Origin of the sequence: Elizabethkingia occulta (assembly GCF_002023715.1) — a bacterium.
Lineage (GTDB): Bacteria > Bacteroidota > Bacteroidia > Flavobacteriales > Weeksellaceae > Elizabethkingia > Elizabethkingia occulta.
Genome location: NZ_MAHX01000007.1, coordinates 115,343 through 173,013, shown reverse-complemented (window position 1 = coordinate 173,013; position 57,671 = coordinate 115,343). Strand labels below are relative to the sequence as shown.

At 35.5% G+C, this 57,671-nt stretch carries 51 protein-coding genes and 2 tRNA genes; 24 read left to right on the top strand and 29 right to left on the bottom strand.

The window, feature by feature from the left end; genetic code table 11:
- Positions 1-47 precede the first annotated feature (47 nt).
- The 8 genes from BAZ10_RS05540 to BAZ10_RS05505 all read right to left on the bottom strand — a co-directional run bounded on the left by BAZ10_RS05540 (position 48) and on the right by BAZ10_RS05505 (position 7,366).
- A complete protein-coding gene (locus BAZ10_RS05540; protein ID WP_245803764.1) occupies positions 48-482 on the bottom strand; it encodes a universal stress protein in 435 nt (144 codons plus the stop codon).
- Between the two features lie 193 nt (positions 483-675).
- Positions 676-1,245 (bottom strand): Crp/Fnr family transcriptional regulator, encoded by a 570-nt coding sequence (locus tag BAZ10_RS05535; protein WP_078402542.1) that lies wholly within the window; start codon positions 1,243-1,245, stop codon positions 676-678.
- A 265-nt stretch (positions 1,246-1,510) separates the two neighbouring features.
- Positions 1,511-2,266, bottom strand: a complete 756-nt coding sequence (locus tag BAZ10_RS05530; protein WP_078771216.1) for a siderophore-interacting protein — start codon at positions 2,264-2,266, stop codon at positions 1,511-1,513.
- Positions 2,267-2,421: 155 nt separating this feature from the next.
- The gene (locus BAZ10_RS05525; RefSeq protein ID WP_078771215.1) at positions 2,422-4,026 is read right to left on the bottom strand and encodes a Na+/H+ antiporter; all 1,605 of its coding nucleotides are present in this window, start codon (positions 4,024-4,026) and stop codon (positions 2,422-2,424) included.
- Between the two features lie 86 nt (positions 4,027-4,112).
- The gene (locus tag BAZ10_RS05520; RefSeq protein WP_108721272.1) at positions 4,113-5,297 is read right to left on the bottom strand and encodes a sialate O-acetylesterase; all 1,185 of its coding nucleotides are present in this window, start codon (positions 5,295-5,297) and stop codon (positions 4,113-4,115) included.
- Between the two features lie 134 nt (positions 5,298-5,431).
- A complete protein-coding gene (locus BAZ10_RS05515) occupies positions 5,432-6,439 on the bottom strand; it encodes an OmpA family protein (protein ID WP_078771213.1) in 1,008 nt (335 codons plus the stop codon).
- A gap of 67 nt (positions 6,440-6,506) precedes the next feature.
- On the bottom strand, positions 6,507-6,953 hold the full coding sequence (locus tag BAZ10_RS05510; RefSeq protein ID WP_078771212.1) for a hypothetical protein: 447 nt from the start codon (positions 6,951-6,953) through the stop codon (positions 6,507-6,509).
- A gap of 56 nt (positions 6,954-7,009) precedes the next feature.
- Positions 7,010-7,366 (bottom strand): DUF2200 domain-containing protein, encoded by a 357-nt coding sequence (locus BAZ10_RS05505; protein ID WP_078771211.1) that lies wholly within the window; start codon positions 7,364-7,366, stop codon positions 7,010-7,012.
- 127 nt (positions 7,367-7,493) lie between these two features.
- Here BAZ10_RS05505 and BAZ10_RS05500 point away from each other — a divergent pair, with 127 nt between their 5' ends.
- The 8 genes from BAZ10_RS05500 (at position 7,494) to BAZ10_RS05475 (ending at position 12,998) form a co-directional block, all read left to right on the top strand.
- Positions 7,494-8,642, top strand: a complete 1,149-nt coding sequence (locus BAZ10_RS05500) for a helix-turn-helix domain-containing protein (protein ID WP_078771210.1) — start codon at positions 7,494-7,496, stop codon at positions 8,640-8,642.
- Between the two features lie 137 nt (positions 8,643-8,779).
- Positions 8,780-9,409, top strand: a complete 630-nt coding sequence (locus tag BAZ10_RS05495; protein ID WP_078771209.1) for a DUF2306 domain-containing protein — start codon at positions 8,780-8,782, stop codon at positions 9,407-9,409.
- Positions 9,410-9,486: 77 nt separating this feature from the next.
- Entirely contained in the window at positions 9,487-9,669 is a 183-nt protein-coding gene (locus BAZ10_RS05490; protein ID WP_059323856.1) for a bacteriocin-like protein, read from the top strand.
- Complete coding sequence (locus BAZ10_RS19490) at positions 9,590-9,946, top strand: bacteriocin-like protein (protein ID WP_415778537.1); 357 nt, start codon at positions 9,590-9,592, stop codon at positions 9,944-9,946. The genes BAZ10_RS05490 and BAZ10_RS19490 overlap by 80 nt, the downstream gene beginning before the upstream one ends.
- 183 nt (positions 9,947-10,129) lie before the next feature.
- Positions 10,130-10,303 (top strand): bacteriocin-like protein, encoded by a 174-nt coding sequence (locus tag BAZ10_RS19030; RefSeq protein ID WP_165690092.1) that lies wholly within the window; start codon positions 10,130-10,132, stop codon positions 10,301-10,303.
- 158 nt (positions 10,304-10,461) lie between these two features.
- Positions 10,462-10,629, top strand: coding sequence for a hypothetical protein (locus BAZ10_RS19025; RefSeq protein ID WP_165690091.1), 168 nt, complete (start codon positions 10,462-10,464; stop codon positions 10,627-10,629).
- A gap of 439 nt (positions 10,630-11,068) precedes the next feature.
- A complete protein-coding gene (locus tag BAZ10_RS05480; protein ID WP_078771207.1) occupies positions 11,069-12,520 on the top strand; it encodes a S41 family peptidase in 1,452 nt (483 codons plus the stop codon).
- Between the two features lie 19 nt (positions 12,521-12,539).
- A complete protein-coding gene (locus BAZ10_RS05475; protein WP_078771206.1) occupies positions 12,540-12,998 on the top strand; it encodes a hypothetical protein in 459 nt (152 codons plus the stop codon).
- Positions 12,999-13,081: 83 nt separating this feature from the next.
- On the opposite strand, the gene BAZ10_RS05470 is transcribed toward BAZ10_RS05475, so the two are convergent.
- The 5 genes from BAZ10_RS05470 to BAZ10_RS05450 form a co-directional block, all read right to left on the bottom strand.
- Positions 13,082-13,993, bottom strand: coding sequence for an NAD(P)/FAD-dependent oxidoreductase (locus BAZ10_RS05470; protein WP_078771205.1), 912 nt, complete (start codon positions 13,991-13,993; stop codon positions 13,082-13,084).
- Between the two features lie 210 nt (positions 13,994-14,203).
- The gene (gene sph, locus BAZ10_RS05465) at positions 14,204-15,787 is read right to left on the bottom strand and encodes a sphingomyelin phosphodiesterase (protein ID WP_078771204.1); all 1,584 of its coding nucleotides are present in this window, start codon (positions 15,785-15,787) and stop codon (positions 14,204-14,206) included.
- 217 nt (positions 15,788-16,004) lie between these two features.
- Positions 16,005-17,186, bottom strand: a complete 1,182-nt coding sequence (locus tag BAZ10_RS05460) for a phosphatidylinositol-specific phospholipase C domain-containing protein (protein WP_078771203.1) — start codon at positions 17,184-17,186, stop codon at positions 16,005-16,007.
- Between the two features lie 20 nt (positions 17,187-17,206).
- Positions 17,207-20,047 (bottom strand): TonB-dependent receptor, encoded by a 2,841-nt coding sequence (locus BAZ10_RS05455; protein WP_078771202.1) that lies wholly within the window; start codon positions 20,045-20,047, stop codon positions 17,207-17,209.
- A gap of 126 nt (positions 20,048-20,173) precedes the next feature.
- Positions 20,174-21,235: an AraC family transcriptional regulator gene (locus BAZ10_RS05450; protein ID WP_078771201.1), complete on the bottom strand. Its 1,062-nt coding sequence runs from the start codon at positions 21,233-21,235 to the stop codon at positions 20,174-20,176.
- Between the two features lie 402 nt (positions 21,236-21,637).
- Between BAZ10_RS05450 and BAZ10_RS05445 the strand changes: the two genes are divergently transcribed.
- The 9 genes from BAZ10_RS05445 (at position 21,638) to BAZ10_RS05405 (ending at position 34,490) form a co-directional block, all read left to right on the top strand.
- Entirely contained in the window at positions 21,638-22,657 is a 1,020-nt protein-coding gene (locus BAZ10_RS05445; protein ID WP_078771200.1) for a DUF3450 domain-containing protein, read from the top strand.
- A 6-nt stretch (positions 22,658-22,663) separates the two neighbouring features.
- Positions 22,664-23,542, top strand: a complete 879-nt coding sequence (locus BAZ10_RS05440) for a hypothetical protein (protein ID WP_078771199.1) — start codon at positions 22,664-22,666, stop codon at positions 23,540-23,542.
- Between the two features lie 466 nt (positions 23,543-24,008).
- A complete protein-coding gene (locus tag BAZ10_RS19470; RefSeq protein WP_411898099.1) occupies positions 24,009-24,899 on the top strand; it encodes a hypothetical protein in 891 nt (296 codons plus the stop codon).
- A 205-nt stretch (positions 24,900-25,104) separates the two neighbouring features.
- Positions 25,105-28,419 carry a hypothetical protein gene (locus BAZ10_RS05430; protein ID WP_078771198.1) on the top strand — a complete coding sequence of 1,105 codons (3,315 nt, stop codon included), beginning with the start codon at positions 25,105-25,107 and terminating at the stop codon, positions 28,417-28,419.
- Positions 28,420-28,836: 417 nt separating this feature from the next.
- Positions 28,837-32,301, top strand: coding sequence for a DUF6443 domain-containing protein (locus BAZ10_RS05425; protein ID WP_245803762.1), 3,465 nt, complete (start codon positions 28,837-28,839; stop codon positions 32,299-32,301).
- Positions 32,301-32,591 carry a hypothetical protein gene (locus BAZ10_RS05420; RefSeq protein ID WP_078771197.1) on the top strand — a complete coding sequence of 97 codons (291 nt, stop codon included), beginning with the start codon at positions 32,301-32,303 and terminating at the stop codon, positions 32,589-32,591. The genes BAZ10_RS05425 and BAZ10_RS05420 overlap by 1 nt, the downstream gene beginning before the upstream one ends.
- A 236-nt stretch (positions 32,592-32,827) precedes the next feature.
- On the top strand, positions 32,828-33,292 hold the full coding sequence (locus BAZ10_RS05415; protein WP_078771196.1) for a hypothetical protein: 465 nt from the start codon (positions 32,828-32,830) through the stop codon (positions 33,290-33,292).
- 176 nt (positions 33,293-33,468) lie between these two features.
- Positions 33,469-34,041 (top strand): hypothetical protein, encoded by a 573-nt coding sequence (locus BAZ10_RS05410; protein ID WP_078771195.1) that lies wholly within the window; start codon positions 33,469-33,471, stop codon positions 34,039-34,041.
- 59 nt (positions 34,042-34,100) lie between these two features.
- Entirely contained in the window at positions 34,101-34,490 is a 390-nt protein-coding gene (locus tag BAZ10_RS05405; RefSeq protein ID WP_078771194.1) for a nuclear transport factor 2 family protein, read from the top strand.
- A 57-nt stretch (positions 34,491-34,547) separates the two neighbouring features.
- Here BAZ10_RS05405 and BAZ10_RS05400 read toward each other — a convergent pair whose 3' ends face one another.
- From BAZ10_RS05400 to BAZ10_RS05365, 7 genes are all read right to left on the bottom strand, one after another.
- Positions 34,548-36,206, bottom strand: a complete 1,659-nt coding sequence (locus BAZ10_RS05400; protein WP_078771193.1) for an FISUMP domain-containing protein — start codon at positions 36,204-36,206, stop codon at positions 34,548-34,550.
- A gap of 276 nt (positions 36,207-36,482) precedes the next feature.
- A complete protein-coding gene (locus tag BAZ10_RS05395) occupies positions 36,483-37,199 on the bottom strand; it encodes a hypothetical protein (protein WP_078771192.1) in 717 nt (238 codons plus the stop codon).
- A 140-nt stretch (positions 37,200-37,339) separates the two neighbouring features.
- On the bottom strand, positions 37,340-38,221 hold the full coding sequence (locus BAZ10_RS05390) for a cupin-like domain-containing protein (RefSeq protein WP_078771191.1): 882 nt from the start codon (positions 38,219-38,221) through the stop codon (positions 37,340-37,342).
- Between the two features lie 172 nt (positions 38,222-38,393).
- Positions 38,394-38,466, bottom strand: a tRNA-Phe gene (locus BAZ10_RS05380).
- A 567-nt stretch (positions 38,467-39,033) separates the two neighbouring features.
- Positions 39,034-39,106 (bottom strand) — tRNA-Phe (locus BAZ10_RS05375).
- Between the two features lie 110 nt (positions 39,107-39,216).
- Complete coding sequence (locus BAZ10_RS05370; RefSeq protein ID WP_078771189.1) at positions 39,217-41,061, bottom strand: lysophospholipid acyltransferase family protein; 1,845 nt, start codon at positions 41,059-41,061, stop codon at positions 39,217-39,219.
- A gap of 6 nt (positions 41,062-41,067) precedes the next feature.
- A complete protein-coding gene (locus tag BAZ10_RS05365; RefSeq protein WP_078771188.1) occupies positions 41,068-42,306 on the bottom strand; it encodes an aspartate kinase in 1,239 nt (412 codons plus the stop codon).
- 151 nt (positions 42,307-42,457) lie between these two features.
- Between BAZ10_RS05365 and fbp the strand changes: the two genes are divergently transcribed.
- Both fbp and BAZ10_RS05355 read left to right on the top strand, forming a co-directional pair.
- On the top strand, positions 42,458-43,480 hold the full coding sequence (fbp, locus tag BAZ10_RS05360; RefSeq protein WP_078771187.1) for a class 1 fructose-bisphosphatase: 1,023 nt from the start codon (positions 42,458-42,460) through the stop codon (positions 43,478-43,480).
- A gap of 84 nt (positions 43,481-43,564) precedes the next feature.
- On the top strand, positions 43,565-44,569 hold the full coding sequence (locus BAZ10_RS05355) for an o-succinylbenzoate synthase (protein WP_078771186.1): 1,005 nt from the start codon (positions 43,565-43,567) through the stop codon (positions 44,567-44,569).
- A 48-nt stretch (positions 44,570-44,617) separates the two neighbouring features.
- Here the strand turns inward: BAZ10_RS05355 and BAZ10_RS19020 are convergent, their stop codons facing one another.
- The 5 genes from BAZ10_RS19020 to BAZ10_RS05345 form a co-directional block, all read right to left on the bottom strand.
- A complete protein-coding gene (locus tag BAZ10_RS19020) occupies positions 44,618-44,767 on the bottom strand; it encodes a hypothetical protein (RefSeq protein ID WP_165689686.1) in 150 nt (49 codons plus the stop codon).
- Positions 44,768-44,814: 47 nt separating this feature from the next.
- Positions 44,815-45,051, bottom strand: coding sequence for a hypothetical protein (locus BAZ10_RS05350; protein ID WP_165689685.1), 237 nt, complete (start codon positions 45,049-45,051; stop codon positions 44,815-44,817).
- A 21-nt stretch (positions 45,052-45,072) separates the two neighbouring features.
- A complete protein-coding gene (locus BAZ10_RS19015) occupies positions 45,073-45,237 on the bottom strand; it encodes a hypothetical protein (protein WP_158267960.1) in 165 nt (54 codons plus the stop codon).
- Positions 45,238-45,247: 10 nt separating this feature from the next.
- Positions 45,248-45,406, bottom strand: coding sequence for a hypothetical protein (locus BAZ10_RS19145; RefSeq protein WP_221407370.1), 159 nt, complete (start codon positions 45,404-45,406; stop codon positions 45,248-45,250).
- Between the two features lie 83 nt (positions 45,407-45,489).
- A complete protein-coding gene (locus BAZ10_RS05345) occupies positions 45,490-47,631 on the bottom strand; it encodes a TonB-dependent receptor domain-containing protein (RefSeq protein ID WP_078771184.1) in 2,142 nt (713 codons plus the stop codon).
- Positions 47,632-47,940: 309 nt separating this feature from the next.
- On the opposite strand from BAZ10_RS05345, the gene BAZ10_RS05340 reads away from it, so the two are divergent.
- The 3 genes from BAZ10_RS05340 (at position 47,941) to BAZ10_RS05330 (ending at position 51,541) form a co-directional block, all read left to right on the top strand.
- The gene (locus tag BAZ10_RS05340) at positions 47,941-49,611 is read left to right on the top strand and encodes a glutamine--tRNA ligase/YqeY domain fusion protein (RefSeq protein ID WP_078771183.1); all 1,671 of its coding nucleotides are present in this window, start codon (positions 47,941-47,943) and stop codon (positions 49,609-49,611) included.
- Positions 49,612-49,773: 162 nt separating this feature from the next.
- Positions 49,774-50,349 (top strand): Crp/Fnr family transcriptional regulator, encoded by a 576-nt coding sequence (locus BAZ10_RS05335; RefSeq protein WP_078771182.1) that lies wholly within the window; start codon positions 49,774-49,776, stop codon positions 50,347-50,349.
- A gap of 61 nt (positions 50,350-50,410) precedes the next feature.
- A complete protein-coding gene (locus BAZ10_RS05330; RefSeq protein WP_078771181.1) occupies positions 50,411-51,541 on the top strand; it encodes an FAD-dependent monooxygenase in 1,131 nt (376 codons plus the stop codon).
- A 103-nt stretch (positions 51,542-51,644) separates the two neighbouring features.
- On the opposite strand, the gene BAZ10_RS05325 is transcribed toward BAZ10_RS05330, so the two are convergent.
- The 3 genes from BAZ10_RS05325 to BAZ10_RS05315 all read right to left on the bottom strand — a co-directional run bounded on the left by BAZ10_RS05325 (position 51,645) and on the right by BAZ10_RS05315 (position 54,023).
- Positions 51,645-52,622, bottom strand: a complete 978-nt coding sequence (locus BAZ10_RS05325) for a YpdA family putative bacillithiol disulfide reductase (protein WP_078771180.1) — start codon at positions 52,620-52,622, stop codon at positions 51,645-51,647.
- 168 nt (positions 52,623-52,790) lie between these two features.
- A complete protein-coding gene (locus BAZ10_RS05320) occupies positions 52,791-53,099 on the bottom strand; it encodes a chaperone modulator CbpM (protein WP_078771179.1) in 309 nt (102 codons plus the stop codon).
- A 3-nt stretch (positions 53,100-53,102) separates the two neighbouring features.
- Positions 53,103-54,023, bottom strand: a complete 921-nt coding sequence (locus BAZ10_RS05315; RefSeq protein ID WP_078771178.1) for a DnaJ C-terminal domain-containing protein — start codon at positions 54,021-54,023, stop codon at positions 53,103-53,105.
- Between the two features lie 107 nt (positions 54,024-54,130).
- Here BAZ10_RS05315 and BAZ10_RS05310 point away from each other — a divergent pair, with 107 nt between their 5' ends.
- Positions 54,131-55,375 carry a dicarboxylate/amino acid:cation symporter gene (locus BAZ10_RS05310; protein WP_078771177.1) on the top strand — a complete coding sequence of 415 codons (1,245 nt, stop codon included), beginning with the start codon at positions 54,131-54,133 and terminating at the stop codon, positions 55,373-55,375.
- On the opposite strand, the gene BAZ10_RS05305 is transcribed toward BAZ10_RS05310, so the two are convergent.
- Positions 55,353-55,886: a GNAT family N-acetyltransferase gene (locus BAZ10_RS05305; RefSeq protein WP_078771176.1), complete on the bottom strand. Its 534-nt coding sequence runs from the start codon at positions 55,884-55,886 to the stop codon at positions 55,353-55,355. The genes BAZ10_RS05310 and BAZ10_RS05305 overlap by 23 nt on opposite strands.
- Positions 55,887-56,043: 157 nt before the next feature.
- On the opposite strand from BAZ10_RS05305, the gene BAZ10_RS05300 reads away from it, so the two are divergent.
- Complete coding sequence (locus tag BAZ10_RS05300; RefSeq protein ID WP_185116493.1) at positions 56,044-57,588, top strand: M28 family peptidase; 1,545 nt, start codon at positions 56,044-56,046, stop codon at positions 57,586-57,588.
- Positions 57,589-57,671: the final 83 nt, after the last annotated feature.

Sequence of the window (57,671 nt, the reverse complement as noted above, 5' to 3'; positions counted from 1 at the left end):
AGCCCGCTTATTTTTTTATTAATAAGCAATTATGTTATATATAGGATTTAGTGCGCCTGGTGATTATAAGGTATCACCAGAACAGGGATTGTAGCATGGCGGATTACATGTTCGGCAACACTTCCGGTAATCCAATGATCCAAACCGGTTCTTCCGTGGGTACCCACAATAAGTAAATCGGCTGTGCTGTCGGTAACGAAGCGGATAATCTCTTCCATTGGATCACCTTCCAACGTTGTCATATTATATTCTATAGTATCAAATACTTTAGCAAGTTCTTGAATTTCTATCATCAGATTTTCTTCGGAATTGTCATTCTCTTCTATAGAGATATTGGCTAGTGATGCATTTATTACCGCTTCGTTATTCCGAATCAGGAGGATTGTTACTGTACTTTTAAAAACAGTGGCTAATTCAAATCCTTGTCGGGCTATGACTTGAGAATAAGTACTCTCATCAAGCGCAATGATTATAGATTTCATCTTCATAGGTTTTGTTTAAAATCATGTTGCAAAATTCCGCTATCACAAGATTAAAAACTTTGACCTGTGTCAAAAAAGGAGATTTAGAGCCTGCTAAATTATCACACACTCCTAGGCTTATCCGGTATAAACAGAAACAGAAACAGAAACAGAAACAGAAACTAAAGCTAAAAGTAAACAGTCATAAAAATCCTTATAGCTTCGATTTTAGACGACTAAGGGTTTCCTGAGAAATATTGAGATAGGATGCAACCATTTTATTGGAAAGTCTCCGTACAATAACCGGATTTTCTGCCAGCAACTGACGGTATTTTTCCAATGCATCCTGTATAAGAAATGACATCAGCCGTCTGGTATTGGTTATGTAAGCTATTTCCAGATAGATTCTGTAAAACTTTTCCCACTGTGGGATAATCTCCAACAGATGATAAAAATCTTTATGACTGATGTAAAAAACTTCGGTAGGCTCTACTGCCTGTATAAACTCTTTAGATTTTTCGGCTGTAATAAAACTCACCAATGCACTTGCAAACTGATTTTCAAAGGCAAAATAGCGTGTCGCCTCCTGTCCCTCCTCGTTGATAAAGAAAATCCGTAAGCAGCCTTTGGTTACAAAGAAAGAACGTTGGCTGACCTGTCCTTCTGCGAGCAACAATTCATTTTTTTTAAGCTTTATGGTTTTAAAGTAAGAGAGAATTGTATTCAGTTCTTCCTCTGTTACCGATATCTTACTTTTGATATATGATACTAATAATTCGTTCATGTAATTATCCTAAATCGGGTCAGCACACAAATGTAATAAAATAAAAAAAACATTGTTGTACTATATAAATTCTATGTTTTCATAAATCTAAAAATCCCTGCCGGAATTATACATTCTGACAAGGACCAACTTTAATAGATTTCAAAAATTATATATACTTAGTTATCTGATGCATTTTTGAAAACAGATAAAATCTAATTTTCACTGGTGAATATCTACAGAACCTCTTATCCGGGTTCTGTAAATATCCTATTGTTAATTAGTTTCAGTTTTTCAGATCATCGGATGCTTCGTCTTCCGAAGCACCTGCTTTCCAGTAAGAGCAAGCATACATTTCACGAGGATTCCAGCCTTTATCTATCCGATAATAACTGCGTAAATCTTTTACTGTTGTATATTCGGCAGCGATATACACATACTTTTTCATGTCCTCCTCCGGAAATTCAAATGCTCTCACCTCTTCAGCAAGATTACTTCCCTGCTCGGGAGCAGAATTATGCAGCCATTCTGTTTCTACATAGGCTGCAGAGCACAGTATTAGCTCGTCTTCTTTTGTTGGTACTTCCAGAAAGACTTTTGCTGTTGCTTCTGCAGGAAGCTGTTCCAGAATAGCACTAATAACAGGCAAAGCTGTAGCATCGCCCGCCAACAGATAACTATCTGCTTCCGGAACCAATGGTCTCAAACTTTCTTTCATACCGATTCCCAGATGGTCACCAGCCTTAGTATTCAGTGCCCATGCAGATGCGGGGCCATTGTCACCATGCGCTACAAAGTCAATACTCAACTCTTTTTTATCCAGATCTATTTTGCGGTTGGTGTAGGTTCTCACCATACTCTCCTGCCTGCCGTCATTTACCGGAATAAATATCTTATTATTGGATCCCGATCTAACTCCTGACAGTAATTCTGTCTGTTCATCGTCCATATTAAATACTACACGAATAAGGTGAGGTGTAAGGTATTCTTTATGTTTCACTGTAAATACAGAACGTATTTTTTTAGTTATTTTCTGCTCCATTATTATAATAAACTTTTTATTTGCTAAAATCCTGTGTTAATTATTATCCATGCAAAGATCACAACATCAAAATTTAGAAACATTGACCTGAGTCAAAAAAACGAATAGGTATAAATATTTTCTTTTGCTTATAAGTAAAACTAATTACAAGTCATTTAATACTGCGGTCTCAGAGATTCCATTTCCTGATAAACGGTTGCTGTCCAGAAATCCAGTTCCTGTTCTTTTTTCCGAACCTCTTCTAGTGCATATTCTCCTTTGTGATAATATTTTATCAGTTCTTTACGCTGAAATTCGATAAGCTCCAATTCTATTTTAAAGTAGGTTTCCCGCCATTTTTTCTTTGCCATAATATCAGGAGATTCTGCATCGTCCTTGAATAGATCCGATTCTTCCTTTTTCAGCTTTTCAGTTATTCCGGCAATAATATCACGTGACATTTCATTCTCTCCCTGCATAGTCTGAAGACAGGATAGTGATTTTTCAATTAACAGAATATCCAGTTCTTTTTCATACTGCTTCTCTTCAGAAGCAGGCTTTATCAATTTAATCAATCTGGGCAGGGTAAGCCCCTGTATAAGCAATGTGAAAATGATAACAACAAATGATACAAATAATATGGTACTGCGTTGCTCAATCAGTTCTCCGCTATTGGTATATACAGGTAACGCAAGGGCTGCGGCTAAAGAGACTACTCCACGCATTCCGGACCAGGAAAGGATAATATATTCTTTCCGGAGTCGTGGCAGCAAAATATCTTTATATCCGGATTTTACTCCGGAAAATATGGGAAAAGTAAATGTTATCAGCAGCCTGATCAAAATTAAAATACCAAAAATAAACAGGCCATAAAGAATGAGAACAGGAAGCTCTGGATGTGGTATATCTGAAATAATCTGTGGTAGCTGCATCCCAAGGATAAGGAAAACCAATCCATTGAGAACAAAAATTATAACGTCCCAGAAGTGGCTCATCTGAATCCGGCTTACAGAACTAAATAAGGAAAATGAATTCCATGAAAGAAACATTCCTAAAGCAACTACAGCCAGAACTCCGGACAAGTCAAGATGTTCTGCCAGGCTGTAAGTAGCAAACGGCAATAATACAATAGCAAAGGTTTCAGTATTACTGTTTCCATTCAGAAAGCGATGCATCTTCAGGAAAATAAAACCAATTAAAAGCCCGATCACAATACCTCCAAGACTAATACTAATAAATTGTATGCCAGCATCCCAGAAGGAAAATATTCCACTCAATACAGCTGTAACAGCACATTTATAAGCGATAAGTGCTGAGGCATCATTTAGAAGGCTTTCTCCTTCCAATATGGTTATCAATTTTTTAGGGAGCGGTAAATCTCTCGTTATACTGGTCGCAGCGACAGCGTCGGGTGGCGATATAACTGCGCCTAGTATAAAAGCCAGCGGCCATGTAAATCCGGGGATAATACTATGAGCAACAACAGCTATAACTGTAGTGGTAATAAAAACCAATCCTACTGCCAGCAAGGATATTTTTGGCAGCTCTTTTTTGAAATCAGGAATAGAAGTATTCCATGCTGCATCGAATAAAATAGGCGGAAGCACAACATAAAAAATCATCTCAGGGCTCATATCTATAGATGGCACCAGCCGGGTAAGGCTTAGTAACAAACCTGCTACTACCAGTAAAATAGGTAATGCCAGTTTTAGTCTGTCTTTTACCGAAATAATAACAATAAGAATAATAGAAATCCAGATAATTTTTTCAAGTTCTGCCATACACAAATAATTATGCCGCGAAATTAGACAGTCCTAAAACCCAAAACTATGACCTAGATCAAAAAGCAAAAAAAGCCCGGTTTATCCTACAATTCTTTTCTGTAATAGGTAAGCCATTTATACAGGTTACCAAGGCTAAGCGTTTGCACAACCGGTGATCTTAGATTTCCACGCTCTCCAAATTCCCATCCGGAATGCTCAGTTCCATTAAATCCATAAGTCAGAATATTTCCCGGGCCAATATTAGAATGACAAACAATGGTCACTTTATTATTAATAATCCTCACGGATTCAATTGTATTTCCAGTAACATTAAATCCAAAATTGGTTACAGGTGAAACCAAAGTCTTATCAATTACAACCGGTTCGGAAAGTACAACATCAATTGTATTCTTTTTATAATTCACATTTTTTATATACAATGGCTTATAACTTTTTTTATGCAGTATATTGTGGATAACCAGACCATATTCAGCACCTAATCTTCTATAGGATTCTGCCGGCATATGAAAATAAACACCGTTTGAAGAACGAACATAGTTTTTATCATACTGAGGGTTTGAGCAGTAAAACCCTTTCTCTGCTAGTGACAGATCAAGATAAGCAGTAGTCATTGTAGATTCGGGTTCTCCGGACATCCATGATGAAGGCTGATACATTACAAATATTATGTCATTCTTTTGTTTTGTGATGGCTTTAATATCTCTGTTCAAATCAGATTTTAGTTGCTTTAATTTATTTTTATAAGCAATTGGTGAATCCTGATAATTACTTTCTCCCTGTGTCCAGGCTACAACCAGTACATTATAGTTTTCTTTTTTAGAGGATGCAATAGTTAGTGCTTTCTGTACTTCTTTTAACAAATTGGTGTATGGAACAGTATCTTTGCTTAGCTTTTCTATTGAAAAACCGCCAGCTCCATGAGATGACATTAGAATTTTATGGTATTTAGAATCACCAAGTTCCGAAAGTGCAATGCCTAAACCACCTAAAGGATTTTCTGTACTCTGATTATAATAGGGAACAAAAGTATTGGCCTGCATCATTAGTATGTTACGATCAAATGGCTTCGTTGTTAATACTTTACCGCTTTCCTCTCCTGTTGATAATGATTGTCCATATCCAAGAATATGATTAATACCATTGGCCAACTCAGGAACTGAATTACCTGTTATTTTTTTCTGCGCCTTTACCAATACGGCTGCTAAAAAAAGCAAGTATATCGTTTTTATACAGAATCGTAAATGATATTTTGTTTTAGTACTTTTCATTTTACACAAGTTAGAATTTAGCAGTAGTTTTTAGTCCCGTCCTGATAAATTTAAAAATAAAAAAACATGTAATCCTTTTGATTACATGTTTTTTTTTAGGTTCAGGAAGTTAGCATTATACCAACTGATATTTTTTATTTCCTGATCAATTCTACTCTTCTGTTTTGGGCTTTCCCCTCTTCTGTGTTATTATCTGCTATCGGACTTTGCTGGCCAAAACCTTTTGCCAATAAACGATCCTCAGTAATACCCGCTTTCACAATTTCACCTTTTACAGACTGGGCTCTTGCATCAGAAAGTTTTAGATTGTGTTCTGCATTACCAGAATTGTCGGTATAGCCGTTAATAGCAATTTTTAATGCCTTATCTGCATTCAAAACTTTTACAATTTCTTTTACAGCATCTGTACCATCGGGTTTCAGGCTCGCTTTATCTGTATCAAAATTGATATGAAGCACTGCTTTTCCTTTTTCATCAAGCTGCTTTTTAATCTCATCAGATTTTATCAAAGTAATGGTTTGTTTAAAACCTTCCTCCTGTAGTATATTGATTTTTCCGTACGCAGTATTACCTGTTAACTGAATATAGATATTCCCCTGATCTTTGCGTCTGATAACATACACTTTGATATTCTCTCCTGCATATCCAATTCCACCATCTTCCCCAAGGTTCATTGCCTGTTTATTATATTTTTCATATTCTTCATTGGTAATCTCGCCATCAAATATTTTTACACCGCCAACAGATGTAATAGCTTCATCAAAACTTTTTTCGAAAAATGGCAATGTCCATTGTTCATTGCTTCCTTCTTTAACAACAACATTGGCTTTCCATACTTTTCCTTCGAACGGAGTCATCACACCTCCGATTGGAAAAAATATTTTATCATATTTCTTTTCTATAGGTTTATTCTGTGAAACAAGTCCTTCGGGCATACTGAAAAAAGGAAAGTCGCCTATATTTTTATCCGAAACCGGAACGGCATCTATATTAAATGCTGAAGAAGCTGTTTGTGTGGAAACCTTTTCTTCTGTTTTTAGAGAATCCTGTTTCACGTTGTTATCCTCTCCTTTCTTCTTGCCACAAGAGAAAAGAAATAAAGAGATTGCCGCAATCGTAATTCTGGTTGTCATTTTTTTCATATCAATTAAATTTGTTTGAGTGTTATCTATATAGATTTTTTATTTTGTTTTCAAAGATCATAAATTTTTATTGAAGGCTTATATTCAAATGCTTTTTTACTTTTTTTCTGAATACGAAAAATTCTACGCCGGTGCATAGTAAATAAACTATTAAAAAAACTAATGGGCGTATTATAAAGCTGTAGTTGTACTGATATATCTCTATTAAAACATTAGTACCTAAATAAACAACACAGATTAACGGTATTCCTGAAAATGCTAAAAAAGACAAGAAAGAATTATTTCTGATTTTCTCTATTAGATTTAGAAAAAACGATAAAGAACCCAAAACCATTACAGCCAGATAGATCAACGAAAAACCTAAGTTTAGCAAAATATCAATTATGTACAGAATATTTCCCAGGAAAGTTGCATCTGTCTGTTTTGTTTCCATCATCACAATTTTGTAAAGGAAAAATAGCAGAATACTGATCAGAAGATTTACCAGCCAGAATTTAAATATAATTTTCTTCATTCACCGAAAATTTTTACAGTCTTTATATTTCAATGTTTTATGCAATTTTTATCTAGTTATTCTCTCAATATCTTCTCCATACTCTTTCCTTTCGCCAGTTCATCAATCAACTTATCCAGGTAACGAACTTTCTGTATAATCGGATCTTCTATTTCTTCTACCCTGTATCCACAGATAACTCCGGTAATCTTTGAAACATTCGGATTGATTTTTGGAGCCTGATTGAAGAAATCCCCGAAGTTTGTTTTTTGGTCTATGTGCTGTTGCAAGCTTTTTGCATTATAGCCTGTAAGCCAGAATATAACCTCATTTACTTCTTCCTTTGTCCGTCCTTTCTTTTCCGCTTTCTGAATATAGTGCGGATAAACTCCGGCAAAGGACATTTTGTATACTCTTTCATTATTACTATTCATTCCACTCTGTTTATCAGATTACTATTATAGCTACAAGCTTGTAAAAGAAACTAAAATACAAAACTTTTCAACTCCTAAACGGAAAAAATCAATAAATTAAAGCTCTGATTTTAAGTTTAATATTCTTATGCCGGATTCCGATATTCATTTTTTGTCAATCCCTGTAATATTTTATCTAGCCAGTATTTTTATTGCTTTTTTTTCTGCTTTTCTTATTCTGGGAAAAGCTAAAAAACAGACTGCTGATTATCTATTGGCTACATGGTTCTTTATTATAGGGATACATCTTATTTTTTTCGTGTTATTCTATTCCGGTCAATTTTCCAATTTTCCTTATTTACTCGGACTGGATATTCCTGTGCCACTCATCCACGGCCCTATGTTGTATTTGTACATTCTTTACCTTACAGGTCGACAACCTAACAGATATAATTGGCTATTACATTTTGCACCGGCTATTATAACCTATATCTACCTTATAAATTTTTTCATACTGACCCCTCAGGAGAAGGTCTATATATATGAATATGGTACTACTGCCTACAGAATCTTCCGAAAAATTATTAAGGTGGTTATTATTTCATCCGGTATTCTATACGTTATACTCAGCATTTTGGCAATTAGCCGGTATAAAAAGCAAATCTCTGATTTGTATTCCAATACCGAAAAAATTAATCTGAATTGGTCTTATTATCTCATCACAGGTATTGCACTGATTTGGATCGCTGTAATTTTAAAGAATGAAATCTTGATTTTCACACTGGTAAGCTTATTCATAATTGTTGCTGCTTATTTTGGAATCAGCCGTGTAGGTATCTTAGAATTTGCTTCCAAACAGTCGGATATCACTGAAGAAAAACAAGCCGAACAAAACGATGATATTGTTGCTGTGAAGTACCAAAAAACATTTGCGGGAGAAGATGCAATACAGGACATCTATAAAAAGCTAACCTACCAGATGGAACATGAAAAGCTGTACAAAGATCCGGAACTGAACCTGAATCATGTCGCAGCTTTATTAGGCATCCAACCCAATATACTCTCACAGACCATTAATTCGGTAGAGAATAAAAATTTCTATGATTATATAAACCGGCAACGTATTGAAGAATTTAAAAGAATAGTGGTGTTACCGGAAAACCAAAAATTCACAATTCTTTCTTTAGCTTTTGAAAGCGGTTTCAATTCCAAAACGTCTTTTAACCGAAATTTCAAAAAGTATATGGATAGCTCTCCCAGAGAATTTATAAAAAGTCAGAATTTGAACCTGCAGTAACCTAATATAGGCACGACAACACACAAATAACATAACAATATGATTATCAATAAAATAAAATTAGTACCACCTTTCATTATGGAACAGTTAAACCACTTTTGATCCGCATTTTTGTAAAAAAAATTAAACGATCTTTTATGAAGAATTTTCTATTTGTTATCCTCTGTATTTTTGCTCTCCTTATTGGGTTATATCCGTTTATGTATGCTCTTGTAGATCACAAACATACTTTTCTGGGATCTAAAACTCCGGAAGTTCTTCATAATATTATCTGGAAACTGGCATTCTATACTCACATTACGTTTGGTGGGATATCACTTTTTATCGGATGGCGTCAGTTTGGTAAAAAGTTCAGGAATAAACATATAAAACTGCACAGAAATATCGGAAAGCTTTATGTAGTCTCAGTTATTCTTAGTTCAGTTGCCGGAATCTATATGGGATTTTATGCTAATGGTGGTATTATATCTGCAACCGGATTTATCTTACTGGGACTGATCTGGTTTGGAACAACAGCTATGGCTTTATCACAGATAAGAAAAGGAAATATTAAACAACATCAGCAACTGATGATCTATAGCTATGCCTGTACTTTTGCTGCCGTTACACTCAGGTTATGGTTTCCTCTGCTAACAGTTTTAACAAAGGATTCTGCCAATTCTTATATTGTAGTAGCATGGTTATGCTGGGTTCCAAATCTTATAGTGGCTTATTTTATAAACAGGAAAGCAAAAGGACCTGCTGATTATGAGTCAGCTACTCTTTAAAAAAAGTATTGGCCTATTTATTTGCTTGTTGATGAATATATCTATAATTTGAAAGCTGAATCAAAAAAAATTTTATTATGAAAAAATTACGACAACTTTCAAGAAATGATCTTAAAAATGTAAAAGGTAGTGCAGCATGCAGTATGTGGTATAATCACACAGCTTCTTGTGGTGTAAGCTATGGTTTGTGCTTTGATAACTATACAAGTATCGACGATATGCAAAAGGCTGTGGATGATCTGGATAAAATTAAATGCTAAGGTCTTTTACTTTTTTAAATTATTCCATTATATTAAATCACTATATATAGAATTGTTTTTATATTTACAGACCAACCAAATAAATATTAATCTTATGAAAAATTTAAAGAAAATTTCCAGAGAGGAATTAAGGTCTGTACAAGGTGGAACTGGCGGTTATAAGCCGCCCTATTGTAAACCTGGCTATCTTATGATTTGTGAATCTATAGGAGTCTGTGCTGAAGAATATGAGCAATACGACTGCATTTGTCAGTGTATTCCTGTAACAAGACCATAACATTGGCCCTCATTATTGAGGGCTTTTATTTAGGCTATAAACACAAATTTTTTATAAAACTATAGCATTAAAATCTATTCTCTTTACAATTACAGATCCGAAGATTAATATACATTCAATATAAATCACTTAAAAGTGAATAAAATACACTATATTTATCTCCACCAAATAAATATTAGTATTATGAAAAATTTAAAGAAGATTTCCAGAAACGAACTTAAATCTGTTGTAGGTGGTATCGGAACAAATGATGGACTTCCATTTTGTACAAAACCAAGGCAAATAGAGTTTTGGGAAATGCAGTGCAGCCCACTAGATACCGAACCATGCTATGCAGCAGGTTGCAGAATGAAGTAATTAACAAAGAGCAGCTGATATTTTATCAGCTGTTTTTTCATTTGTCCTTTCTACAGTACATTCCATTTTTCATTCTATTACAAAATATTTCAAATATTTAAATCACTTCTAAGTGAATAAACACTATATTTACATCTCAACCAAATAAATAATTTATTATGAAAAAGTTATCGAAAAAAGATTTAAAAGTTATCAAGGGAAGTGGTGAAGGAGAAACTTGCCATAGCCGAGGAGACTGTCGTACCGGAAATTATATATGTTGCTTTGGCACCTGTCAAAAAACAACGGAAATGGAATACTTACCTCAATGTCCGGAAGACAATTAAAAAAGGATGCTAAAGCATCCTTTTTTAATTTAAGTTACCACATCTCTCCTCCTTCTACTATTATAAATTACGTATTCACACAAATTAATTTCCACAATGTTCAGATCTGGATTGAAAAAATTTTTTAGTCTAAATTATTTTTATTTAATCTAATTAGTGTTAAAATTTATTAATACAGAAAATTAAACAAACATTATAACACACTGTAATACAGTATTGAATATTAAAACACTTGTTCATAATTTTTTGTTAACATGAAAAAAGTCATTCTGAAACTGTATATAATTTTTATAGATTTGCCCCGATTCTCACGGGATTCTGGTAAAAAACACAACCAAAACTCATTCTGTTATCGCCCTAAAACGATCCGTTAATGTCTTTGACATCAGGAAATCGATTTTATTTTTTTGAGATATAATATTAATACTAAATATAATTTATGACGAAGAAAGTACTTATTTTACCTATGTTGTTGATCAGTATAGTAGGCTTTTCACAGTATTCTATTTCGGAAATAAGCAAAGACGCTTATCTCAAAGATTTTGACATCGCTGTAGATATTATTAAACAGCAACACCCTAATCCTTATCGCTTTCACAGTAAAGAGATATTGGGTAAAAAGCTGGATTCTCTACGCAAAGAAATAGAGAAAAATCCTACCTATATTGGCTTTTATATGAATACCCCGACTAAAGTACTGGGTGACGGACACAGCTCAATGGGCATGGAATCTAATTATATGGAAGATTATGTAAGCAAAACTTCCTTTTTTCCTTTGGCAACCTATGTTCAAAACGGCAATACGTATATCAACAGCAATAACAAATACGGTGTAGAAGCCGGAAGCCGCATACTGGAAGTAAATAATAAGAAAATCGGTGACCTCTTTAGCAAAGCTTCAAGACAGGCAGATGGCAGCATAAAAGTTGAAGATCTGGACATGTCATCCGTTATTTCTTATACTAATGCAAAAGCTTATAAGATAAAATATGAAATACCTTCCGGTGAACAAAAGACCATCGAGCTAAAAGGAATTAACTATCCTGAATTCAACTATGAATCCAGACATGCGATACTGCCTATAGATGTAACTTCCGGAAGTGGCGTCTATGGTTATCAACTAAATCCGGATACTTATTATCTGGCTGTAAAGTCGTTTTCGTTCAACGAAAGCTACTTCTACGAAAGGCTGAAGAAGTATTTTCAGGATATGAAAAACCTGAAGTCTAAAAATCTGATACTTGACATTCGTGATAATTCGGGTGGTTCTATCAGCAATGTTCCGTTACTATATTCTTTCCTTTCTAAAGAGAAGCTGTTCAACAATTCCTATAAATACGGGACAAAAGTAGTGGATATCAATTACAAGGATTATCTGGTAGATCCTCAGACGGATCGATATTTCTCTGATAGTGATATACGCAACGAAAACAACTTTATGCACCAAAGATTCGACAAGTCCGATAAAGGCGATTATTATTTCGGAAATACGAGATTAGACGATACTTATATTAAAAGTTATCCCCGTGATGGTTTATTCTTCGATGGAAAAGTAATTTTGATGATTAATAACCGTACTTTTTCGGCTGCAACTTATTTCGCATCTCTTTTTAAAAGTGAAAAAAGAGGAAATGTAGTAGGAAAAGAAACGGGATCTTGCAGCAACTTTACAACTGCAGCATGGTTTCTTACTTACAAACTACCTAATACAAAAAGTACACTTTCAATTCCGAGAACTGAGATTTTCTTTAACAGCAGCGAGGGAGATAATATTACCAAATGTACGGGTGTAATTCCTGATCACACATTGAAAACAGATTATTTCTTGAGTTCGATGAAAGAACAAAAAGATCCGGAACTGGAGTACTCTAAAACACTATTATCAAAATAAACGCTTAAAAATACATTATATGAACACAGCTTTTCTAAATATAAACACAAAATTCACAAAACTATTCCTACTACTAGCTTTAATTATACTTTCACTTAGCAGCTGCGAAAACAGAGATACACCGGCTTCATTCAATCCGCCTGAGTGGATAAAAGGAGAATGGAGTGGTAATAATGGTATTAAATATCAGTTTTTCGAACATGATTTTATACTTACGACGGGAGGTTCACGATTCAGCTATGGCTTTATAAACGGAAATAAATCTATGATTAATGTGATTAAAAGCACTTCTTCGGAATATATTTTTGAGATTGTAAATTATGATATAACAAATACTTTTAGTCGTCCTGGCAGTCTGAATAACACCAATAATTTATGGCAAAGAACATCATCCAGAAAGCTATATTTTAAGTTTAAAAGAAATTCCAATAATTCGATAATCGAAAATAATAATACGTTTTTCAGAACCAGTTTATAACATGAGTTTCGTTAAACATATTACAAAGCTGCCTTTTCAGGCAGCTTTTTCAATTTCTTAAACTTTAAATAACAAACCTAAAGCTATAAAAATGTTTCACTCACCAGCTCCATATTTACCATAGCTCCGGACAAATTACCTGAACTTACTGCAAGGGCTACAGAACGCATCATAGAAGTACTATCACCACAAGCAAATACGCCCGGAACATTTGTTTTTTGCATATTGTCGACATGTATATAGCCATGCTCAGTTAGCATACATCCCAGTTGTTCTGCAATATCACAATTCTGTATAAACGGAATGGCAGCATATACAGCTTTGAAGTCCATACGCGTTCCATCTTCAAAAATAATATGACTAATCTGTCCGTTTTGATGCTCTACCTCAGCAATCTTTTTTTCTATAACAGGAATATTATGTTTTTCCAGTTTTGCTTTTTGCTCTGTATCAAACTCTGCAGAACCAGATGTTAAGATTGTAAGATCCTTAGTGAGATTATTTATCAAAGAAGCCATATGAACAGCCCTGTCTCCATTGGCTATAATTCCTGTTTTTTTATTACGATATTCGTACCCATGGCAATAAGGGCAATGGATTACAGAAATCCCCCATGATTCGGAAAAGCCTTTTATATCAGGCATTATATCTTTGATTCCGGCCGCCAAAATAAGTTTTCGACTATGGAATTTCTCTCCTGTATTTGTTGTTATTGTATATCCGGTATCTGTTTTCTCTCCTTTTACAGCTTCTCCTTCATAAAAATCTACAGTAGGATATTGCTCTACATCCTCTCTGGCAATCCGGGATATCTCCTGAGGTGTTTTACCATCATGAGTCAGAAAGTTATGCGAATGTGGCGTCTGGCGGTTGCAAGGCTTCCCGCTATCTATTATTAAAACATTTCGCAAGGATCGTCCCAGGCTCATCGCAGATGATAATCCGGCATAACTTCCACCAATGATAATAACATCAAATAATTTATCTGTTTTCATTTTCTCTGATTTTGTGCATCAAACATTTTTGTCTCTGCAAAAGTAATTAATGTTTTAATTAATGCAACTAAGTATCATTAAAGAAATATTAATCTTAATTATCGATAAAACATATTTTGATTATAGCAGTAATATGTGTTCTCAAAAAAACAGCCAACAAACTCTCAAGATTGTTGGCTAAATTATTATTCTTTACCCTGTTTCGAATATCTACCAGTTAACGGAAGTGTTATTAAACTTAACTTCGAATTGTTCTGAGCTCCCGGCAGAAGTACCATTCAAATAAAGCCAGTCTGTTCCACTTTTACTATATACCTGAAGATAATAAACATTTCCGGCTGATGTATAATCCCTGAAAGCTACAATATCTCCATCTTCAATACTAGCTGAAGTATTTCCGTTTTTCTTTTTAATCAGTACCAGTTCTAGGTTTTTGAGTGATTTTCCAAACTTTGGAAAGTAGTAATAGGCACCACCATTTAGCAATTCCCAGTACCAGAAATTATTAATACGCTCACTGGTTTCTACACGTACTTTTCCCGCCTTCAGATCAAAATAATTACCACCATCAGTATTCACCAGATTAAACCAGGTGTTCTCATCCGGTACATTTCCTGAAACCTTTAACCAATCATCTGTTTTCGACAGGTTTGCTGATATATATTTACCGGTTTTCACAGATTTTAGCGATACTTTATCATACTTCCTGAACTTCATACTACTTTTAGGAGTTGTCTCATCCGAATAAATATTCCCTTCTACAGGATAATGATCGGAATAATCTGTCCAGTAATATTTGTCCTGTGTAAGATTGGTATAGGTCATCAGATTCGGACTTACAGGATCGAAAACGACATTCTGCCATACAGGAGGGACTAAATGCTCACTGGATACAAAAATATAATCGAGATATTCCTGCTTATTCGCCGGATATGGATAATGATAAGCAGCCATAGTATTTGTCTTTGTATCCCAAGTAGAAGGAAGTCCTTTATAGTTAGGTGCAGAGACATTCAACAAACTCAACATTTTAGGATATTCAGGTGTATCTTTAATAATATTGAAATCTCCACCATAGATTAACATTTCATCCTTTGGAATTTTCAGATTGTCTACATAAGTTTTTATGGTCTTTAGCTGATTTTCCCGGATTTGCACTTCATTTCCTTTACATCCCGGTTGTGTAGACTGCAAATGGGTAGCTATAAAATGTACAGGTTTGTTATCTTTCAGTATGCGGACATATACAAAACCTTTCAGCGCCAGACCATCGGCATCACATCCTTTAGAAAAGATATACTGATCCATATATTCGATAGGATGCTTGCTGGCAATCATTACACCCCCGTTTTCAAATCCACCGGATATAATCTCTCGCCAGTCACCAAGTGTATTGTTCCATCCTTGTTTAGTCTGTCCTAAAACCGGTGTCAGATAAGGGTAGCTAACGGATAGTTTTTTACGCAGACTTGTAGAGGCTGTATTGTCAAAACACTCTTGTAATAAAAGAACATCATAGTTTTTGATAAAGTCTGCATCACCCAATTTTTCGGCTCTTGCATTTTGTGACCATTGAGTTGTAGAGGCAACAGCAATATCTCTCAGCAGAAAGGTATTATAAGTGAGTACTTTGATTGGGGTTCCTCCAAGTCGGGCAAATTCATTGAATTTCTGAGTGTTTTTGGCTTCTGCATCATGATCCCTGAGCAAAGTTTGCTCTTGCCGGCAGGAAACAAAAAGTATAAGAGTTAGTAATGACAAAAACCAATAAGGTTTGCAATTGAGATAGTTCATATTATAATATTAATTGTGATTGGTATATAAGTTTCTTTGAAAAACTTTCCCGCAAAAATAATTAGAATACTGATCTGCGGTCATTTACCAACACATATTTAATTATTTCTTCATACTGTCTTAACATTGGTATAGTATCACCAAAAATGATATACACCCATATTATAAAACCAGCAGCTCTATGGAACTGCTGGTTCGGTATATCAGAATCAAAAATCTATCTGCATGAAGAATTGATCGGATTGTTAATATACCCCGCTCCTTTTGGCGGTTGTACAAAATAGGAAGTTCCGTATGTATTTCTGGGGCGGAAAAAATCTGTAGAGATAACCTGCGCACCACTACTAAAAGCAGCTTTGGAACGTGTAAAATCATTCATTTTGGCTTCATAAGTTTCTATATCCGATCTCGTCCTTACTATAAAACCTTTTTTAACCATTTCCTGTATTTCTTTTTGTCTTACAATAGCATTGTCTAATAGTATGAAAGCTGCAAAATCATCATCCGGTTCACTATTCAGGAACATAACACGATTCTGAAGAGTTCCGTTTATCAGGTATGGATTATTCTTAGACGAAAGTGTCCCTGCGCTTCCGGGTAGCAACATAAAGATAAACTTACCTTTGCTGTCGCTTAGTTTTGGCCAGTTATTGTGAGTTACAGCTTCTTTCAGACTTGTATATTTACCCTGAACGCTTGCAGGAGTGATAATCTTATCTTTCCCCAAATACTGCAAGATTTCTTTATCCAGATCGTCATAGGCTTTCTTATCGAAAGGTAAAACCTTGGTACTGTTAGGAAAAATTGGAAATCCTGAATCCTTGGCTTCTACCATAATAAAAACAGGGGTATGCCCGGAATGAGCATCGGACCAACTGCGCAACGCTACAAGCGCATCTTTGAAGGTCGGATAATGTGATCTGAAATCAATATCGGCCATATGCAAAACCTTGAATCCTGGCTGATCCAATCCTTTTGTATTGTGAGGTGCCAAATTAGTAATACCTTTTTCTTTTAGTATCTGATAAGTAGCCGGAGTACTGAATCTGCCACCATCCGGGTCATAGTATACATCAAGCTCCAGACCACGCAGATTAGCATTCAGCTGCTCTGTAAAATCCGGATGATTATAGTTAAGTCCCTCTTTTATATCGAAATCATACGGGTGGTATTCTTTGAACTTAGCTTTTTGTTCTTCAGACATCGTACTGCCAAATTTCTGCATCAGCCCGCTAATAATTGGTGATGCCATGTCCAGTACTTTTGGATCTACAGGCTGTGCATACGAATTATGCGTTCCGACAATCTGTATCTGGTTAATTTTCAGGTTTTGGCATTTGTCCTGTGCCTGCATTAGCACTGCCATACAAAATGCAGCGGTGTATACATACTTTTTCATATAAATAAAATTGTTTCTGACTAAAAATTGAAATTGATTCCCATCTGTCCTCTGATTCCTGAATAAGAGATGTTTTCAACACGGCTCTTTACTCCCATATAATAGCGGTTGGGTTCGTTGAAAATATTATTAAGCTCTACAAACAGACGAATATTTTTATTAATGCTGTACGAGGCAGAAGCATCTACCGTAAAGTTTTTATCAAAATATTGGTAATGATCCGGACCTGCTGCAGTTCTCACTTCGCTAACGTAGTTTCCTTTATAATTTCCCGCAAGGCGAAGCATGAATTTGCTGGTTTCATAAAATAATATAGCATTGAATATATGCTTGGCCTGATTAGGAATAGTAGCCGTCATAGTACCTGTCTGTTTTCCGTTTTCATATACAGGCATCCTCATTTTGGATGTGATATAGGTGTAATTTCCTTCAAAGCCGAGGTTCTTTAAAAATCCGGGAAGGCCTTCAAAGCGTTTCGATATTCCTGCTTCAAATCCAAAAAGGCTGGCTCCTTCCAGGTTTTTGGGCGAGGTAAATGTATATGGTCTCCCGCCGATATCCACAATAGATTGATCTTTGTAAATAAGATTGGTAATATCTTTATAAAAAACTCCCGCCGTAAAAAGATCCAGCTTACCAAAATAGTTCTCAAACATCAGGTCAAAGTTGTTGGAAAATGTAGGTTCCAGTTTGGTATTTCCCTGATTGACGGTATTGGTAATGTCGTTTATAATAGTTCCCGGATTAAGATCGTTGAAGTCCGGCCTTGCAAACGAACGGGTATAAGCTGCCCGAAGGATACGGTCTTTACTAAGATTCCATTTTACATTGACCATCGGAAGGACTACGTTATAAGTTTTACTATCTTTTATATCCTCCGCTTTATCTGTAACAACTTTCTTTCCCCAGAATGTAATATCATTATATTCATTTCTAATTCCTCCCAACAATTGAAAATTGTCAGTGATTTTCCAGGTTCCCATAATATAGGTACCCCAGACTTTTTCAGTTCCACGGTAAGAACTTGTCAGGTTGGAGTTGCTGTCTTTTTTGCTTACCTGCATCAAACCCAGATGGTTTTGAGTTGCAGCATCGTACATACTGTCGATCTGCCCATTGGTAATCTGGTCGATAATAACAGCATTATACGGATTACCCAGGGGATTCATAAAACCTCCTTTGTATGGAAATCCTTCACGCTCCAATTGATTCATATAAGTAACAGGGCTACCCGGAATTCCTAATGAAGATTTAGGCATCCAGACCAATACACTGGCATCTACTACTTTTTCTTTATTTGCGTATTTTGTTCCAAACTTTAATTCAAAATTATCCGACACCTTATACTTTACATCCGTTTGTCCTCTTAAATCTGTCTCGCTGTTATGATTCTGACTAAGGATTACCTGATTTAGCTTTAGCTGATCTGCTGCTATTGGAGTTTGCTGATGTGGTAATGTATAATCACCCGTATCCCCTATACCGTCCGGCGCATCCATCGCCATATATTTCCTGCCATCCGCAGAGAGATTTCCGTATGTCATGGGCTGGATAAAATTAACAATAGGATATCCCCGTTCAGATTTCTCCAGATTCTTCGGTGAGTCGAATCTGAACTCTGAGCGTGCTTTTGATAACGACCAGGTAATTTCCATGCGCTGACCAGCCTGATGACTCCCGCCTAATTCCATAGAGTATAAATCTGTAAGATAATCTGCATGTCTGGCCTGAAGTGTCACATTCTTGTTATCAAAATTGAAATAAGTTTCCCGCACAGACTGTCCGTCTTTATACTGGCTATACAATCCTCTTACATATAGTTTATTCCGGCTGTTGATCTCATAGTCCATTCCCATATTAAAACCTAGTGTTCTTCTGTTGGCCAGATAGTCCCGAAGTTGTAACTGATTAACAGAATAAGAAGCAGTCTTATCAGCAAGTCCGTAATTGAAAATGTTTCGCATCTGATCTATTGCTGTAGAGCGTTCCCAGATTACAGCGGAAGTAATGAATTTCAGTTTATCGGTAATCTTATTTCCATAAACCACGGAAGCATTATAAGTTGGAGCTTTAGCCATATTAACGTATCCACTAGCTGCACTTACTGCTAAAACTTCTTTATTAGGTGATGTTTTGGTAATAAAATCTACGTGTCCTCCAATAGCATCACCATCAAGATCTGGCGTAAGTGCTTTGGATAAACGTACATTCTGGATTAATTCAGACGGAAAAATATCCATTTGTATTCCACGGTTAGCATTGTCTCCACTGGCACTCGGCATTCTGTTTCCATTGAGTGTAGATGCTGTCCATTGTATAGGTGTTCCTCTTACAGCAACAAAACGTCCCTCTCCCATATCCCGTTCAATAGATACACCCTGCATTCGTTGTACAGCGTCGGCGGCATTACGGTCCGGAAGTTTCCCAATAGCATCTGCAGAAAGAACTTCTGTAATTGTATTGGAATTCTTTTTCATGGTAATAGCCCTGGCCTGGGAAGCTTTGTATACACTGGTAACAACAACTCCCTGGATATTATTCTCTTTAACTTTTGTACTGCCTAGCTTAATCAGTCCTAAACTTACCGGAGTGGTTCCTGAAATCGTAAAAGGGACGGAAAGATTATCATAGCCTTTATATTCTATAATCAGTTTGTATGATCCATCCGGAATATTATTCAGAATAAAGGAACCATCTATATTAGAGGTTATACGCTCCTGCCTGTTTTCAATATATACAAGGGCATTGGGAAGGTTACCTTCATTATCTGTCACAGTTCCGCTAACGGAGGTCTGGGCAAAAGCAAAAGAACCTAAAAAGAAAAATGCAGCTTTCGTTATCAAAAGTCTTTTTCGTGTCATCTTCGTAAAATTTTGCACAAAGATGTCTGTCCCCCAAAAAGTTTTAGTTCATTAAAATTTTATACAACTAAAATTCGGAAACCACAAAAACAAACTATTGATTTTCAGAAAATTACAAATATTAAATTATTGTAAACTAGGTAAATACTCTGAAGGAAGACAGTTAAATTCTCTCTTAAAATATTTGTAAAAAGTGGATTTGGATTTGAAACCACACTGAAAAGCAAGATCGGTAACATTAACTGAAGGATCCTGTGTCAGGATCTGTTTAAAATGCATAATGCGGTTTCTGTTGGTATACTCATGAAAATTAGAATTCAGGTACTTATTAAAGGTTATACTAAGATCTGCTTTACTAATTTCCAGATGATCTGCCAGCTGACTCAGCGTAAATTCTTCATCAAGATAAACGTTACTTTCTTTATAAAAATACTCTATGGCTTTCTGTAGCGAATCAAAATCTATTTTTGAAAGATCTTTATACTGATAGGTCTCCTTGGATTCAGCAGATTGCAGAATAATTTCGCGTTCTTCTTTCAGTCTGAACTGGTACGTTAAAATATAAACGTACAATATCCACCCGAACTGAATAAGAAACATCAGAATATAAACCTTCTGATATTGTATTCTGTCTGATGAAGAATAAGAAATAGCATATAAAATGAGGATACTGGCAAGAATATAGCACAAAAGATATCTGAAGTTATTTGCTATAGCATGATTAACAGTTTTCCGATGCTTCACTAAAAGAAAAATAGACAAAGCAAGACACAGAATCCAGTAATAAGTATAGTAAATAAAATAGGCTTTGTAAGAAGCTATTGCAGTATCTGCCCATGAAAGACCAAGCAATTTTGCCGATATCGCTACCGTATGATGCACCACGACTAAAGACAAAGGTGGTATAAGATACTTCAGCTTGTCCCGCCAGCGGGCATTAATAAGATCTGCTGTAGCATAAAGAAAAATTAAACCCTTAAAAACACGCAGGCTTCCCGGAATTTCATACATCACCCATTCGTACCCGAATCTCTGAATAATAAAATATTCATACCCCATATCCAATACTACTACCAGAATATAGAGCAACAGCATATTGAGCAGAGATTTTCTGTTTTTTATTAAACACATTAAAAATGCAAGCGTGATCAGCGCCTGAAGCATTACTACCATTATAATATATAACATGGCTGGCTAACGTTTGCCCAAAGTTATATATTTTCACTGTAGCTCCTTTTAACTGTTTATTAAATCTGCAAGAAATAAATCCCGGGGACTATACAGCACTCGAAAACAGTAAAATACTATCACTCAACTAAAAAAAATCCAAACTAAAATATAATGCGTCAAGTTTTGACGCCACGAGCCAGGATATTTGCCTTGTCGGTTATCTGATCATGGTTGATGGTTGATGGTTGATGGTTGATGGTTGATTGCTGGCAACAGACAACCAATAACCGACAACAGTCACTAATCTTCTCATTTAAAACCTTATAAAATTAAAGCCTATGAAACACTACATCACAAAACCACCGTAAAACACCATGAAACAAATGAATCAATTATTAACCTTTTAAAATTTAAAATATTATGAAAAACACATTTTTATTACTCACTTTATTTACTTCTATTGGGCTGTCTGCTCAGAGCTTAAGCCAAACATATTTTATAAAAGATCCAGGATCAGTCAACAATTTCGGCAACGGCTATACTTTTGCCTATGAATCATCTGGCACTCCGTTTAGTGGTGCATTAATAAGCTTCGGAGGTCTTTCAAATCGTTATGATGCACAGATCAATGCTGATTATGGACCTCATGGTGGTAATCGTATTGCTTTCAGAACAAGAAACGGTGATGCTAGTGTCTGGAATAACTGGCAGGAATTAGCCACCAAAGGCAGCAATGAGTTTTCTGGAGACCAAAATATACTGGGAAATGTAGGGATTGGAACAACTTCTCCTCAGGCGAAACTCAATATCTATGGTGGACATGCAGATACCACTTTACTCTTGCACTCGGCTGGAGATGGCGTCAATGCACCAGCTTATTTAAATTTATGGGCATCTGAACCTGCTGCCTCTTATACAGGTGTTGGTATTGGAAACAATATTAACCATTGGAATAATGTTACTCCTTTTTCCCGATTCAATAATACGAGAGGAGGCTCATATATAAGGCTACTGGAGAATCAAATTGTATTTACTACTGTAGATGCTACTGGAAAATTTGTACAAGCATTAAATATTGCAGCAGACGGCAATGTTGCTGTTACCAATAAACTCGAAGCCAAAGAAATTAAGGTTACCACTACTCCAACAGCCGATTTTGTTTTTGAAGATTCTTACCAGCTTCCGGACTTAGCCAGTGTAGAAAAACACATTAAGGAGAAGAAGCACTTACCGGAGATTGCCTCGGCTGCCGAAATGCAGAAAGAAGGCGTGAATATCGGAGATTTTCAAATTAAGCTTTTACAAAAAATCGAGGAGCTGACACTTTATTCTATTGAGCAGAATAAACAAAACAAAGAACTATTCCGCACTGTAGAAAAGCAACAAGAGCAGATTAAAAATCTGGAAAAAAATATTCAACAATCAACCAATACAAAATAAAATATCATGAAAAAGCTAAGCATACTACTATTAGTATTACCTGGATTTTACTTTGCCCAACTAAGTACACCACAAGGGCAGGTACAAGCAACCACCAATCCGGAATTTAAACATGTAGGAATCGGGACAACTACTCCACAAGCTATATTAGACATTCATGCTAATGAAAACATCCCTATTATAAGAGGAAATGGAGGTTATATTCCGACGGGATTACGTTTCATTGATGATGCCTACACGCAACCCGGACAAGTAAAAGAATGGGCTATATGGAAAGGAAATACATGGGCTAAGGGATTAGGCTTCTATCGATATGATGCTGTTAATCGTTGCCAGGGTGGCATTTGTGATATCACATTATTTCTCCAAGACAATGGAAATGTTGGGATTGGATATGAGGCTCCCAAGTATAAATTGGATGTAAATGGTTCCGCCCGATTCCAAGATATAATTAGTGGAGGTATCAATAGTTGGATTTTTCATTCTCCTGATGATGGTAGAACAACATTGCATATTGCTCCTAAAAATGATGCACTAGATTGGGATTGGGGTAAACAATTTATTATTAACGGAGCCAATGGTAATGTAAGTGTAAGTGGTAAACTCGAAGCCAAAGAAATCAAGGTTACCACTACCCCAACCGCAGATTTTGTTTTTGAAGATTCTTATCAACTACCCGACCTAGCCAGCGTAGAAAAACACATTAAGGAAAAGAAGCATCTACCAGAGATTACCTCAGCTGCTGAAATGCAGAAAGAAGGAGTAAACATCGGAGACTTCCAAATTAAACTTTTACAGAAAATCGAAGAACTCACACTTTATTCTATTGAGCAGAATAAGAGAATTCAACAACTCGAAAACGAAATAAAAACTCTAAAAAAATAATACTATGAAAACTTTAAAATATTTAATTACGCTCAGTGTCCTGATTTCTACACTAGGATTTATAAAAGCACAGAACTACAATCCTATAATCAATTACAGCTTCAATGATACTCCGGTGCATGGAGTCAAAATAATAACCAATATTCCATTTATCAACCAACAGGGAATGCCAACCATTATTATTGAAGGTTATAATTATTTTGATGGAAAACCTATTGGATTAATATTCAACTGGTATATATACGAAAATGAATTTATTAACAACAGTATCTCTTCTTTTGGTGCCTATACTCCCGAGGTAAAACTTTCCAATGAGAATGGCAAAGTTGTCATTTTTATCAATGACAAAAAATATTTTAATCGATTTACAGTAAGAGGTTTTGCCCATGGTATGAGTGAAGAAATATCCTGGTTTTCTAATTGGAGTGTTGCTGATGAGCCTCTTTCGGGCACTAAAACGGTTACCATTCCTTATAAAAATACTGTAGGTGAATTAAATTTCCCTGCAGGTATAATTACCAGTAATGGCAATGTGGGGATTGGAACGACAAATCCGGAGAATATAGAAGGATGGAACAAAGTAATGGAAGTAAAAGGATTTTCCAATTCTAAATTAATTACTTCTACATCTGATATTACAACTGGGATATGGTCTCACAATACTGATATCTTTTCCGCTCCGGCCGGGGGCTTAGCTGGAACTCATACCAATCATCCGTATAGTCTAATCACAAACAAAACAGCAAGAATGACGATTGCCACAGATGGCAATGTCGGAATTGGAACAACAACTCCTTCAGAAAAACTTGAAGTTAATGGTTCTGTATATTCAAATGCTGATAATTCTTATATCGGAATAGATGCACAAGGAGAATCAAGATTAGGTATTGTTAAAAAAGGAGGATTTGGTCCTGTCATTTCTTCAGGTTCCAACTACCCTATTATTTTAGGATCATGGAATACACCTGATATCAGGAACAATATTTTAAGTGGCAGTTTTAAAGAGCATTTAAGAATTAATACTAATGGAAATGCTTCTCTTCAGGGTAAACTCGAAGCCAAAGAAATCAAGGTTACCACTACTCCTACCGCAGATTTTGTTTTTGAAGATTCTTATCAACTACCCGACCTAGCCAGCGTAGAAAAACACATTAAGGAAAAGAAGCATCTACCAGAGATTGCCTCAGCTGCTGAAATGCAAAAAGAGGGTGTGAATATCGGAGATTTTCAAATTAAGCTTCTACAGAAAATCGAGGAGCTCACACTTTATTCTATTGAGCAGAATAAACAAAACAAGGAACAACAGGAAAGAATCCAAAAACTTGAAGGACAGATTAAAGTCTTACTCAACAAATAAACTTCTCAATACTACAGTAAAAAAACTGAAAATATTTTTTTAATGCGTCAAGTTCTGTCGCCACGCGTGAGGATCTTTGTTGGAGAAAGAAAAACAATAAAAATAAAATATTATGAATCCATTAAAAAATCACAAAAGCAGATCGCCTTAGAAAGTGGTTATTAAATCTCAAATTAAAAATTAAAAACAAAAAATATTGAATACAATGAAAACATATTTTACATTATTTTCTTTCGCGTGCGCTACTATACTAAACGCACAAAAAAAGGAATTAATCTCATTCCCTATAAGCGCAGAAGCCTATAGTATGTCGAAAGTTGAAAAAATGCCGATGGATTACTTTAGAGGAAAAGCTAATATAAATATTCCTATATACACCATAGTTGTTGATGATGTTTCAATTCCAATTAGCCTATCTTATAATACAGGCGGAATAAAATTAAATGAAGTTTCGAGTATAGTAGGTCTAGGCTGGGCTTTAAATATTCCCGGAAGCATACAGCAAGAAATAAAAGGAATAAGTGATTTCTCAGCTAATACTATTTCAAAAGACATCAATGATTATGAAAAGTATCGTGGAATTACCTTAACAGCAAAGACAGATCTAGAAAATCACAAAAAAGCAGAAGAACTTGAAGCAATATTGGATAATGCATATGATACGAAACCCGATATATTCAACTTTAATTTACCTACAATCTCTGGGGCGTTTATTCTACAAAACAATAATGCTGGATCGTTTATACTTAAAAAAGATGAGCTTAAAGGATTTACTATTCCCAATGAAGACGTTATTATAGATATTGATAAAGGTAAATTTCATATAAAAGATTCAAAAGGTATTGAGTATTGGATGGGACCTAAAAGCTCAGTTTCAAGTTATTATAATTATAAAATATCTCAAAACTCGACATCTCATGCTATAGATAAAATTAAGATTAATGATAAGTTTATATCGTTTGTCTATGCTAAAGAAAATGTATATAAGGAACAAAATTCAGTTGAAATAGCTAATTTAAAATTCTCTGTAGATCCTGCGGGATCATATTATAAACAGCCCCCACTTCTTAAATATGAAAAAAAACCTTCTTATACTACATCGGCTGATAATTTAATTAATAAAATAGAGTATGATAAAGGCGAAATTATTTTCCTTTATTCTGATGATGAAGGCATGAATTTCTCAGATGGAACTAAGTATAGGAAAGACTTAGAAGGAAATCAAGGAGTTGCTCTTAGGAAAATTTTAGTTAAAAATAAGTCTGGAGATATTATTAAGGAAGTAACTTTAAATTATAGTTATTTTGATAATACAAATATGGATAAAACATATGAAGACTACAGATTAAAACTAGTGAGTATTCATGATAATTTACAAAATAATGATTACAAATTTACCTATGATGAAGAGTTTAGTTTTCCAAGAAGAAATTCCAACAATGATGATTATTGGGGATATGTTAATAGCCTAGGAGGAGATAAAGGTACTGGGATCCCTTTAAATTATACTAGTAATACAAATATTCAGATTCCAGTAGTAGATTATGGCCAACTTTTAAGGCGGGATCGTGAGCCTGATGAAAAATATACTAAAATTGGTAGTCTTAAATCAATACAATATCCAACTGGAGCAAGAAAGAATTTTTATTATGAATTACCTTCAAGTAATAATAATGGAAAAAAGATAGCATATTACGTAAATGATCGCTTGGAAATCTCTAGTATTCAAAGTGGATTAAATGATATGGGTGGACGTAAGGATTTTGTATTAGATGACAATATATACCAAAAAATATATGCAATTAGCAAAGAAGCGGAGATTGGTAATATAAGTGTCATTTTCAATAATATGTGTGATAATGCATCTTTACCAAATAATCAATTACCGCCAGAAGGATCGACAAGATGCATTGGCGCAATTAGCTATGGTACAAATTATTATTCCGGAGGGAAAACACAAGCTTTAGAGTGGCCTAGAAATAGTACATCAGGCTCTATAAAAATAACTAAAAATGGTAATTGTGTTTGTAATGCGACGGTTAGCCTAAACTATCGCTATCCTGTATATTCTGAATCACCAGATAATAATAAAACAAATTACTCTGGCTTGCGTATCACTAAAATAGAAGACATAGACCAAAATAATATTTCCAATGTTTACACCTATTTGTATGGAAAATATGATCAAAATAAAAACTTTACACCAATTATTAAACTAAATCAGCCTTATAATTTTTCAACGATTACCCGGAGACATATTAGAGGGGTACCATTAGATGATTACCAGACACCTGAAGGCTTCATTGAAAAATATCTAACAATTCAAAATTCTACTCAAAATAGTAATGCTTACGGAAGCTCAGATGTTGCGACATATCCTTATGTTATAGAAAAAAGTGAAAAAGGTAGTGTTTTAATGGAATTTAGTGAAGGAGAATTACCCCAGTTAGGCTATAACAGATGGAAAGCAGGAAGATTAAAAAAAGAAACTTACTTGAATTCTGCAAATGAAGTTGTTAAAACAGTAGATTATGTTGAAAAATTAAGTCCAATAAAAAATAGCTTATCGGGTTATACTGTTAATCCTAATGTACCATATATGGCTGCTTTTTATACCAATTTTGACATCTTGCCAATTGAACTGGCTTATAATACTGATATACAAATAAACGCCATAGAGTCAGCCAAGATAGAAAACATTAAAACTATAACGAAGGAATTTTTAGGTGATAAAGTTATAGAAACAAGTGTTACCAATAATTACTCTGATACTAATATTAACAATCCGATAAACATCCAAAACACAATAACCAAAATTTCTGATGGCTCGTCCTCCGAAACCACCTACCAATACGCCCACGAAAAAGGCAACCAGTATCTTATTGATAAAAACATGATCGGGATTCCGCTTCAGACAACTGTCACTCAGAAACAAAATGATAATGATCCGGGAAAAACAATTTCCAAATCAGAGATTTTGTATCCTGTCAGTCAGGCTGATGCCAATGCCAGAACCTCAGGATTAGCATTACCTGTTTCAGTATTAGGCTTTGATCTACAAAATCCGAATGATGCTTCAAAAGCACAAACTGAAATCACTTATGATCTGTATGACAACAAAGGAAATATTCTTCAGTACTCTGTAAAAGGAAAACCTGTAACCGTCATTTGGGGTTATGGTCAGACACAACCTATTGCTAAGATCGAAGGCGCTGCTTACAACCAGGTTTCTGCTTATGTATCTGCTATTATTGCTGCATCGGATGCAGATAACACACAAGGAACTGACCAGTCTGAACAGGCTTTAATTGGAGCTTTGGATATTCTTAGAAACAATACCGCATTGTCTGCTTATCAGATTACGACTTATACTTATAATCCATTGATTGGAGTAACGAGTATTACACCACCTTCAGGAATACGGGAGATCTATAAGTATGATTCAGCTAACAGACTGGAATCCGTAAAAGATATAAACGGAAATCTGTTGAAAGAATATCAATACCGATATAAGAATTAAGTACGAAGTTAGAATTACGAGGTGCAAAATACTGAAATTAAGAGAGAAAAGCAGGTTGGTGCTTTCATCACCTGTTCTCTCTTTAATTAGAAGTTAGAAACTAGAGGTTGGAAGTTAGCCCCTATAGCCTTATAGCTGAACCTTTGGTAGTTCTTATTACTACCCTTTCAAAAAACACAAAAAAGCTAAAACTCTTTTTTAATGCGTCAAGTTTTGGCGTCACCAGCTAGGATCTTTGCTTTAACAAAAGAAGTTAGGGGTTATCGGAATAGGTTGATGGTTGATGGTTGATAACTGATAACTGGTAACTGACAACCACCAAATCATATAACTTACAACCTTACAACTGAATCACTGAAAAACAAAAACACAAAAAATCGCAAAAAGTAATTATTAATCTTTAAAAACCAAATCGTTATGTTTAAGTTCAAACATTTTTATACCATGGGAATTCTCATGGCAGGGACTCTCTCATCCCATGCCCAGATTATTCTCACCAATCCGGTAACAGAACAAAACAAGTCTGTTACCGATCCTTACAGCATCAGGCTCCTGCCAGGGTTCAATGCCGCTTCGCCTGCCGTCAATAGCTTCAGGGCTTCTCTGGGAGCATCTTCCAATCCCAACCCTACGCCAAATAATTATGCTCCTGATCCGACAGCTTCCATATCGGTGAATGAGAATTATGTTTACTCACGTACTTATCTGGCACCCCGCTCTTCCTCGGATCCTGCTGCGCCTCAGCAGCAGAGTATCTCTTATTTCGACGGACTCGGCAGACCCAAGCAGGAGCTTTCTATTAAGTCTACACCAAATGGGAATGACTTGGTTACTGACATTCCGTATGACAGCTTCGGGCGTCAGGTGCAGTCCTGGCTTCCGGTTCCAATGAACTCTCTAAACGGAAATATACAATCCGGAGTTCAGGCTGCAGCCCGGAATCATTACAAAAAGGCTGACGGATCTGTAGATCCTCTGGCTTATGGAGAGAAAACACTCGAAAACTCTCCTCTGGACAGAGTACTCGCTCAGGCTGCTCCGGGCTCTGACTGGGATGGTAAAAAAGTACAGTATCAATATCAGGCCAATGCTGATAATGAAGTCTACCGTTATACCACCAGTACTTCCTGGAGTAATAATGCAACAGTTTCTGTTTTGGGTTTAAGTGGTACCTACGGAGCCAATAGTTTGTACAAGAATGTCGTTACCGATGAAGACGGAAACTTAACAATAGAATTCAAAAACGGACAGGGGCAAACGGTTCTGATACGTAAACAAAATGGTTCAGAAAATCTGGATACTTACTATGTGTATAATGAATACAATCAGCTTGCTTTTGTTATTCCGCCTTTAGCCATTCACAAAGGTGTTGATGCTACACTCCTTAATGAACTGGCTTATCAGTACCGTTATGACGGTCAGAACAGACTCGTGGAAAAGAAGCTTCCGGGGAAAGACTGGGAGTATATGGTTTATGATAGGCAAGACAGACTGGTATTAACTCAGGATGGAAAACTCCGCCAGCAGAATAAATGGCTCTTCACCAAGTATGATAAATTCGGAAGAGTCGCTTATACAGGATTACTGGACAGTGAGCCGGGAAGAGATGCCCAACAAAGCAATATGGTTCATTTTGGTGTTAATAACGAAGAAAGAAGTACTTCCGGTTTTTCACAAAACGGAGCAACTGTTTATTACAGCAGTTCAGCCTATCCTGTTAGTAACTTTACTCTGTTAACCGTTAATTATTATGATGAATATCCACCGGGAAGTCCGGCTGTGTTCAATGGTGCTTCGGTTCTGGATTCTGTTCCGGTGAACGGAAGAAGTACAAAAGGGCTTCCGGTCGCTTCTATGGTAAAGAATATTGAGGATAATGGCTGGACAAAATCTTATACCTGGTATGATGATAAAGCAAGACCTGTAGCCACAGAATCTCAGAATCATCTTGGCGGTTATACCAGAACAAGTTCTGTATTAGCTTTCTCCGGTGTACCCACCAGTACAATAACCTATCATAAAAGAGATGCTTCATCCGGGGAAATGGTGATGAAAGAAGATTTTTCTTATGATCATCAGAATCGTCTGGTAAAACATACCCATCAGTTAAATGGTGGTCCTGTGGAAGTTTTGACGGAGAATATCTACAATGAGCTTGGACAGTTGGAAGCCCGAAACATTGGAAATGGTATTCAGTCCATCAAAAACGAATACAACATTCGTGGAGCTTTAACCAAAATGAACGACCCAAAGAATCTGCTGAATAAGCTTTTCGGATTTGAACTGAAGTATATTAATCCAGCAGGAACTTCTAAAAAGTACAATGGCAATATTGCGGAAACCGACTGGGCTACACAAAGTGACGGAACATTAAGACGTTACAGTTACCAATATGATGGGGTAAACCGATTAAAAGAAGGTAATTACTGGGATAATGCGGGAGCTATTAGTGGTTCGTATGCGGAGAGGTTGAATTATGATGTGAACGGAAATATTACGGGATTGCAAAGAACCGGTCAGGGTGCCGGGGTAATGGATCAGCTGGGTTATACGTATGATCAATCGGGGAATAGTAATAAACTGATTAGGGTGAATGATGCTTCGGGAAATGCAGCGGGTTATCCGGTGGGTGGAAATACGATTGGTTATGATATCAATGGTAATATGGTGAATCATCTGGATAAGGGGATTTCGAATATTGCTTACAATTATCTGAATTTACCGAGCAGTATTACAGCTTCCATAGGGAATACAGATTATGTATACCGCGCGGATGGGACTAAGGTAAGAAAGGTATTTGGGGGTAAAACCACGGATTACCTGGATGGGTTCCAGTATGAAAATGGTGTGTTACAGTTTGTACCGACTGCGGAAGGTTATTATGATCTTACTAAAAATAAGTATATTTACAATTATACAGATCATCTTGGAAATGTAAGGCTAAGCTACACCAAAGGTGCTTCCGGAGGAGCGGAGATCATTGAAGAAAACAACTATTACCCGTTTGGTTTAAAACATCAGGGATATAACTCGAATTCTTTAGCTAATAATGCTTATCAGTATAAATACAATGGTAAGGAACTACAGGAAACCGGAATGTATGACTATGGTGCCAGAATGTATATGCCGGAATTGGGAAGATGGGGGGTACATGATGATTTAAGTGAATTACAACTCCATTATAGTCCATACTCATATGTTTATAATAATCCTCTATTCTACAACGATCCAACTGGCATGATTGGAGAAAACATTACAGGTGATGATGAAATTAAAAAGAAAACTGTTGTACAAGAAATTAAAGAAGTCGTTATAACCAAATACAAATCTCTTTCATCTAAATTTACGGCTCAGATTAATTTACGGGAAATTGCAAAAATGCTAACACCAATTAGACCACTTGATTCTGATGAAGTTGCGAATCTTAATGCCAAATATGGTTCGCTAGGACAAGGTTTCGGTAGTGATTTGAGTATAATGTGGAAGCAGATTAGAGATATTCCGAGTAATTTAGCCGATACAGTAGAGAATATTAAAAATATCAGTGAAAGTGAGAATAAAGAAGAAATAATAATAACAACTGTTATTCTAGCGGTTAACTTGAAAAAGGGGAAAATTGGAAACGTTGCTAAAATGGGGAGCTTTGGAGGGAAATTTATGAAGCTAGCCAAAACTCTTAAACTAAATATAAATAGTCCAACAACTATGAGTATCCTCGAAAATGCAGATAAAACAGTACAAGAGTTTATTTCTACTCATAGACAGGGTAATATAAAGTCAGTGTTTCCAGCAGAACATTTAAATAGTACAGTTAAGGAAGCTTTGCAAAGTGGAAACACAACTGTTCGAAAACTTTTAACAGATAGTAGATTTTTAAAATAATGAGAAATAAAAGCAAAGAAATAAACGACTTATTGACTTCCATTAAAGACGAAAAATTAAATGGCTTTAATATTGTGGATTTTTGGGATTCAGATCTTACAGCGATAGGTATACAGTTTAATAAAGTTTTAGTTTATATATCTTCATATAATTATTCTATAACAGGAAAATATAACATAATTATTGAAAATTTTGATACAGGAGAAATAATTGAAACTGAAAGAACCATTAGTTTTTTTGATACGCTAGCTAAAATAAAAGAGCTTTCAAAATCAGAAAATAGTGTTTAATCAAAATTCCCCACGTTAGCGCGAGTCTCAGGCTCGTGATTAACCTAAAATATCTTAATGAGCTGCCTTTCCAGGCAGCTTGTTTTTATTAATATGTTATATTTACATTGGTACGAGCGAGGCGCTTACACCGGCGTATACCAAATTATATATTACAAAAAATTATGAGGATTATTAACTATATCTCGGTTCTTATTATAACCTCCTTACTCTTAATTGCGTGCCAGAAGAAAATAGTGAGTGAAGGTTTTATAAGGAAATTAGCAAAAATTGATAATAAAAATATTTTAAATATCCCTGAGAATGCAACGAACCATTTATACGTATGTTTAGATAATAATAAGATATTTGTAACTAATGTGCTAGAGTTGTATGATTGGTATAGCAATTATGAAGATAAATCCAAAGATTTTTATACTTTTTTAGATAACGTTTTAAATCAAAGATCTAAATTAAAATCTGCAATTGCTACTAAATACGAGTACGGAGCCTTTACTGTGAATCCTAATATTATGAAGCTATCATCAGAGGCTGTTATAGGAAAGTACTTTGAACAAAACGAAAGTAAAGAAAAGTATTATTTTTATCCTAAAATTCTTTCGGCTGATGATACACAAACCATATTATACAAAATGTTTTTGGAAGGCTATCTGATAAGCTTTAATGATTATGCCGGAAATTATATTATTGAAAAATATTAAAAACATAAAAAAGCTCTCTCTTGCTAGCACAAGCCTCTGGCTCGTGACTAATCCAAAATATCTAATAAGCTCCCTAGGCAGCTTATTGTTTATCAATGTAGTATATTTACTTTATAAGAATTTTTGTAACTCTTAAATATTTATCAAAAGTATTACAATATTAAAAAAAACTGATAATGAGTTGTTTAAAATTTAAAATCAATATATATTTATTATTTTTTACACTTACATTGTTTTCCTGTTCTAAATCGCGTGTTCAAATTAATGACACATTTATTAGAGAAATTTCTGAAATTGACAGGCAAAATAGCCCAAATGTAATTTCCGCTATCCCTTCTGCTGCAATTCAATTAGTATTTGTAAAATTAAACAATGGTAATATTTATGCAACTAATGGATTAGAACTACATAACATTTATGTTGATAACTATAAAAAAGAATACAAAACCTATTATTCTTTTTTAAAACCTCTCCTTTGTCAAGAGTCAGTATTAAAATCTGATCAAATATCTAATAAAAGAAAATATCCTATTTTTCATATAGATGATAATATTATAAAAAATAGTTTTTCAGATCTTGAAAAAAAATATTTAGAAAAACACAAAGATATTTTTTTATTTTACCCTGGAGATCATCCTTTAAATATAAGATATACCATCTTATACAAGCTATATCTATCCAATTTCCACATCACTTTTGATGATTATAGCGGAAGCTTCAAAATCACTAAAACAAATACTATTGATTAACCACTTACCTATAGTTGATACAGAATATTTCCTACTAAACTTTAAAAATCGACAATCCTATGACCAATTTAGAAATAGTAAAAAGCACCTATGAGGGCGAAAATTCAGAAGAAAACGGAAAAGCTTTAGCAGCTCATGCTGCGGATAATATCCAGTGGACCGAAGCTAAGGGTTTCCCTTACGGTGGCACATATACCGGGCTGGAAGAAATTACGAAGAATGTCTTTAGTCGTTTGGGAAGTGAATGGATCGATTACAAATTCATACCCGAAGATTATGTGGCTAGTGATGATAAAGTTGTGGCTTTTGGAAACTATACCGGAATAAACAAAGAAACCAATAAACCACTTTCCGTGAGAGTCACCCATATTTGGCACCTTAAGGATGGTAAAATTATAAAATTCGAACAGTTTGTAGACAGTAAAACAGTGCTCGATACTATGAAATAATAAGAAAGCAGTACCATTTTGTACTGCTTTCTCTTATAGAATCATCTATATTTAATCTTATCTGTCCAGCGGAAAAGTAGCTATACAACGTACAGATACCGCTTCGGACCTTGTAGCCCACGGATAATTACTATTAACGGGATGCATATCATACAGTGCCCATTGTACTGCCTGTGTCGTGTTACTAAAATTAGGTGTAGCACTCCAGAATCCACCTCTCTCACCTCTGGAAAGCAATGTACCATCCGATGCACTTCTGTACCCACTAAAAGGGATAGTCATTTTAATTGTGGGATCAAAAACACTGGTAAGGACTTTTGCCGCAGAATAATTGGTTGATGAATTCTGAACTGTTCCTACTGTCGATTTATTTGTCCCTTTATCCAAAGCATTGATTTCTCTGTTCGTAGGTAAACGCCATCCATCCGGGCATGGATCATTAGCTGTTTTTACCGCCACCAAAAAGCTGCCTGAGTTCCAGGCATCATTTGGAGCACTACTAATATCCCATTTCGAAATTGAATTTGCAGGTGTCGTTACATTAGCTGCAGGCATTTTCTTACCAAACTGATAATAGTCTCCATTAATCTGTTGGGCAGGGACATCCGGATTTGCCATCATATCCGCTCCAAGATTATGGCGCATCCAGATCATACCACTTAGACGCACGGCTTGATATCCTCTGTAAAAAAGGTATTTATCATTAGGCTGAAGGGTAATTTTCAGATTATATTTCACTCCCGGAGTTATTTTCAGATCATTCAAGGCAATATTCTGCAAGCTGACAGGTGCATCATTCTGATGCGTCATAAGAATAGTTTTAATTCTGAAAATACCATCAGTCACTTTATTGGTATTGATATAGACAGGATCAGCTTTTACGCTTTTGGCACTTAGGAGCGGAAAAGAAACAATACTTCCCTTTGCGGCTGGTTGCTCCGATATTATACTACCATCTGTCATTAGCATTTTTGCTTTATCATAATGTGGAGATATACTGACCTCCTCCAGATTCGTAATATTATACCACTGTGTTGGTGTAGCATCCAGATAGACGGTAACCTGACTAAACTGATGAGAAAATACAACATCCAGATAGTTGGTATTGTTTCCCGTAATCTCCATAGTTTTGGAAAAATACATAAGATCACTACTTCCCGGTATCTCTTCTACAGAAGCTGTTGCCAATGTTTTATTAGCCTGATCCGGATAAGTAACAGATGGCACAATGGTTTTCGATCCTGTTGAATAAACCACAAATGTATAAGTATATCCGCCATTGAGTCCGGTAATAGGAGCCGCATTTCGTTCATCTCCGCTCACATAATCTTTTTCGGTTATATGGCGGCCATTTCCGTCATATACAACAACTTTGTATTTAATACCATAGCCAAGATTATTAGTGTCCTTAAGAGGAGGTGTAGCAGCTTGTAGGGAAGCATTTAATGGCTGAGAATTATCAGGAGACAGAACTGCGACCAACTTATAATCATCATTAAGCGCCAGCTCCTGTTGTTGTCTGCTATCATTTAGTTTCAAATGCTTTGTTGCAGCCTGTCCCCCTAAAGTTCCTTCCTGGCTAAAGCCACTGCCTAAAAGATTAATTCTTACATTGGTTTCACCTGTAGTTATTGCCTCGCCCGAGCTTCTGCACGATAATAAAGAGAACAACACACCACCGGTTATTACAGATTTCACAAGTAGTTTTTCTATCATTTAATTTGTATTTTATTTTTAATTTTCTTCTGAAAAACAAGTCCTGTAAACTGCTTTATAAATATATGAGGCAATATTTCAAGTTCCCTTACAATCACAAAAAAGAAAGTGTTTTAGCTAAGAAATCAATAAGATCAATTTCCTAGCTAAAACACATAAATTCCATCATTTAAGATCACTTCGTACTTGTATATTCTTTACAAAAATACAACTTCTGATCATTTATGACATTCCGGAGGTCTGTATGAATAAAATATAATGATTCTGTTAAATAACTTATCCTACAAATTCCATTGTATAAAATAACTGGATCAAAAAGAAAAGTAAAGTGAAAAACCAGACAATATATGGGTGATACCGGAAGTTTTCTTTAAGAATATGATGCAGTGCTCTGACTAAATTAATTACACCAAATCCCCCAATAATTACAGTTATTAAGCAAATAATAAGAAATGAATATTCCTTTATTCCTATACTGCCAGCTATATTAAAGTGTTGTATGTACTCATCTACATTTGCGGTTTGCCCCAGAAACATCATTGAGAAAGTAAATAAAAAAGCAGGTGTTGAAGTATAAACAGTGGTATATATAAAAGAAAATAAAAGCGTCCGGAAGGTTGTTGTGTTAACTTTTTCTCTTTTATACCAAAGCAGAACAACACTAAATAAAACAGCTGTGAAATTATTGATCAGAAAGATAAACAAAGCTTTCTCTACCATGCTTACCCCTTTAATTCTGGAAACAAAATTTTGTTCGCCTCCATAATCCATTAACAATATTGAAACGATAACAGATGTATAAACTGATAATTTTATTGGTGAAAGGTAATCTTTAAAACGTTCCGTTTCCTCTTTCTCCATTTCGTGTACTGAAAGATCATAACATCGGGCGGGCTTCTGAAACAATTTAAAAATAGTTACCGGAACCAGTAGTATCTCGATAATAATCTGTAAACAAAGTTTCTCGAAGCTGTCGATTAGTTTTTCAAACATTTACACTAAATATTAAAAAGTTGATGATGCAATTTAAATAAATTCTGAATAATTAGATATAAATTCAAATTATAATTTAATTATTCATAAACAAAGCCGGAAGAAAATCTTCCGGCTTTGTTTAAAAATATCTATTTACACTATTTAGGCAATCCTTTTCTCAGTGCCTCATTAGCTCTTTTAATCGCTTTCTTTTCTTTCCAGTCCATATACCTCTTTTTGTAACGGGACTTCATAAAGTTATCAAATTTACGTTGTACAGTAAGATTCCATAGGGAGTGTGCTTTTATTGCCCAACTCTTATCCCATGCACGAAGCGAAATAGAGAAAGATCCGTCCAGATATTTCATCCAGTGCCACCATCCGGTTGGCATAAACAAGGTATCACCATGCTCCAGGAAACATTCTATTCCTTCAATTCCGTCTAATGCCGGGAATTTTTCGAAATCAGGATTTTCTATATCATAATCTTCCAATGCATAAGTTGCATACGGAATCTGATACAGACGGTCTTTCCATTTGTATTCAAAAAGCATCACATGCTTTCTTCCGTTAAAATGCGTATGGAAAATATGTGGCATATCAATATCATAATGCAGGAAAGTTACTGAGCCTTTTCCTCCAAAAAACATACTTGGGTATTTATCCAGAAAACCTCCCATAAGATCTTTAGGAGAGATATAATCGTTTAGCAGTTTCGGAGCAAATTTTATAGGATCAAAGAAGAAGATTCTTAGATCTGTTGGTTCACGCTGAATAAGATCTATATAATCACCGAACTTCATTTCTGCAGCAGATGCATTGATTGGAGCTGCAGGATCCGCTTTAGAGCTATCATATAAAGGAACTGTTACGTCCCCTACTACTTCTTTTACATAATCCATGGTCCACTTTTGGTACGCGGGCCATTTTTTAGCCATATTTTTTATAACCACAGGCTTACGCGGCTTCAGGTATTTTTCACGAAAATCTTCCTGAGAAATGTCGTCTACAACATCAATCGGCTTGAGGATTATTCCCATTTAATTTAATTTAAGTGCTAAGGTATTAATTTTTAAGATACAAAAGTGAAATAAAAGTAATTTATTTAGAACTGTTTTAAATAACAAACATATTACAATCTTTTCCTCTTTTTGGGGAATTTCCCCCAACATACTTATAAAACAAAAAAACCACCTGGTAAGGCGGTTTTTGTGGTTTCTCCAGGAATCGAACCAGGGACACATGGATTTTCAATCCATTGCTCTACCAACTGAGCTAAGAAACCATTACTATAAAACGTATAATTCCGTTTTTAAAGTGGTGCAAAAATACACATATTATCTATATTATGCAAGCTTTTTATAATAATTAGTTGATCTAAATTAATCAAATAAAGGATCAGTTACATTTTCTGGGGAGGTACAGAGAAAATATTCATGCTGTGAGATAGTATTCCTCCGGAATACATACTTTCTGATACACCTGTCTTTTACACAGATTAGGCTCCTCCGGAGCATTTTTCTGATTTCTTGTATTATGAAATTAAGTTCATCATAATGAATGAGGAGCTCCGTCAGGAGCTTTATCTCCATAGATTATAATTTATGAAAATTCAGGGCGTTCCGGAGGAACGCTATCTTAATAAAGAAAGTGAATCTCATTCAGATAAAAAATCAAAAACTTCAGAATACAGATCAGAGGTGTAAAGGATAGAGCTTTTTTTCTATTCAGATTAACCAAACTTTTTGCTTAGTCCCCAGATTTTGCACCTGATCCAATACTTTTAATAAAATTATCTGAATGGAGTATGTACTATTAAAAACAAAAAAGCCACCTTATTAGGTGGCTTTTGTGGTTTCTCCAGGAATCGAACCAGGGACACATGGATTTTCAATCCATTGCTCTACCAACTGAGCTAAGAAACCATTCACTTTAAAACCCCGATTATATCGTTGTTTTTTAGTGATGCAAAAGTACATACATTATATATACCATGCAAGTTTTTTTATTACTTTTTTTGAAGAGATGTATGACATTACTGATTATCAGTACATTTTTTTTCTCCTAAATTTTTATAATATTCACTCATTTCCTCTAAAACAGGCTTAATAGTACTTTCCGGAAGATCACTGATTCGGATATACATTAGCCCATCTATAGCATCATTGAAGTTAGGGTCTACATTGAAAGATATAACCTTCGCATTCTGTTTGATGTATTTCTTGATTAATACAGGCATACGCATTTCAGGCTCGAAATCGTCCATAAGCTTATCAAACTTGTTCAGGTCATTATCCAGACCTTCAAAGAACATTAACTTATCACGCTCTTTAAGTCTCACTTTATACTCGTTTTTAGGATGAATATATTGTGCTACTACAGAGTCATAATAATGGGAACGCATAAATTCTATCATCAGTGTTTTACTGAAATCAGAGAATTTATTACTGATACTTACACCACCCATCAAAAACTTATGTTCAGGATTTCTCAGACATACATGTACAATACCACGCCATAATAAGAAAAGTGGTAAAGGTTTTTGTTGGTAATCTTTCATTACATAAGCCCTTCCCATTTCAATTACCTTACGGAAGAAAGGCTGTAATTCCTGATCAAAATCGAAAAGTGAGCTGGTATAGAATCCGTTAATACCATATTTCTTCATTACCTCTACTCCCAGTGCCATACGGTAAGCACCTGCAAGTTTTTCTTCACCTTTATCCCAAAGGAATAAGTGATGGTAATGTTTGTCGTATTCATCCAGATCAAATGGCATATTAGTCCCTTCTCCTACATCGCGGAAGGTAAGTTCTCTTTGTCTGCCGATTTCCCTCATTACAAAAGGAATCTCATCAGCATTAGCAAAATAAATCTCATAATCGCCATTTGCAAAAAGCAATTTTCCGTCGATATTTCTCAGATGTTTAATCTCATCTACCAGATGTTCTTTACTGGTCTCAGATATAATATTATGAACAACATGTTCATCCTGATTCAACTGAAATTTACTGCTAAGGTTTGGTATTTTCAGATAATCCGTTACACGTTTTCTCTTGTCAAAATAAGATTTCATCATGTAAACCTTATTCTTTAAAAATTCACCTAATTCCTCAGGTGTCTCATACTCTTTTGATATCTTAGGTAAAATAGGTTTCCCTATTCTTATTTTAATCGGCTTTTCGCGCTTGTTCATCATCTCTGAAGGCAACATTACTGTTTGCAAATCAGGATGAATTTTTGCCATATTATAAAACATACGGCTGTTTTTAGCATGAAAGTACATCGGAATTACCGGTACATTCATTCGTTGAATCAGTTTAAGGATCGGAGATTCCCAGTCCTTATCCAAAATTTCGTTATATCTGTTGTTTCTGTTGGAAACTTCTCCTGCAGGAAATACCCCAAAGCAGCCACCTTCTTCCAGATGCTTCATAGCTGCACGCATACCATTCAGGCTACTGAAAGCTTCTTTACGGCCTTCAAAAGGGTTTACAGGAATTACATAAGGGCTCATCGGCTGAATTTTAGACAGCAGAAAATTCCCCATAATTTTGAAATCCGGTCTGATTTCAGAAATAATCTTAGTCATCAGGATTCCGTCCAATGCCCCCAGCGGATGGTTAGACACTAGTATAAAAGGTCCTGTTTTCGGTACTTTAGCCAAATCTTCAGCAAACACCAGATATTTTACATTCAGTTCATTCAGATAAGATTCAAAAAAATCTTTTCCTTCCTTGTCTTTTAATTTATCGTATAGTTTATTCAGTTTATTGATTTGGACAATATTCATCATAGTGGATGCTACCGGTTTCTTCAGAAATCCGATTTTATCCAGTCCGACGGCCTTAATAAGGTCTTCCCTGCTTACTAAGCTCATTCTTTTTTATTTCGTTACCATTTGCAATGTATTGGCAGCAAGCTGCTCCATTAATACATTTTTGTCTTTGTAAAACTTCTCAGCATCATTCATGTTGGCATTTCTTATTGTAAAAAGCGCTACATCCGTTACTAATGATGTGTCGAATTTTTCGTTTAATGTTACATTCAGTTTCTCACTATTTTTAAATTTATCTTCCAGACATAAAGCCAGTGAGATTGCAGTATTCTGAATTAAAGATACTTTAATTTTGAATTTAGCCAGCTCAGCAAAAATATAGCTCATGTGATCCTCTGCAATAAAAGAGAAGTCACGTGTAGCAATAGTCATTAACGTCTGGTTTTCTTTCAGAATGTAACTTTCTTTTCTCGGATAGTTTTCATCTCCGGAAACTTTTGTTCCCGGCTTATCATCTTCTACAAATGATTTTACAAAGAAAGGAATAGATTTTTGTTTTAGCGGCTGCAAAGTTTTCGGATGAATAACCGAAGCTCCGTAATATGCCATTTCTATAGCTTCTTCATATGAAATATTATCCAGTAGCTCCACATCTTCAAATTTACGTGGATCCCCTGTCATTACTCCTGGTACATCTTTCCAGATGGTCATTTGTTCAGCATTCATGCAGTAAGCAAAAATAGCCGCTGAATAGTCGGAACCTTCACGACCCAATGTTACTGTAAAATTATTATCATCAGAACCAATGAAACCCTGTGTAACAAAAGATTCATTGGAATTTAATTTCTTAAAGTTTTCCTCAGTCAGCTTCCAGTCTACATTTCCCTCTCTGTAATTTGCATCAGTTTTAATATAATCTCTTGCATCTAGCCATGTATTGGTAAGTTTTTCCTGTACCAGATATTCTGATAGTATTTTAGAAGAAATCATCTCACCACAGCTTACCACCTGATCATAAACAAAGCTATAATTAGGTGATTTATTTCTTCTGAGGAAAGATTCTATATCGTAGAAAAATTCTTCAATTTCTTCATAAATCTTATGATCTTCTTTAAAAAGTCCCTTCGCTATGTCAATATGGCTCTGTTTTATCTTCGCAGTTTCAGCTTTATAATCTTTTTTGGCAAAATAGTTTTCCACAACAATTTCTAATGCGTTTGTTGTTTTCCCCATTGCTGAAACAATAAGCATACATTGCTCAAAACCTTGATTTTTCAGAACTCTGGCAACATTCATTACGCCTTCCGCATCCTTAACCGAAGCACCCCCAAATTTGAAAACTTTCATTGACTCTCAGGTATTAATAAATTATTGAATATTTTTCTGTTTATTTTTTGCTGTAAAATTTGTCAAAAGTATTAAAAATCAATCAAAAATAAAAAAAATGTATATGTGCTATATTTTTCCGAAATTTGGAAAAATCTAAACCCAATATATAATGTCTGAACAATCATTTCGTACACTTGGAGAGTTTATTATTGAAAAACAGGAGGATTTCAGATACTCGACAGGTGAATTGTCCCGTTTGTTAAGTGCCATAAGACTGGCCTCTAAAATGGTAAACCGTGAAGTAAATAAAGCCGGAATTGCCAATATTATTGGACATGCGGGAAATACAAACGTACAAGGCGAAGATCAGCAAAAACTGGATGTACTGGCAAATGATATTTTTATCAACTCTTTGTCACAACGTGAAGTCGTTTGTGGTATCGCATCCGAAGAAAACGACGATTTCATAGAAATCAAAGCCAGTGAAAATGCACATATGAGCAAATATGTGGTACTTATCGATCCTTTAGACGGCTCATCTAATATAGATGTTAATGTTTCTGTCGGAACTATTTTCTCTATTTACAGAAGAGTAACTGAACCGGGAACTCCTGTACAGCCAAAAGATTTCCTCCAGAAAGGAGTTAATCAGATTGCTGCAGGTTATGTTATCTACGGATCTTCTACTATGATTGTTTATACAACCGGAAACGGAGTGAACGGATTTACACTGGACCCGTCTCTAGGTACTTATTATCTTTCTCATCCTAATATTAAATTTCCGACAAAAGGAAAGATATATTCCATCAATGAAGGAAACTATGTCAAATTTCCTCAGGGTGTAAAAGATTACCTTAAGTATTGTCAGAAAGAAGAAGAGGACCGTCCTTACACTTCCCGTTATATTGGTTCACTAGTAGCCGATTTCCACAGAAACATGCTGAAAGGTGGTATTTATATTTACCCTTCAACATCGCAATCTCCACAAGGAAAGCTACGTCTGCTTTACGAATGTAATCCAATGGCATTTTTAGCGGAGCAGGCTGGCGGAAAGGCTTCTGATGGATTCAAAAGAATCATGGAAATAGAACCGACCGAGCTTCACCAGCGTGTACCATTCTTCTGCGGTAGTGCAGCTATGGTAACAAAGGCTGAAGAGTTTATGAAAAATGCTATTGAGGCAACTATCTAGAAAGTAATTTTTCTATTAAAACATATAGCCTCAGCTTTATCAGAATTAACTGAGCAAAGCTGAGGTTTTTATTAATTCATTATCATGCAGGCAGAATATCAACGTCACAATCTTATTTTCAAACGCCCGGGCGGGACTTCCAGAGGTGTATTAACCGAAAAGGAAACTTACTTTTTACATATTTCTGATGGGGAAAAGAAAGGAACAGGAGAATGTGGCATTTTCCGTGGACTCAGTTATGACGATGTTCCCGATTATGAAGAAAAGCTGCAGTGGCTCTGTGATAATATTAACAGTGAGTACAGCTTTCTACAGGAGCAACTTTTGCACTATCCATCTATCTGGTTTGGTTATGAACAAGCTATGCTTAATTTAAAACACGGTAATCATATTTACTTTCCGGGAGAATTTACAGAAGGCGAAAAAAGCATTACCATCAATGGATTAATATGGATGGGAAATGTAGATTTCATGAAAGAACAGATTGCATTGAAACTTCAGGATAAATTTCATTGTATTAAACTAAAGATTGGTGTTCACTGGGATGAAGAGAAAAAGGTACTGGAAGAACTTCGTAAAACTTTTCCCAAAAATCAGCTGGAACTTCGTGTAGATGCCAACGGTGCCTTTTCCGCCGAAAAAGCCAAAATTGTTTTAGAAGAATTAGCTGCCTTGGACATACATTCTATTGAGCAACCTATAAAAGCCGGTAATCCACAAGAAATGGCTTTACTTTGTGCAAATACTCCTACTCCAATAGCCTTAGATGAAGAACTTATCGGAATCACGGAATTGGAAGAAAAACAAAGACTTCTGGAGACCATAAAGCCACAGTATATTATTCTAAAGCCATCATTAGTTGGTGGAATATCTGGCTCTGATGAATGGATAGCATTAGCAGAAAAACAAAATATCGGCTGGTGGATAACTTCTGCATTGGAGAGCAATATTGGACTCAATGCTATTGCTCAGTATACCTACACAAAAAAGAATCCGATGCCACAAGGTTTGGGCACCGGATCTTTATTTACGAATAATACACCATCTAGTCTGAAACTGGAAGGCGACCAGTTGTGGTTTGCAAACTGATTATATTCTGAGAATTGATTTAATAACTATATGTTTTCAGAGATAATACTAATTATCTTTGCACATCCAGTATTGTGATGCACTGTAGCACATTCCGTTACTACAGTATCCCCATCCCGGAGGACAGTTTCCGTCTGGCGATGGTTTAGGATTACCTCCTTTTAACTCTTTCAATGATTTTCTTTCTAACTTTTTCATAATGATATTTTTATTTGGTTTTTATACTAAAATTTAGGAAACAGTTATTAATAAACACAACCGCATCCTGTTTCCCATGGCATACAATCTCTTGCAGGCTCTGTACAGCCTCCGCCCGGATTGGTTGTTCCTCCTGTTTCATAATAACATACTCCTCCGTCACAGAAACCTGTTTTTCCGGATGTTGGTGGTGGCGGACAATGATCACCATCCATACAATCAGCATAGGCTATTCTTATACCACCACTTACATGCTTTAGTAAGCTACGATTTAGTTTTTTCATAATAATTAGTATTTGGGTTAATTATTCTGGAAAGCATTCTACATCAACCAGTACACAATGTGAATACTTAGGTGGAATATTGAAATACTCACTGCATGAAACATGCTGATATTTTTTTGGAAATTCATCACAAACATTTCCGGCACCTTTTACTGTTTTTAAATGTGATCTTTGAAGTTTTTTCATGACAGATTATTTAATATTCACATACTACGCATTGACAAACACCATTCGCGTCTGTTATACCCTCCACTGTCTTATTCAGATACGGATCATAATAAACACATGCCATTCCCCCTAAAGGCGGCCCGCCACCATTGACTTTTTTCAAGTCTTTTTTAAGTAATTTTTTCATAATATTTTGATTTATTTAGTGTTAGTTAAATTACATATTTAAATCACATATCGGAGATTTTTAACTTTTATTTAACTCATAAATTAATTAACTCTGCTTTTCTCATCAAATTTCATATTACGGCTTACTCCTTTTACCTTATTGTTTCCGAATGTATAATTCACACTAAGATTGAGTCCTCTGTAATCATAATAATTTCTGAATTTCATAACAGAATCTGAATAAACAGATTCACCTTTACTGAATGCTTTTTTGAAAACATCATCCACTGATATGTTGATCTGTAATTTCTTATCCATTAAATACAGCTTAGCTCCTAAGCTCAGAATAGAATACCCATCCGATTTGAAATTCCCGGAACTTCCGGGTAACATATGTGCAAAATTAGCAAACAAGGCTACAGTTTTCTGTGTATTCAGTGTAAAGGTATTATTGATGTTATAGTACATATTAAATGATTTTTGTCCTATAACTTCCGGAATAATTCCGGTACTTTTGGAGTAATACAGATTAGCACTTGCACTTACTTCCCATAATTTAAATAAAATATCGTTATAGCCCAGATTCATTCCGTAATTAGTCTGATCAAACATATTCGCATAATCAATAATCTTAGTTCCGTTGTTAAAAGTTACAAGCTGTGAATAAGAGTCTTTAACCTGCTGATAATAAAGTGTAGCCGTTAATTTATTTTTATAAGAATAACCCAATTCTATATTATCATTATAAGAGGGTTTCAGGGAAGGATTTCCCTTTGCAAAAGAATATGGATTGATATACCATCTGTAGGGATTGATCGCACGGAAAAAAGGTCTGTTAATTCTTCTGGAATAATTAGCTGTAAAAGTATTATTATCATCTGCTTTATAAGCGATATAAGCCGTAGGGAAAAATCTTCCATATTCATATTTGTTCTTTTCCCCTGAAATCGGATTATAGCCATCGATTACAGAATACTCATAGCGTATTCCAGCTTTCGCAGACCATTGTTCATTTATTTTCTTATCTATACTAAAATAAGCGGCATAATTTTGCTCTTTGTATTCAAACAGGTTATTTCCGTCCGGCATTAAAACAGAGTTACCATTCGTTATTCTGAAATATTCCAGATTTGAAGTATTTTTAAAATAAGCCATTTTAGCTCCGGTTTCTATATTGGTAAACTTATAAGGCAATGTAAGGTCTACCTGTCCAGACCATATACTATAATTGATATTGCTATAGCTTCTGTAATTTTCTGCGTTGTTGGTATTATGATTAATAGTTTGGAAACCAATATTGTTCACCGGAATATTAGAAAAATAATTACCACCTACCGACATTTTTTTTCCCAGACTATCTAATTTCAGATCATAATAAGCATTCAGAGTATGGGTAGGAATTTTCTGACGATGCTCCGCATAAGTGGTCAAAAGAGAATCTTGCTTATTTCCTGTAAAGTATTCCGAACTATTATTAATATCCATGTTCAGATGACCGGAGCCAAAGTCATATACAATTCCGGCATTCGATTTATCTGATATTTTATAATCCAGACTATAATTCAGCCCAAGTCCGTTCGGCATATCTACTCTCCTGTCAAGACTTTTCAGTCCTTTATTTGCAATAATTTCATTTTGTTCTGTAGAATTCTTTTTGGAATCATAGTGTCTTAGTTTCAGGGAGCTACTGACTTTAGCAGACTGATAATTCAAACCAATATTATTTGTAAACCCATCGCGAGATTTTCGAACATATCCGGTAGTTAGACTACCACTCCAACCCAGATTGGAATTTTTCTTCAGGACTATATTAATAATACCGCTATTACCTTGTGCATCGTATTTGGCTGGTGGTGTCGTTATCACCTCTATTTTTGCAATATTCTCAGATCTTACAGATCTCAGATAATTCAGTAATTCCGATCCGGACATTTGCACAATTCTGTCATTAATCATTACCGATACATTACTTTTACCAACAATAGATATCCCGCTGGCTTCATCTACTTTTACCAATGGTGTATTTCTTAAAGCTTCTACTCCGTCTGTCCCTTGTGATGCAATAGAATTTTCCACATTAAAAACCATACGGTCAATTTTCCTTTCAACAAGTTTCTTTTTACCACTAAGATTCACTGTTTGTATTTCCTTCTCAGAAGCTTTTCCTGAAGTATTCTGTGCATGTATTAATGAACTTATAGAGCTAAGTAAAACAACTGCCCAAAGACCTGACTTATTTTTCATATTAAATTAGTTTTATTTTGTAACTGTTTTTTATAACTAAATATTTAGTAATACAAATGTATTCTAATTTTCTTATTAAACTAATTTTTTAGTGATAAAAAATTTTAACTAAATTCTCTTTCTTTTTATTACACATAACTAATACCAGAAAAAAACAACCAAATAACTATATAGCAGACAGATACTTACAAATGAAAATTATGATTTTAGTGTTCATTTTCAGACACCTATGTTCATAAACGGACATTTTATAAAGATTCGGAAGAACCGATTAAAATGGTTAAATTTGCACTCTTAGAATATATCTCAATGGAAGAAGAAAAAAAATCTCTCAATTTTATTGAGCAAATTATAGAGGAAGATTTGGCAAACGGTCTTGAAAAAGACAAGATCCGTTTCCGTTTCCCACCGGAACCAAATGGTTATTTACACATTGGCCACACGAAGGCTATTTGTATTAACTTTGGTTTGGGTGAAAAATATAATGCTCCGGTTAACCTGCGTTTTGATGACACTAACCCTGAAAAGGAAGAGCAGGAATTTGTAGATTCTATTAAGAAGGATGTAGAGTGGCTTGGCTTTAAGTGGGACAAGGAACTTTATGCTTCCGACTATTTCCAACAGCTATATGACTGGGCCGTAAAAATGATTAAAGAAGGAAAAGCTTATGTAGACGAGCAGCCTTCTGAGGTAATCACTGAACAACGTAAAAATCCTGCTGAACCAGGAGTAGAATCACCATATAGAAACAGACCGGTAGAAGAGTCTCTGGATTTATTTGAAAAAATGAAAAACGGAGAATTCGAAAGCGGATCAATGTCACTTCGTGCTAAAATCGATATGATTTCGCCAAATATGAATATGCGTGACCCTGTTATGTATCGTATTCTGAACAAACCACACCACAGAACCGGAACTACATGGAAAATTTATCCGATGTATGATTGGGCACATGGCGAATCCGATTATCTGGAGCAAGTCTCGCACTCGCTTTGTTCTTTGGAATTCGAAAATCACAGACCATTATACAACTGGTATCTTGAGCAGGTAAGAGATGAAAACAAAGTAGCACCAAAGCAAAGAGAATTTGCCAGAATGAATGTTACTTATATGATTACATCTAAGAGAAAGCTGCAAAAGCTGATTGCAGAAAATGTAGTCACTGGCTGGGACGACCCAAGAATGCCTACTGTTTCGGGATTGAGAAGAAAAGGTTATACTGCGGAAGCTATCCGTAACTTTATCGAGCGTATTGGTGTTGCAAAGCGCGAAAACCTTATCGATATTCAGTTACTGGAGTTCTTCGTACGTGAAGATCTGAACAAAAAGGCTAAAAGGGTAATGGCTGTTGTAGATCCGGTAAAACTGATCATTGAAAACTATCCGGAAGGACAGGAAGAGTGGGTAGAAACTGAAAACAATCCGGAAGATGAAAATGCCGGAACCAGACAAATTCCTTTCTCCAGAGAAATATACATTGAAAGAGAAGACTTCAAAGAAGAAGCCAACAATAAATTTTTCCGCCTGAAATTAGGTGGAGAAGTTCGTCTGAAATCTGCCTACATTATCAAAGCAGAGCGTGTAGAAAAAGATGAGAATGGTGAAATTACTACCATCTATGCTACATACGACGAAAAAAGTAAATCTGGAAGTGGCACCGAGGAAAGCCTAAGAAAGGTAAAGGGTACTCTTCATTGGGTATCTGCACCACACGCTATTCCGGTAGAGTCCCGTATGTACGAACGCCTGTTCACAGTAGAACAGCCGGATGCAGAAAAGGACGCAGATTTCTTACAGTATATTAATCCTGAGTCATTAAATACAGCTCACGGTTTTGCTGAGCCAAGTCTTAAAGATGTGGAAATCGGAGAACCATTACAGTTCCAGAGAATTGGTTATTTTACGAAGGATCGCGATTCTTCTGATGAGAAACTGGTTTTCAACAGAACAGTAACTTTGAAGGATTCTTACAAACCATAAGAACCAGAATAAACAATAATAAAGATGGCTACCTCACAGGGTAGCCATTTTCTGTACATCAAAAAGGATAATTCATTTTTCTGCCTTATCTTCGTTTTATAGATTCTGATTAATCAAGCTTTTCTGATTTACTAGCAGGAAACCTTAATATAACTAACAATTATGAACGAAAAACTGCAGGTACTGGCAACAAAACTAAATTTATCTGCTGATCGCCTGCAAGAGCTAATGCAGAGCTCCTCAGTTGTTAAATACAAAAAAGGAAGCTTCCTAATGCATCATGGTGAATTGTCTCATCAGCTAGGCTTTATTATTAAAGGAGCGCTTAGAACTTTTACAATCAATCAGGAAGGAGAAGATATCAGTTTCCTATTGCAGGTGGATGGTGATTTTTTTGGTGACTACGAATGTTTTCTTAATGGGAAAAAGTCTAACTGGCAATTACAGACAACAGAAGGAACAGAGGTTGTTTTGATAGAAAAGCAACATTTACATTACCTCATGGATAAAGATCCATTTTGGATAAGCTTCTACAAACAAATTGCGGATGTTTGTTTTCTGGAGGCTAAGCGCAGAATTGAGGAACTGCTATTTTATACTTACGAACAACGCTACCTGAATTTAATCACGAACAGACCTAAGGTTATTGAAAAAATACCACAAAAATATATTGCCAGCTATCTTGGAATTACAACACAGTCTCTTTCCAGAATTAGAAGCCGCATTTTATTAACATAAGTGAATGTTTTTGCTATTTATAGCGGCGAAATTTGCTGTATTAATCTAATACAACATTATTATGGATGTCGCCATTATAGGAGCCGGAATCGGAGGGCTAACAACAGCTTTGGCTCTGAAGAGAAGGAATATACCGTTTAAAGTTTATGAAGCTGCTGAAGAATTAAAACCTGTTGGCACCGGAATCATTTTGGGTATTAATGCAATGCAGGTATACCACCAGTTGCAGATAGAAAGCAAGATATTACAAGTCGGAAAAAAAGTAGAAAGCATTAATGTCACCGACTTTAGGCTAGCCCCTCTCACAGAAACTTTACTCTCCCCTTTTGAGCAAAAATATGGTCATAACAGTATCGCCATACACCGGGCAGATCTTCATCACATCTTGGTAAATGAAGTTGGCTCAGAAAATATAGTACTAAACAGCAGGCTTACGAATGCAGTAAAAACAGGCAATGATGATTATGAACTAAGCTTTGAAAATAAGGAAAAAGCACATCACAGATTTGTAATAGGAGCTGATGGTATTCATTCAAAAATCAGAAAAATATTTTTCCCGGACACACAGCTAAGAAATGCAAATCAAATTTGTTTTCGGGGGGTTACACATTTTAATCTGCCAACCAGATACAAAAACGAATTAACAGAAGGTTGGGGAAAAGGAAAACGGTTTGGCTTTGTAGAAATTTCAGGGGGAATTGTTTACTGGTACTTTCTTGTTAATGATGATCTTTATCAAAAGCATCCTGATCTAGATTTTTATCTTACAGATGCGCCGGAATTTGTAAGAGAAATGATTCTAAATACATCAAAAGAGAAATGGTTTACAGCAAATCTACAAGACCTAAAACCTATTATAGAATGGCAAAAAGATGAGGTTATACTTTTGGGCGATGCTGCACACGCTACTACACCTAATATGGGACAAGGTGCATGCCAGGCAATAGAAGACGTCTATGTATTATTCAAACTACTCAAAGAAAATAATCTGGAACTGACCTTTAGAAATTATCCGTTAATAAGGCAGGAAAAGGCACATCATGTAGTAAATACCAGTTGGAAAATCGGCAAAATTGCACAACTGGAAAATAAGCTATTGATTGGCCTGAGAAATTTAATACTACGCAAGACGCCAAAATCTATACAGGCAAGAAATTTTGACCGCTTATTTACCTTAGACAGTATAAGTTAAAACAAAAGGAGAGCTCACTTTCTTATAAAAGGTGCTCTCCTTTTTATTATATTTCTGAATAGTCCGGAAACATTCATTATCTATTCCGTAGATTATATTCTCTTTAAGCTACACCAAGTTTCTTGGCTACAATAGCATTCATAATAATCTGGGCATGAATTCTGGAATTTTCAATAAACCATAAATGGGTATTTTTTCCACCACAAACTACTCCTGCAAGATAAAGTCCGGATACATTAGTTTCCATTGTATGATCATTATGATGTGGAACCATACTTTCTCCTTCCAACAAAACACCTGCTTTACCAAGAAAATCAAAGTCAGGTAAATAACCAGTTAAAGCCAAAACAAAGTCATTTTCAATTTCGTTAATATTACCGTCTCCATCTCTGAATATTACGCTTCCTTCTGTAATTTCTGTAAGCTCAGCATTAAAATAAGCCTTAATACTACCTTCGGAAATTCGGTTTTCAATATCGGGGCGTACCCAATATTTTACTCTTCGTCCAATTTCCGGTCCACGCACAATCATTGTAACATCACCACCCTTTCGGTAAATTTCCAGAGCTGCATCTACAGAAGAATTGCTGGCTCCAATTACTACAACTTTTTGCTTTGCATATGGATAAGGTTCTGAATAATAATGCTGCACTTTAGGTAGCTCCTCTCCTTTTACCTGAATTGGATTCGGAATATCATAGAAACCTGTTGCCAGAATGACGTTTTTGGCAGTGTATTCAGATTTAGAGGAAACTACTTTAAACAATTCACCATCCTTAGTTACATCTGATACTTTTTCATAAAGATGGATATTGATATTTCTTTGTCTTGTAATACCCTGATAATATTCCAGAGCTTCCTGTCTACCTGGTTTGGGAGCTGTTGTAATAAACGGAACTCCGTCTATTTCCAATCTGTCTGCCGACGAAAAGAAACGCATATACAACGGATAATGATAAAGACTATTAGCAATAGTACCTTTTTCCAAAATAATATAGGAAAGTTTCTTTTTCTCAGCTTCCAACGCACATGCCAATCCTATAGGCCCTCCACCAATAATTACAAGATCATAAATATTCATAAAACAAAATTACGGTAAAGCACTGGTTGCATGGCAGTGATTCTTATTAATTTTATCTGTTAGCACATTAATATAGCGTGAATTTAGATTTAGTTTACAATCCTTATCAAAGTTTTCACTAAATATCACTTAACGTAAAACTCTAAAAATTTATTTCAGAAGGTATATTTACAGTTCAACATCCTCCCATACAATTCCTCTGAAATGAAACTGTTCGATCATCTTTTTTCTTTCCTGCTGCATCGTTTCTATTTTCTGAAGCAGATTGCTGATAATTTCTATTCCGGGCATATTAACATCCAGATCATAATGCCAGTTGGTAAAGCGCTCCAATGCCGGAAGATCGCTGTATGAAACATATTTAACTTCATTTTCTATCTGTACATGTAATAATCCGGAATCTTCCAGAGACTCCAAAAATGACATTTCTATATTATAAAGTTTAATCAGTTCTTCTCGTGAAATTCTCTCTTCCATGACTTAGGATTTTTGCATTTCTTTTAGTAATTCTTTTTGTTTGTCTGTAAGATTCTTTGGTAACTGTACATTAAAAGTAACATACAAATCTCCGGACTGTCCTTCCTTTTTATACACAGGGAATCCTTTTCCTTTCAGACGTACTGTTGAAGCATTGGCCGTTTCCGGTTTTACTTTCAGTTTTACACTTCCGTTTAAGGTTTTCACCTCAACATCTCCCCCTAGTAAAGCAGTATACATATCAATATTGACAGTTGTTTTCAGATCGTCTCCTGAACGTTTAAGATGACTGTCTTCAGGAATAATAAATGTAATATACAGATCTCCGCTTGGTCCGCCATTATGACCTTCCATTCCATAGCCTTTCAGTTTTATCTGCTGACCGTCATAGACCCCTGCCGGAATTGTAATTCTTACTTTCTTACTATTTACATCCAGTGTACGCTGGTGTGTTTCTGCTGCTTCATATAAGGAAAGCTGCAGTTCTGCATGCAGATCCTGACCTTTGAACTTACCAGAACTTCTTCCTCTGGAAGAAGAACTAAATCCACCGCCACCGCCGCCAAACATAGATTGGAAAAAATCTGAGAAATCTTCGCCTTCACCAAAATCAGAACCCGAAAAGCCTCCTGATGAATAAGCCCGTTGTGAACTTTGCTGTTGTTGTCTGGCTTGTTCATATTTCTCGTATTCTTCACCATTTTTCCAGTGTTCACCATACTTGTCATACTTCGCGCGCTTTTTCGGATCGCTCAATACTTCATTGGCTTCGTTCAGTTCCTGAAATTTATGATGCGCTTCTTTATCATCCGGATTAAGATCCGGGTGCATTTTTCGGGCAAGTTTTCGATAAGCTTTTTTTATGTCATCCTGGGTCGCATTTTTATTGACTCCCAGAGTTTTATAATAATCAATAAACGCCATAGAATATATGTTTTCTCAAATTTAATGAATCTGAAAGAAAAGTATGGCCAATTATTTGTTAAAAAAGAAACCTATTAATTTGTATTTTTACTTTTATAATTTTTCTGATGACAACAACTCAACACTCTTTCTGGCAGAGTTATTCCAATATAATACTCCTACTGATAGGTATTACCGTTGGTAGCATTATCGGTATTTTTTTTCCAAATGTTGTAGACTATCTTAAACCTGTTGGGGACATTTTCCTTAACCTGCTTTTCGTTACCGTTATTCCTTTGGTATTCTTTGCCATTGTAACTTCTGTATCGGCGATTGAACAAAAAGGAAAACTGGGAAAAATACTTTTTGCTATGATGTTTACTTTTTTGTGTTTTGTCATTATTGCTGCTATTTTCAGTATAGGAGCAGTATATCTTTTCCCTACTGCAAGACCTTCAACTGATGCAGCCGTAACAATTGCAGAAAACATTACCAGTACTGAAACCTGGAGTGACCGAATTGTACGTTTCTTTACTGTTGGTGAGTTTTACATGCTTCTTTCCCGACAGAATATGCTGGCTATGCTGATATTCTCTTTCCTTTTGGGGATTGCTATCCGTAAATCTGCTCCTGAAAAAACTGAAACTTTCCGCAAATTTATGGCAGGTGGAAACGAAGTAATGAAGGAATTACTAATATTAATTATGAAAGCTGCACCTATAGGACTCGGCGCTTATATCGCATACCAGGTTGGTACATTAGGACCTCAGCTTTTTGGATTCTATGCAAAACCCTTGGGTGTTTATTATGGAGCCGGAATCGTTTATTTCTTTGTATTTTTCAGTTTGTATGCTTTCGTAGCTAACGGAACCAAAGGCATTAAACTTTTCTGGAAAAATAATATTGTACCCTCATTTACAGCTATCAGTACGTGCAGTAGCCTGGCAACTATGCCGGCTAATCTGGATGCTGCGAGAAAAATTGGAATCCCAGATTCGGTTGCCAATGTTGTAATCCCTATCGGAACAACCATTCATAAAAACGGATCATCTATTTCTTCTATTGTAAAAATATATGTTGCTTTTCTTTTATTGGGGTGGGATTTCTTCGATTTCAACAACCTGGTTATAGCCTTAGGAATCACAGTCTTTGTAAGCGTTGTTGCGGGAGGTATCCCCAACGGAGGCTACATTGGAGAGATGCTGATGATATCCGCATATAACCTTCCGCAAGAAGCTATTCCAGCAGTAATAATTATTGGTACACTTGTAGACCCATTGGCTACAATACTTAACTCAACCGGAGATACTGTAGCAGCGATGGTCGTTACGAGACTGGTGGGAGAGAAATTTAACCCACCGGTTGAAGAGTAGGATTTCTTTTAAGTTCAAAAATAAGATTATCCATATTGTCCTCATCAATACGTTCAGGATTCAGTATAAAATTATGTTTTAACAATAAGCTTTTAGATGCCTCATTATATCGGCTTGTAAAAGCTTCTATTTTATCCAGACCAAGTGTTGAAAAACCATATTCAATTATTGTAACCATGGCCTCTGACATAATTCCTTTACCATGGTGAAGGGGCTTTAAATCATAGCCTATCTCTGCTGTTTTACGATCTGCAGAGATTTTCCACAGGCATATACCTCCTATTAAATCCGGAGTTTCTTTTTTGCGAATAGCCCAATTTATTGCGCTTTTATTTTCATATCGATCTCTGGCCAACCGGATAAAATCATAAGCCTGCTGAATATCATGATCAGGTCCTCTTTTGATGTAACGAGCTACTTCTTCATCAGAACGAAGAGAAAAAATACTTTCAACATCTACGTCTTCAATACGGTTAAGCACTAACCTATTGGTAAACAATACTGGAAACATAAACTACTACTATTTTTATCTATTTTATAAACTTTAGCCAAAAATAACTATAATTTATCAACCATATCAAAAATAATTTTAAAACAAAAAGCCATAAACTTGGTAAAACTTTTATTATTCGTTAATTTAGACTCCGAAATATATAAATGAAAAGAGTATGAATATGTACAAAAAAATTACGCTTTCTGCGTTAGTTATTTCAGCGCAATTCTGGTCGGCCCAGCAAACTTCACAGGAAAAATTAAATCCTGTAGTTCAAAACATTGTAAATGAAGTCAATAACAATTCCCAGCTAGAGAATCTGGCTTTTGAATTATTAGATGTGATTGGTCCACGTTTGGTAGGCTCGCCTGCAATGAAGCAAGCTAACGATTGGGCTGTAGAAAAATATAAAAGCTGGGGAATCGATGCACAAAACCAACAGTTTGGCGAATGGGCTTCCTGGCAAAGAGGAATTACACAGGTAGAAATGACTTCACCGCGTGTAAAAAGTCTGGAATCTATGCAGTTGGCATGGTCTCCTGCTACTAAAAAAGCAATAGATGCTGAGGTGGTAATACTTCCTAAAGTGAATAATCCTTCAGAATTTGCGGAATGGTTAAAAGGAATTAAGGGCAAATTTGTCTTAATGGCACAATATCAGAGATCTGGCCGCCCTGACTATCAAATAAAAGAATTTGCTACTCCGGAATTGTATGAAAAGTTTAAAGCACAAAGAGATAAAGATGCTGAAGATTTCAGAAACTTAATTAAAAATACAGGTTACGATAATAATAGCCTTCCTGAAGCTTTAGAAAAAGCTGGTGCAGCTGGTATTGCTATTTCTAACTGGACTGGCATTATGGGTGCCAACAGAATTTTTGGAGCTAAAACCAAAAATATCCCTATGATAGACATTGCTGTAGAAGATTACGGAATGCTTTATCGTCTTGCTTTGAATGGTAAAAAACCAACAATCAAGGTAAATGCACAATCTAAAAACCTGGGAACAGCCAAGTCTTTCAATACAATTGCAAGAATTGAAGGAAAAGAAAAGCCAAACGAATATGTAATTCTTTCTGCTCACTTCGATTCATGGGACGGAGCACAAGGTGCTACAGACAACGGAACTGGTACTATTACTATGATGGAGGCTGCAAGAATCCTTAAAAAATACTACCCTAACAACAAAAGAACTATTATTATAGGACATTGGGGAAGTGAAGAACAAGGACTAAACGGTTCCAGAGCATTTGTATTGGATAATCCTGAAATTATCAAAAATACACAGGTAGCATTTAATCAGGATAATGGAACAGGCCGTGTTGTAAATATCCAGGGACAAGGTTTTGTAGACTCTTATGATTATCTTACGCGTTGGATGACAGCCCTTCCTAAAAATGTAGGTAAGCATATCGAAACCTCGTTCCCGGGAATGCCTGGCGGCGGCGGATCTGATCATGCTTCTTTTGTTGCGGCTGGTGTACCGGGGATATCATTAAGTTCTCTTAACTGGGGTTATTTTGGTTATACATGGCATACCAACAGAGATACTTATGACAAAATTATGTTTGATGAGGTAAAAAATAACGTAATTGCCGCAGCAGTTATGGCTTATATGGCTTCGGAAGAACCTGAACTTGTAAGCAGACAAAAGCGTACTATGCCTGCAGGACAAACCTGGCCTGAGGTAAAAGAACCTAAGCGTAAAGGAACCAACTAAGCGTTATGTAAACTGTAAAATTGCAAAATCGATTATTCATGATTATTTGTAAATGATTAATATAAAATATTCATCAATAAACA

What these genes read in the sequence shown, in the direction of transcription:
- BAZ10_RS05540 (WP_245803764.1), bottom strand. Translation starts at nt 482, where the DNA reads ATGAAATCTATAATCATTGCGCTTGATGAGAGTACTTATTCTCAAGTC.
- BAZ10_RS05535 (WP_078402542.1), bottom strand. Translation starts at nt 1,245, where the DNA reads ATGAACGAATTATTAGTATCATATATCAAAAGTAAGATATCGGTAACA.
- BAZ10_RS05530 (WP_078771216.1), bottom strand. Translation starts at nt 2,266, where the DNA reads ATGGAGCAGAAAATAACTAAAAAAATACGTTCTGTATTTACAGTGAAA.
- BAZ10_RS05525 (WP_078771215.1), bottom strand. Translation starts at nt 4,026, where the DNA reads ATGGCAGAACTTGAAAAAATTATCTGGATTTCTATTATTCTTATTGTT.
- BAZ10_RS05520 (WP_108721272.1), bottom strand. Translation starts at nt 5,297, where the DNA reads ATGAAAAGTACTAAAACAAAATATCATTTACGATTCTGTATAAAAACG.
- BAZ10_RS05515 (WP_078771213.1), bottom strand. Translation starts at nt 6,439, where the DNA reads ATGAAAAAAATGACAACCAGAATTACGATTGCGGCAATCTCTTTATTT.
- BAZ10_RS05510 (WP_078771212.1), bottom strand. Translation starts at nt 6,953, where the DNA reads ATGAAGAAAATTATATTTAAATTCTGGCTGGTAAATCTTCTGATCAGT.
- BAZ10_RS05505 (WP_078771211.1), bottom strand. Translation starts at nt 7,366, where the DNA reads ATGAATAGTAATAATGAAAGAGTATACAAAATGTCCTTTGCCGGAGTT.
- BAZ10_RS05500 (WP_078771210.1), top strand. Translation starts at nt 7,494, where the DNA reads ATGCCGGATTCCGATATTCATTTTTTGTCAATCCCTGTAATATTTTAT.
- BAZ10_RS05495 (WP_078771209.1), top strand. Translation starts at nt 8,780, where the DNA reads ATGAAGAATTTTCTATTTGTTATCCTCTGTATTTTTGCTCTCCTTATT.
- BAZ10_RS05490 (WP_059323856.1), top strand. Translation starts at nt 9,487, where the DNA reads ATGAAAAAATTACGACAACTTTCAAGAAATGATCTTAAAAATGTAAAA.
- BAZ10_RS19490 (WP_415778537.1), top strand. Translation starts at nt 9,590, where the DNA reads ATGGTTTGTGCTTTGATAACTATACAAGTATCGACGATATGCAAAAGG.
- BAZ10_RS19030 (WP_165690092.1), top strand. Translation starts at nt 10,130, where the DNA reads ATGAAAAATTTAAAGAAGATTTCCAGAAACGAACTTAAATCTGTTGTA.
- BAZ10_RS19025 (WP_165690091.1), top strand. Translation starts at nt 10,462, where the DNA reads ATGAAAAAGTTATCGAAAAAAGATTTAAAAGTTATCAAGGGAAGTGGT.
- BAZ10_RS05480 (WP_078771207.1), top strand. Translation starts at nt 11,069, where the DNA reads ATGACGAAGAAAGTACTTATTTTACCTATGTTGTTGATCAGTATAGTA.
- BAZ10_RS05475 (WP_078771206.1), top strand. Translation starts at nt 12,540, where the DNA reads ATGAACACAGCTTTTCTAAATATAAACACAAAATTCACAAAACTATTC.
- BAZ10_RS05470 (WP_078771205.1), bottom strand. Translation starts at nt 13,993, where the DNA reads ATGAAAACAGATAAATTATTTGATGTTATTATCATTGGTGGAAGTTAT.
- sph (WP_078771204.1), bottom strand. Translation starts at nt 15,787, where the DNA reads ATGAACTATCTCAATTGCAAACCTTATTGGTTTTTGTCATTACTAACT.
- BAZ10_RS05460 (WP_078771203.1), bottom strand. Translation starts at nt 17,186, where the DNA reads ATGAAAAAGTATGTATACACCGCTGCATTTTGTATGGCAGTGCTAATG.
- BAZ10_RS05455 (WP_078771202.1), bottom strand. Translation starts at nt 20,047, where the DNA reads ATGACACGAAAAAGACTTTTGATAACGAAAGCTGCATTTTTCTTTTTA.
- BAZ10_RS05450 (WP_078771201.1), bottom strand. Translation starts at nt 21,235, where the DNA reads ATGTTATATATTATAATGGTAGTAATGCTTCAGGCGCTGATCACGCTT.
- BAZ10_RS05445 (WP_078771200.1), top strand. Translation starts at nt 21,638, where the DNA reads ATGAAAAACACATTTTTATTACTCACTTTATTTACTTCTATTGGGCTG.
- BAZ10_RS05440 (WP_078771199.1), top strand. Translation starts at nt 22,664, where the DNA reads ATGAAAAAGCTAAGCATACTACTATTAGTATTACCTGGATTTTACTTT.
- BAZ10_RS05430 (WP_078771198.1), top strand. Translation starts at nt 25,105, where the DNA reads ATGAAAACATATTTTACATTATTTTCTTTCGCGTGCGCTACTATACTA.
- BAZ10_RS05425 (WP_245803762.1), top strand. Translation starts at nt 28,837, where the DNA reads ATGTTTAAGTTCAAACATTTTTATACCATGGGAATTCTCATGGCAGGG.
- BAZ10_RS05420 (WP_078771197.1), top strand. Translation starts at nt 32,301, where the DNA reads ATGAGAAATAAAAGCAAAGAAATAAACGACTTATTGACTTCCATTAAA.
- BAZ10_RS05410 (WP_078771195.1), top strand. Translation starts at nt 33,469, where the DNA reads ATGAGTTGTTTAAAATTTAAAATCAATATATATTTATTATTTTTTACA.
- BAZ10_RS05405 (WP_078771194.1), top strand. Translation starts at nt 34,101, where the DNA reads ATGACCAATTTAGAAATAGTAAAAAGCACCTATGAGGGCGAAAATTCA.
- BAZ10_RS05400 (WP_078771193.1), bottom strand. Translation starts at nt 36,206, where the DNA reads ATGATAGAAAAACTACTTGTGAAATCTGTAATAACCGGTGGTGTGTTG.
- BAZ10_RS05395 (WP_078771192.1), bottom strand. Translation starts at nt 37,199, where the DNA reads ATGTTTGAAAAACTAATCGACAGCTTCGAGAAACTTTGTTTACAGATT.
- BAZ10_RS05390 (WP_078771191.1), bottom strand. Translation starts at nt 38,221, where the DNA reads ATGGGAATAATCCTCAAGCCGATTGATGTTGTAGACGACATTTCTCAG.
- BAZ10_RS05370 (WP_078771189.1), bottom strand. Translation starts at nt 41,061, where the DNA reads ATGAGCTTAGTAAGCAGGGAAGACCTTATTAAGGCCGTCGGACTGGAT.
- BAZ10_RS05365 (WP_078771188.1), bottom strand. Translation starts at nt 42,306, where the DNA reads ATGAAAGTTTTCAAATTTGGGGGTGCTTCGGTTAAGGATGCGGAAGGC.
- fbp (WP_078771187.1), top strand. Translation starts at nt 42,458, where the DNA reads ATGTCTGAACAATCATTTCGTACACTTGGAGAGTTTATTATTGAAAAA.
- BAZ10_RS05355 (WP_078771186.1), top strand. Translation starts at nt 43,565, where the DNA reads ATGCAGGCAGAATATCAACGTCACAATCTTATTTTCAAACGCCCGGGC.
- BAZ10_RS19020 (WP_165689686.1), bottom strand. Translation starts at nt 44,767, where the DNA reads ATGAAAAAGTTAGAAAGAAAATCATTGAAAGAGTTAAAAGGAGGTAAT.
- BAZ10_RS05350 (WP_165689685.1), bottom strand. Translation starts at nt 45,051, where the DNA reads ATGAAAAAACTAAATCGTAGCTTACTAAAGCATGTAAGTGGTGGTATA.
- BAZ10_RS19015 (WP_158267960.1), bottom strand. Translation starts at nt 45,237, where the DNA reads ATGAAAAAACTTCAAAGATCACATTTAAAAACAGTAAAAGGTGCCGGA.
- BAZ10_RS19145 (WP_221407370.1), bottom strand. Translation starts at nt 45,406, where the DNA reads ATGAAAAAATTACTTAAAAAAGACTTGAAAAAAGTCAATGGTGGCGGG.
- BAZ10_RS05345 (WP_078771184.1), bottom strand. Translation starts at nt 47,631, where the DNA reads ATGAAAAATAAGTCAGGTCTTTGGGCAGTTGTTTTACTTAGCTCTATA.
- BAZ10_RS05340 (WP_078771183.1), top strand. Translation starts at nt 47,941, where the DNA reads ATGGAAGAAGAAAAAAAATCTCTCAATTTTATTGAGCAAATTATAGAG.
- BAZ10_RS05335 (WP_078771182.1), top strand. Translation starts at nt 49,774, where the DNA reads ATGAACGAAAAACTGCAGGTACTGGCAACAAAACTAAATTTATCTGCT.
- BAZ10_RS05330 (WP_078771181.1), top strand. Translation starts at nt 50,411, where the DNA reads ATGGATGTCGCCATTATAGGAGCCGGAATCGGAGGGCTAACAACAGCT.
- BAZ10_RS05325 (WP_078771180.1), bottom strand. Translation starts at nt 52,622, where the DNA reads ATGAATATTTATGATCTTGTAATTATTGGTGGAGGGCCTATAGGATTG.
- BAZ10_RS05320 (WP_078771179.1), bottom strand. Translation starts at nt 53,099, where the DNA reads ATGGAAGAGAGAATTTCACGAGAAGAACTGATTAAACTTTATAATATA.
- BAZ10_RS05315 (WP_078771178.1), bottom strand. Translation starts at nt 54,023, where the DNA reads ATGGCGTTTATTGATTATTATAAAACTCTGGGAGTCAATAAAAATGCG.
- BAZ10_RS05310 (WP_078771177.1), top strand. Translation starts at nt 54,131, where the DNA reads ATGACAACAACTCAACACTCTTTCTGGCAGAGTTATTCCAATATAATA.
- BAZ10_RS05305 (WP_078771176.1), bottom strand. Translation starts at nt 55,886, where the DNA reads ATGTTTCCAGTATTGTTTACCAATAGGTTAGTGCTTAACCGTATTGAA.
- BAZ10_RS05300 (WP_185116493.1), top strand. Translation starts at nt 56,044, where the DNA reads ATGAATATGTACAAAAAAATTACGCTTTCTGCGTTAGTTATTTCAGCG.